The organism is Streptomyces sp. NPDC002520, assembly GCF_053595235.1.
The window spans coordinates 114,045-171,045 of sequence record NZ_JBSFXG010000017.1 but is presented as its reverse complement, the minus strand read 5'-3'; the positions used below and the strand labels follow the sequence as shown (position 1 = coordinate 171,045).

Genomic DNA, 57,001 nt, shown 5'->3' with positions numbered 1-57,001 from the left:
GGCTGACCCTGCGCAGGCCGGGCGTGCCCGACGTCACCGTGCACCTGGAACAGGGCACCGGCGCCTGGTCCGCCACGCCCGCCTGGACCCCGGCCCACGCCCTGCCCGGCCTGGTACCTGGCGCCGACCCCATGCCCCTGGACGACCTCGACCCCTACCGCGTCCCGCCCCGCGAACCTGACCAGTACGCCCTCAGCGGACCCACAGGCCCCGACGAGGCCGAACGCAAACGCTGGCTGGGGACCTGGTCCGGCACCGCCGCCGTCCTGCGGACCGGAGGCGAACAGCGGCTCACCGAGGCGCTCGCCCTGCTGCGCTGCCTGGTCCCGCTGGAACTGCCGCCCGGCGCCGACGGCCGCGGAAGTTGCAGCGCGACCCGGCGCGAGGCCTTCGGCGCGTTCCTCAGCAGCGCCCCCGTGACCCCGGTCGCCTTCGCCGCGACCCTCGTGCACGAGATGCAGCACACCAAACTGGCCGCGCTCAGCGACATGGTGGAACTGCACCGGGCCGGCCCCGAGGCCCGCTACTTCGCCCCCTGGCGCCCCGACCCGCGCCCGTACGAGGGTCTCCTCCAGGGCACCTACTCCCACCTCGCGCTCGCGGACTTCTTCCAGCGCCGCGCCCTCGCGGACCCGGCCCGGCGGGAGTCCGCCTGGGCGGAACACGCCCGCTACCAAGTCCAGGTCGGTGCCGCCCTGCCCGCGCTCGTCGGCTCGCCCGACCTGACACCGGTGGGCAGGCGCTTCGTGGACGCCATGGCCGCCGTCCACGAACGGCTCGCCGCGCGGCCGGCACCCCGGGGGTACACGGCGCGTGCGCAGGCGTACATCAGATCCGTGCGCACCCTGTGGACACAGCGTCAGCCTCCGGCACCCCCATTGCGCTGAAATCCCCACTTCCCACCCTCGGCTGCGGGAAGATCGTCGCGCCGGGACGTTCGGACCCGCAGTCGCCGGACTCCTCAGCGACGGGCCGAAGTTCTACGATTCATTGACGACGCGCTGGAGGCCGCTGCATGTCTGAAGCTCGTACGCCGGTCCGGTCCACCGGGAAGGGGGCCGCGAGGCAGACCGTCACGATCAGCTTCGCCGGGTTCAACCGGCCCTGGGCGGCGTGGATCGGGGACCGGCTGGAGCGGCGCGGGCTGCGGGTGGTGTACCTGCGCTGGGACGCGCCGCCGGACCAGTCCCTCGTCGGGCTGCTGCGCGACCTCACCCTCGCCGAGGGCCGCACCCTGATCCTGGTCAGCGAGTGGTACTTCCAGCTCGGCCCGCGCACCCACGAGGAGTGGAACGCGGCCCTTCGCGAGGTCGTGGCCCCCGACCCGTCCCGGTTCGCCGCGGTGTCCGTCACCAACGCCACCGTGCCCTCCGCCACCGCCGTCCTCGCCCCGGTCGACCTGACCAACATGGGCGCGGACGAGGCCGAACGGCGCCTGCTTGACCGGCTGGACGTGCCGCTGGACACCCCCATCGTCACCGACGGCACCCGCCAGGCCCCCCGCTTCCCCGCGTCGATGCCCGACGTCTGGGGCGGCGTACCCCGCCGCAACACCCGCTTCACTGGTCGCGAACCGCTCCTGAACGACGCCTACCACCTTCTGCAGAGCAGCGAGTCGGGCGCGGGCGTCGTCACCCTGCACGGCATGTCCGGAGTGGGCAAGACCCAGCTGGCCGCGGAGTACGCGTACCGGTTCGGTTCCGAGTACGACGTAGTGTGGTGGGTCGGCTCCGAGAAACGCGTCACCTACCGCCGTCTGCTAGCCGAACTGGCCCCCAGACTCGGCCTGTCCACCGGCCCCGAGTACGGCGAACGGCTGCGCGCCGTCCGTGACTCCCTGCGCCGGGGCGACCCCTTTTCCCGGTGGCTGCTGATCCTCGACGGCGCCGACGAACCGGAGCAGATCTGGGACCTGGTCCCGAGCGGCCCCGGCCATGTGCTCATCACCTCCCGCAACCCCGAGTGGGGCGAACACAACAGCAGGCTCCTCGAAGTCCCCGTCTACGACCGTGTCGAGTCCGTGGCCTTCATCCGGCGCCGCGCGCCCCGGCTGACCGAGCCGGACGCCGACCAGCTCGCCGAAGCCCTGGAGGACCTGCCGCTCCTGCTGGACCAGACCGCGGGCTGGCTCAACGACTCCGACCTGTCCGTGGACGAGTACATTGCCCTCCTCGAAGGAGGCATCGACCAGGACGTCGTGAAGGTCTCGGCGGACTTCCCGCTCGCTTTCCAAACCGCGTGGTCGATACTGCTGAACAAACTCCGCGAGACCGTCCCCGAGTCCGTCGACCTGCTCCGCCTGTGCACCTTCTTCGCACCCGGGTTCATCCCCGTACGGCTGCTGAAGGAGATGTCCCACGACGACCTGCCCGAACAGCTCGCAAGACTGCTCGACGACCCGCTGCTGTGGAACAAGGCGATCAACCAGCTCCGCCAGTACTCCGTCGTCCGCCTGGAGTCGCACGAGACCGCCACGGACGAGGCCGCCTCCTCGGGCGAGTCCCTGTATCTGCACCGCATGGTTCACCAGATCGTCCACAAGGACATGCCCGAGGGGGACCGGCGAGAGTTCATCGAGGTTGTTCGCCGCGCCCTCGCCGAGGCCGACCCCGGCCGTCCTACGGACACCCGAAACTGGGACGCGTACGCGGAGATCGTGCCGCACCTGAAGTACGCGGACGTCCTGCAGAGCAAGGACCGCAGGGTGCAGATGTTGGTGCTGAACTGCCTGCGGTACATGTGGTTCGCGGGCGAGTACTCCGCCGGGGTGAAACTCGGAGCCCGCGCCCTCAACGCGTGGCGGCGGACGCTGGGCGAGTCGCATCCCAGGGTGTGGGAGGTGACGTACCACTACGCCAACCTGATGCGGTCTGCCGGCCGTTTTCTTGAGACGGAGGCCATCGACCGGGCGGCGGCGGAGCGGCTGCGTCAGGACCGGGGCGAACACGATTTGGACTATTTGCGAATGGCCAGCGGACTCGCGGCCGACCTGTGCAACCTCGCCCGCTACGACGAGGGGCTGGAGCTGTGCGAGTGGCTCTACCCGACGTACCGCGACCTCTTCAGCGAACAGGACTCCCGCACACTCAACGCCCTGAACAACCTCGGATTCACCGTGCGCCTGCTGGGCCGCTACGAAGAGGCCAGGGCCATCGACCTGAAGACGTTGGAAGCACGCCGCCTGCTCCTCAAGAACCGCCACCCCTGGACCCTGTTCTCCGAGGTGTCGTACGCCATCGACCTGCGTCTGCTCGGCCGGTATGCCGAGGCCGAGTCTGCGCAGATGAAGAACGTGCGCGAATACCAAAAGCTCATGGGCCAGGACCACCAGGACACCCTGCGCGCCGAACACAACCTGGCCATGTGCCAACTGCGCAGCGGCGATCGCGTAGCCGCTGGTGAACTCCTCACCAGCGTCTTGGAAGGCTACGAGCGCAAGCTCGGTGACACCCACGTGCACACCCTGGCAGCGGCCGTCAGCCAGAGCTGCTTCGCCCGCGAGCACGGCGACATCGACCAGGCTCGCGAGGCCAGCGAGTCCATCATCGCTCGCTACGAACTGCTGCTCCCCGAAGGCCACCCCTTCACCATCGGAGCCCGCGCCAACCACGCCCTCATCCTGCGCAGCGTCGGCGAGCGGGAGCACGCGCACGCCGTCATCGAGGAGGCGCTGGCCGGTATGACCGAGGCCCTCGGCGCGAGCCACCCGCACTCCCTCGGCTGCGCCATCAACGCCTCGGCCCTGCGCAACCTCGTCGGCGAGACCGAGTCCGCCGCCGAACTCAGCAGGACGACCATCACCAGGGCCACCGAGACCCTGGGCCGCACCCACCCGCTGACCCTCTCCGCCCGTGTCGCCCACGCGGCCGACCTGCGGGCCCTGAGAGACCGTCAGCAGGCCGAGAAGGTCGAGAAGGAGGCCCTCACCGACCTCGCCGCCACGCTGGGCGACCAGCACGTCCACACCATCTCGGCCCGCTCCCGCAACCGGCCCTACTGGGACTTCGAACCCCAGGCGAGCTGATCCGTCCGGCACCCTCCCGGCGCGCATAGCATCGCGCGCCGGGGTATGTGCCGGTCCATCGGCGCTTGCCCCAACCACACGTGAGTTGTGCTGTGCGATGTGCGGCGCAGACATGACCGTCGCGGACCATGCCGAAGGGCCCGGTACCGAGTGGAGAACTCGGCACCGGGCCCCGGGTGTCGGCTGAGCCGCCGGAGGCTTACGCCTCGAACACCTCACGCACCAGCTGCTCCTGCTCGGCCTGGTGGCGCTTGGCGGAGCCCACCGCCGGGGACGAGGAGTGCGGGCGCGAGATGCGCCGCAGCCGCTCGCCGGCCGGGATGTCCGCGCCGACCGCCAGGTCGAGGTGGTCGATCAGGTTGAGCGCGATGAACGGCCAGGCACCCTGGTTCGCCGGCTCCTCCTGGACCCACAGGTACTTCGCGGCGTTCGGGTACTTGTTGACCTCCGCCTGGAGCTCCGCACCCGGCAGCGGGTACAGGCGCTCGATGCGGATGATCGCCGTGTCCGTGGCACCGCGCTTGACCCGCTCGGCCTCCAGGTCGTAGTAGACCTTGCCGGCGCAGAAGACGACCTTGCGGACCGCGGCCGGGTCGACCGTGGAGTCGCCGATGACCGGGCGGAACTCGCCGCTCGTGAACTCCTCCGCCTTCGAGGCCGCCGCCTTCAGACGCAGCATCGACTTCGGGGTGAAGACGATCAGCGGCTTGTGGGCCGGGTTGTGCACCTGCCACCGCAGGAGGTGGAAGTAGTTCGACGGGAGCGTCGGCATCGCGACCGTCATGTTGTTCTGCGCGCAGAGCTGGAGGAAGCGCTCGACGCGGGCCGAGGAGTGGTCCGGGCCCTGGCCCTCGTAGCCGTGCGGGAGCAGGAGCGTGACGCCGCTCGTCTGGCCCCACTTCTGCTCGGCCGCCGAGATGTACTCGTCGACCACCGTCTGCGCGCCGTTGACGAAGTCGCCGAACTGCGCCTCCCACATCACGAGGGCGTCGGGGCGGGCCAGCGAGTAGCCGTACTCGAAGCCCATGACCGCGTACTCGGACAGCAGGGAGTTGTAGACGTTGTAGCGCGCCTGGTCCTCGGAGAGGTACTGGAGCGGGGTGCGCTCCTCACCCGTCTCGCGGTCGATGAGCACCGCGTGGCGCTGGCCGAAGGTGCCGCGCTGGGAGTCCTGGCCGGACAGGCGGACCGGGGTGCCCTCCAGCAGGAGGGAGCCGACCGCGAGGGTCTCGCCCATGCCCCAGTCGATCGTGCCGTCCTCGACCATCGCCGCCCGGCGCTGCAGCTGCGGCAGCAGACGCGGGTGCACATGGAAGGAGTCGGGGATGTTGACCTGGGACTCGGCGATCCGCTTGACGACCTCCGTGGAGATCGCGGTCGGCACCGCGACCGGGAAGCCGTCCTGCGGCGTCCGGACGTCGACGGCGGCCGGCTGCGAGGTGGCCTCGCGGACCTCGGTGAAGACCTTCTCCAGCTGGCCCTGGTAGTCCTGCAGCGCCTGCTCGGCCTCTTCCAGGGTGATGTCGCCGCGACCGATGAGGGACTCGGTGTACAGCTTGCGCACCGAGCGCTTCTTGTCGATCAGGTCGTACATCAGCGGCTGGGTGAAGGCCGGGTTGTCCGACTCGTTGTGACCGCGGCGGCGGTAGCAGATGAGGTCGATCACCACGTCCTTGTTGAACGCCTGGCGGAACTCGAAGGCCAGCCGGGCGACCCGGACGACGGCCTCGGGGTCGTCGCCGTTCACGTGGAAGATCGGGGCCTCGATCATGCGGGCCACGTCCGTCGCGTACATGGAGGAACGCGAGGACTCGGGGGCCGCGGTGAAGCCGACCTGGTTGTTGATGACGATGTGGACCGTGCCGCCGGTGCGGTAGCCGCGCAGCTGCGACATGTTCAGGGTCTCGGCCACGACGCCCTGGCCCGCGAAGGCCGCGTCGCCGTGGATCGCCACCGGCAGGACCGTGAAGTCCGTGCCGCCCTTGTTGATGATGTCCTGCCTGGCGCGGACGATGCCCTCGATGACCGGGTCGACCGTCTCCAGGTGGGAGGGGTTGGCGGCCAGCGAGACCGTGATCTGCTCGCCGTCCAGGCCGGTGAAGGTGCCCTGGGCGCCCAGGTGGTACTTCACGTCGCCGGAGCCGTGCATCGACTTCGGGTCGAGGTTGCCCTCGAACTCGCGGAAGATCTGCGCGTACGACTTGCCGACGATGTTCGCGAGGACGTTCAGGCGGCCGCGGTGGGCCATGCCGATGACGACCTCGTCCAGGCGGGACTCGGCAGCGGAGTCGATGACCGCGTCCAGCAGCGGGATGACCGACTCGCCGCCCTCGAGCGAGAAGCGCTTCTGGCCGACGTACTTCGTCTGCAGGAAGGTCTCGAAGGCCTCGGCGGCGTTCAGGCGGCGCAGGATGCGCAGCTGCTCCTCGCGCTCCGGCTTGGAGTGCGCCCGCTCGACGCGGTCCTGGATCCACTTGCGCTGCTTCGGGTCCTGGATGTGCATGAACTCGATGCCGATGGTGCGGCAGTACGAGTCGCGCAGCACGCCGAGGATGTCGCGCAGCTTCATCAGGGACTTGCCGGCGAAGCCGCCGACGGCGAACTCGCGCTCCAGGTCCCACAGGGTGAGGCCGTGCTCGGTGATGTCCAGGTCGGGGTGCTTGCGCTGGCGGTACTCCAGCGGGTCGGTGTCGGCCATGACGTGGCCGCGGACCCGGTAGGAGTGGATCAGCTCGAAGACACGGGCGGCCTTGGTGACGTCGTCGTCGTGGCTGGCGTCGATGTCCTTGAGCCAGCGGACCGGCTCGTAGGGGATGCGCAGCGCCTTGAAGACGTCGTCGTAGAAGCCGTTCTCGCCGAGCAGCAGGTTCGCGACCTGGCGCAGGAACTCGCCGGAGGCGGCGCCCTGGATCACCCGGTGGTCGTAGGTCGACGTGAGCGTCATGACCTTCGAGACGCCGAGCTTGTTCAGGGTGTCCTGGCTGGTGCCCTGGAACTCCGCAGGGTAGTCCATGGAGCCGACGCCCATGATCACGGACTGGCCGGGCATCAGACGCGGCACGGAGTGGACGGTGCCGAGGCCGCCGGGGTTGGTCAGGGAGACCGTGACACCGGTGAAGTCGTCCATCGTCAGCTTGTTGTCGCGGGCGCGACGGACGATGTCCTCGTAGGCCTGCCAGAACTCGAAGAAGTTCAGGGTCTCGGCCTTCTTGATGGCGGCCACGACGAGCTGGCGGTCGCCGTTGGGCTTCACCAGGTCGATGGCCAGGCCGAGGTTGATGTGGGCCGGCTTGACGAGGGTCGGCTTGCCGTCCTTCTCGCCGAACGACCAGTTCATCGACGGCATGGCCTTGATGGCCTGCACCATCGCGTACCCGATCAGGTGCGTGAAGGAGATCTTCCCGCCCCGGGCGCGCTTGAGGTGGTTGTTGATGACGATGCGGTTGTCGAACAGCAGCTTCACCGGGACCGCGCGGACCGAGGTGGCCGTCGGCAGCTCCAGCGAGGCGTTCATGTTCTTGGCGACCGCGGCGGCGGGACCGCGCAGCGTGACCAGCTCGGGACCCTCCGGGGCCGCGGCGGCCGCGGGGGCCTTGGCGGGGGCGGGGGCGGCGGCCTTCGCCTTCGGCTGAGCGGGCGCCTGTGCGGGTGGCGCCGGCGCGGCCGGGGCGGGGGCGGCCGGGGCCGCGGGGGCGGCAGCGGCGGCGGGCTTCGGGGCCGCCGGGGCCGCGGCGGGAGCGGCCTGCGCCGGGGGAGCCGGTGTGGTGGTCTCTGCGGCCCCCGCGGCCGCAGTACCCGCCGGAGCCGAGGCGGCGGGCGCTCCCGGCTTGTAGTCGGCGAAGAAGTCCCACCAGGCACGGTCTACCGAGTTCGGGTCCTGGAGGTACTGCTGATAGATCTCGTCGACGAGCCACTCGTTGGGACCGAACGCGGCAGCGGGGTTCTTCCCGGCTTGGTCTTCGGTCGAGATGCTCGAGTTACTGGGGGACTGTGGCGACACGGCGGCAACCGCCCTCTTCCGCTTCACAAGGTTATGGACAGCGGAAATAAAGGCTACGCCTCCGAGACCGGGAAGGTCAGGTCAGGCCCGTTCATCGTCGTGTAAGTCACATCGGAAATCTTGTTTCAGGGCTTGATATGGCGGGAAACAAGCGTGGTTCCGCATGTGGAGGAGGGGGTGCGGGATCGCCGAACGGGGCCCGGCGCGACGGCGTCCCGGGCCCGCCCCTGATCACACGTGTCCGGCTGCGCGGACACAGATGGATCTTGGGCTTCCGGTTCGAACTTTACGTCAACTTGGGACGGAGGACAGTCCCGGGAGAGTGACGATGATCCGGCAGCCCCGCTCGGATTCGGCCACACCGATCCGGCCGCCGTGCAGATCCACCGCCCAGCGGGCGATCGCCAGACCGAGTCCGGTGCCGCCGTCGCTGCCCGGACCGTGCGGTCGGGTCACCACACCGCGGTTGAACCGCTCGAACACCCGGTGCCACTCCGACCTGGGAATTCCGGGACCCTCGTCCAGGACCTCGAGCTCCAGCGACTCCGGCTGGGCCCCGCACCGCGCCCGCACCGTCACCCGGCCGTGCGGCGGGCTGTGCTTCACCGCGTTGTCGATCAGGTTCGCGACGACCTGGTGGATGCGCTCGGGATCCGCGTGCGCGGTCAGCTCCGGCGGGGAGACGTCGAGGTGCAGATGGACGTCCGTGCGCGTGTGGCTGCCCGAGCCGGAGGCGATGCCCGCGCGCGCGGAGGCGACCATGTTGGCCTCCTTCAGCACGCCGGACAGGTACGGCCACACCTCGAAACGGCGCGTCTTGAGCGGTACGACGCCGTTGTCCAGCCGGGAGAGGTCCAGCAGCGTCTCCAGCAGCCGGCCGAGGCGCTCGGTCTGCTTCAGGGCCGTGCGCATGGTCTCGGGGTCGGCCTCGGTGACCCCGTCGACGATGTTCTCCAGCACCGCGCGCAGCCCCGCGATGGGCGTGCGCAGCTCGTGCGAGACGTTCGCCACCAGTTCCTTGCGCTGCTGGTCCTGGGCCTCCAGCTCGTCCGCCATGACGTTGATCGTCTGGGCCAGGTCACCCAGCTCGTCCCGGCGGTTCTCGCGCACCCGGCGCGTGTAGTCGCCGTGCGAGATGGAGCGGGCGACCGCGTTCATCTCGTCCAGCGGCGCGGTGAGCGACTGCGCCACGAACTGCGTGATCAGCAGAGTGGCGATCATCGAGAAGACCGTGATGAAGCGCAGTTCCGTCTTGGTGTGCACCGCGACGATCGACAGACCGGTGGTGATCAGCACCGCGATGACGACCAGAGCGCCCAGCTTGGTCTTGATCGAGAACGGGCGTACACCGCCCCAGGGGTCCTCACCGAAGGTCCCTGGGTTTCTTCGTGCGGCTTCTCGCCCGTCGCTCATGGCGTCGGCGTCTCCAGCGCGTATCCGACGCCGTGCACCGTGCGGATCCGCTCGGCGCCGATCTTCCGGCGCAGCGCCTTGATGTGGCTGTCGACGGTCCGGGTGCCGGAGGCGTCCGCCCAGTCCCACACCTCGGCCAGCAGCTGCTCCCGGGAGAGCACCGCGCGCGGGGTGTTGGCCAGGCACACCAGCAGGTCGAACTCGGTGGGCGTCAGGTGGACGTCCTCGGACTTCACCCGCACCCGGCGCTGTGCGTGGTCGATCTCCAGCTCGCCGAGGCGCAGGATGCCCGAGCGCGGCGTGGCGGCGGCGAGCGCGGCCCGCTCCACCCGGCGCAGCAGGACGTGCACCCGCGCGGCCAGTTCCCGCATGGAGAACGGCTTGGTCATGTAGTCGTCGGCGCCGACCCCGAGGCCGACCAGCATGTCGGTCTCGTCGTCCCGCGCGGTCAGCATCATCACCGGCACCGGGCGCTGGGCCTGCACGCGCCGGCAGACCTCCAGGCCGTCGAAGCCGGGCAGCATGATGTCGAGGATCAGCAGGTCGGGCTGCCAGGCCTGGGCCGTGTCGACCGCTGCCGGACCGTCGGCCGCGGTTTGCACGAGGAATCCCTCGGCGCGGAGCCGGGCCGCGATGGCGTCGACGATCGTGGGATCGTCCTCGACGACCAGCACTCGACGCTGCGCTCCCGGAGTGGTCGTCGCCGCGCCGGTCTGGGAGGTGTGTGTCTGCTCCATCGCCCGCCCCTGTTGCCTATGTTGCTTTCCGGAATCCGTGGGGTGATCCCATGACTGCTATTGACGCTTGAATGATCCGCGTCAGGGATGCACCCTACGGTGACTGACCGTTCCGTCGCTATCCAGGGCGGACGGCAAGGTGGACCGCGTCCGGAACGCCCCGGGCAACGGGCACTTCTTCGGTACGCACCTGTTGGAACCCGGCATTCCGCATGGTTCCTTCAAATTCCGGAGAGGGCTCGGCCGACCATACAGCCAGTACCCCGCCAGGGCTCAACACCCTTGCGCAGGAGGCGAGTCCGGCCGGTGCGTACAGGCTGTCGTTGCCCTCCGTGACGGTCCAGGCAGGGCCGTTGTCGATGTCGAGACACAAGGCGTCGAACGTGTCCGAAGTCTCATTGACGTAAGCGATCAGGTCCGCTTCGACGATCTCGGTGCGCGGGTCGGTCAACGCCCCGCGGGACACCTCGGACAGAGGACCCCGGCGATGCCAGTCGATGACGGCGGGTTCCCGTTCCACCACGGTGATGCGCCCCCAGCGCGGGTCGGCGGCCGCGTGTGCGAGCGAGAATCCCACGCCCAGCCCTCCGATCAGCACGTTCGGCGCCGGGCGGGCGTCCAGCGCGTCCCTCGCGGCGTCGATCAGCAGGCGCTCCGAGCGGCCGTCGGACGTGTCCATCAGGAAGCAGCCGTTGGCGATGATCTGCAGCAAATGCCCGTGTCTGCGCAGCACCACCTCGCCGTACGGGCCGTCGCGCCGGTCCAGGACCACAGGGGTGTCGTACACGGCAGTCATGCGGCCATCCTGCTCGAACCGGGCGCGGCGTTCACGGGAATTACGGATGGCGGGCAGGCGGCCGGGGGTGTGCTGGCCCGTTCGTGGGACACGGGGCCCCTGTGTGGCGGGTCCTGCCGTGCGGACCGGCGGACGCGGCGGAGGCTTCTGGGAATGTTGTGAATCCGCTCCCGCGTGGCGTCGGTCATAGACACCGGTGCACCCGACGCGAAGGGTGGGGCGCGACGGAAGGAGCGCCTCACCGTGGAACGGACCGCGACGGGCCCCACGACGGCCACACCCCCACCCCCCTCGGCCGCGCCCCTCCCCGACCCGACCTTCTCCGCCGACCCGGCCTTCGCCTTCGACCCGGCCTTCGCCTCCGGCCGGTCCTTGACCTCCGACCTGGCCTGCACCTCCGGCGCGGCTTTCGTCTCCGGCCCGGCGTTGACCTCTGAGGCGGCTTTCGTCTCCGGCCGGGCGTTGACCTCTGACGCGGCCTTCGCCTCTGGTCCGGCCTTGACCTCCGACCTGGCCTGCACCTCCGGCGCGGCTTTCGTCTCTGGCCCGGCGTTGACCTCTGACGCGGCCTTCGCCTCTAATCCGGCCTTGACCTCCGACCTGGCCTGCACCTCCGGTGCGGCTTTCGTCTCCGGCCCGGCGTTGACCTCTGACGCGGCCTTCGTCTCCGGCCCGGCCTTCGCCTCCGATTCGGTGTTCGCCGAGGGTGCGGGGCTCCTCGGCGGGATGCCCAGGCAGCGCGCGGTGATGCCGGAGGCGGCAGTGGAGGCGGCCGCTGCGGCTGAGGGCGCCGCGCCGCTCCGGGTGCCGTCGGTCCGTCGCCCGTGGCCGGCGCGTCTGCTCCCGACCCCCGTCGCCACCCCGTTCACCTTCGGCTACGTGGTCGTCCTCGCCCTCACCTCGCTCGTCGCCGCCGTGGCCGAACCCGGGCTGGTGCACGCGCTGTACCAGGACTCCAGTACCGACGTGGCCCACCTGATGCACAGTCCCGCGCTGGTGCTGGTGGCGAGCGCGCTGTGGGTCGCGGGCGGGGTCGTCTCGCCGTACGCGGCCGCGTTCGTACTGGTGCTGACCGCGCTGGAGCGGCGCATAGGCGGTCTGCGGGCGGCCGGTGTGTTCCTGGCCGGGCATGTCCTGGCCACCCTCGCGACCGAGGTCCCGGTCGGTCTGGCCGTGCTGGCCGGCCACCTCCCGGCCACCTCGCTGCACCGCCTCGACTACGGCATCAGCTTCGGCGTCGCCGCCAGCATCGGCGCCCTGGCCGGCCTGCTCACCCCCTGGGCGCGCTGGCCCCTGCTCTCCCTCTTCGGCGCCATGCTCCTCGGTGACCTGATCGACTTCGAGGACCCCATGACCAACTGGGGCCACCTGATCGCCCTGACGATCGGCGTCGCCGCCTGGCCGCTCGTGCGCCGCTGGAACATGCGGTCACTTTCCGACTGAGGGCGACTGGTCCCCCCACCAGCAGAAACACCAGGGTGACCGCCTGATCGCTCACAGCGAACGCCAACTCGGGAACATCGGCGGTGCCCTACGCATTGAGCCTGCATAGCTCAAGTTGACTGCCAAAGGGGAGATCATGGCTGATGAGTCCACGGCGTTCACGCTCGTCCTGCCTGTGCTGCCGCTCGATGACGAGGTGGTACTGCCCGGCATGGTGGTCCCGCTGGACCTGAGCGACGCCGAGGTACGCGCCGCGGTGGAGGCCGCCCAGGCCGCCGCGCGGTCCGAGCCCGGCAAGCCCAAGGTGCTGCTGGTGCCGCGTATCGACGGCACGTACGCCAAGACCGGTGTGCTCGGCACGGTCGAGCAGGTCGGCCGGCTGGCCGACGGAGACCCGGGTGCGCTGATCCGCGGGCGCTCGCGCGTGCGCATCGGCGCCGGGACCACCGGCCCGGGTGCGGCGCTGTGGGTCGAGGGCGCCCGCGTCGAGGAGAACGTGCCCGAGCCGGTGCCCGGCCAGGTCACGGAGCTCGTCAAGGAATACAAGGCGCTCGCCACCACCTGGCTGAAGAAGCGCGGCGCCTGGCAGGTCGTGGACCGGGTCCAGGCCATCGAAGACGTCTCCGCGCTCGCCGACAACTCCGGTTACTCGCCCTTCCTGACCACCGAGCAGAAGGTCGAACTGCTGGAGACCGCCGACCCGGTGGCCCGCCTCAAGCTCGCCACGCAAGCGCTCCGCGACCATCTCGCCGAGCAGGACGTGGCCGAGACCATTGCCAAGGACGTCCAGGAGGGCGTCGACAAGCAGCAGCGCGAGTTCCTGCTGCGACGCCAGCTGGAAGCGGTCCGCAAGGAACTGCGCGAGCTGAACGGCGACAGCTCCAAGGACTCGGCCGAGGAGTCCGACGACTACCGCACCCGTGTGGAGGCCGCCGACCTGCCGGAGAAGGTCCGCGAGGCCGCCCTCAAGGAGGTCGACAAGCTGGAGCGGTCCAGCGACCAGTCCCCGGAGGGCTCCTGGATCCGCACCTGGCTGGACACCGTCCTGGAGCTGCCGTGGAACGAGCGGACCGAGGATGAGTACGACATCCAGGGCGCCAAGGCGATCCTGGACGCCGAGCACGCCGGCCTGGAGGACGTGAAGGAGCGCATCACCGAGTACCTGGCCGTGCGCAAGCGGCGCGGTGAGCGCGGCCTGGGCGTGATCGGCGGGCGGCGCGGCGGTGCCGTGCTCGCGCTCGTCGGCCCGCCCGGCGTCGGCAAGACCAGCCTCGGCGAGTCCGTCGCGCACGCGATGGGCCGCAAGTTCGTCCGCGTCGCCCTCGGCGGCGTCCGCGACGAGGCCGAGATCCGCGGCCACCGGCGTACGTACGTCGGCGCGCTGCCCGGCCGGATCGTGCGCGCCATCAAGGAGGCCGGGTCCATGAACCCGGTGGTCCTGCTGGACGAGATCGACAAGGTGGGATCCGACTTCCGGGGCGACCCGGCGGCGGCCCTGCTGGAGGTCCTCGACCCGGCGCAGAACCACACCTTCCGGGACCACTACCTGGAGGTCGAACTCGACCTGTCGGACGTGGTCTTCCTGGCCACCGCCAACGTCCTGGAGGCCATCCCGGAGGCGCTCGCCGACCGAATGGAGATCGTCCGCCTGGACGGCTACACCGAGGACGAGAAGGTCGTCATCGCCCGTGACCACCTGCTCCCGCGCCAGCTGGAGCGGGCCGGCCTGAACAAGGACGAGGTCACGATCGACGAGAGCGCGCTGCGCAAGCTCGCGGGCGAGTACACCCGCGAGGCGGGCGTGCGCACCCTGGAGCGGTCCGTCGCGCGGCTGCTGCGCAAGATCGCGGCCAAGCACGAACTCGGCGAGCGGGAACTGCCGTTCACCGTCCGCGACGAGGACCTGCGCGGTCTGATCGGGCGCCCGCACCACGTGCCCGAGTCCGCCCAGGACCCGGCCGAGCGGCGTACGGCCGTCCCGGGTGTGGCGACCGGCCTCGCGGTCACCGGCGCCGGCGGCGACGTCCTCTACGTGGAGGCGTCCCTCGCCGACCCGGAGACGGGCGCGGCGGGTCTGACCCTGACCGGCCAGCTCGGCGACGTGATGAAGGAGTCGGCGCAGATCGCGCTGAGCTTCCTGCGCAGCCACGGCGCCGAACTGGAACTTCCGGTGGCCGACCTGAAGGACCGGGGTGTGCACATCCACTTCCCGGCGGGCGCGGTTCCGAAGGACGGTCCGAGCGCGGGCATCACGATGACCACGGCCCTCGCGAGCCTGCTGTCCGGACGGCTGGTCCGCACGGACGTGGCGATGACGGGTGAGGTCTCGCTGACCGGCCGGGTGCTGCCCATCGGCGGCGTCAAGCAGAAGCTGCTCGCCGCGCACCGCGCCGGGGTGACCACCGTGATCATCCCGAAGCGCAACGAGGCCGACCTGGACGACGTCCCGGCGGAGGTGCTGGACAAGCTGGACGTGCACCCGGTGACGGATGTGCGGCAGGTGCTGGAACTGGCGCTCGCGCCCGCCACGAACGGTGCGACGCCGGAGGTTCCGGTAGCCGCGTGACGCCACAGGTGAACACCGCCTGACGCCACAGGAGAACGACGTACGAACCCGCTGCCCCGCCGCACCCCTGCGGCGGGGCAGCCGTCATTCCACGCCCAGTTTCTGCTCCGCCCACACCGTCTTGCCGATCCGGTCGTGCCGGGTGCCCCAGCGGGCGGCGAGCTGGGCGACGAGGAGCAGGCCCCGGCCGCCCTCGTCGAACATCCGGGCGCGCCGCATGTGCGGGGTCGAACCACTGGAGTCGTAGACCTCGCAGATCAGGGTGGAGTCCTGGTGGATGAGCCGGAGCCGGATGGGCGGCCGGCCGTAGCGGATGGCGTTGGTGACCAGCTCGCTCACGATCAGCTCGGTGCTGAAGGCCGCCTCGTCCAGCCCCCAGGCGGAGAGCTGCTCGTCGGTCTGCTTGCGGACGCGGGCGACGACGCTGGGGGTGCTGTCCAGCTCCCAGGTGGCGACCCGGCCGGGGTGCAGCGCCCGGGTGCGGACGACCAGCAGGGCGATGTCGTCCTCGGGACCGTGGCTGAGCAGTTCGTCGAGGACTCGGTCGCAGACGGCTTCCAGGGTCGGCGCGGGGCGCGCGAGCGTGGCGAACAGCTTGTCCAGCGCCTCGTCGATGTCGTGGTCGCGGGCCTCCAGCAGCCCGTCGGTGTAGAGGGCGAGCAGGCTGCCCTCGGGCAGCTCGGCCTCGAAGGCCTCGAAGGGGAGCGCGCCGAGCCCCAGCGGCGGACCGGCGGGCACGTCGAGAAACCGGGCCCCGCCGTCCGGGGGGACGACGACGGGCGGTGGTGAACCGGCCCGGGCCGCGGCGCACTGGCGCGTGACCGGGTCGTAGACCGCGTACAGACAGGTGGTGCCGATGCCGCCGGCGGTCTCGCCGGCCGGGTCCGCGGCGCCCTCGTCGGCCGCCAGGCGCAGCACGAGGTCGTCGAGGTGGGTGAGCAACTCGTCGGCGGGCAGGTCCACGTCGGCGAGGGTGCGTACCGCGGTGCGCAGCCGGCCCATGATGGCGGAGGCGTGGTTCCCGTGCCCGACGACGTCGCCGACCACCAGGGCGACCCGCGCTCCGGACAGCGGAATCACGTCGAACCAGTCAGCGCCCACCCCGGCCCCGGTCGTGGCGGGCAGATAGCGGGTGGCGATCTCCAGCGCGACCTGGTCGGGCAGCGGGTGCGGGGGGAGGCTGCGCCGGAGGGACAGGTCTGTGCCCGCTGCCCGCGAGTACCGGTGGGTGTGGTGCAGGTCGGCGGAAGTGTGCGGCTCGGTCCCGCCCGGTGCGGGATGCCGTCCGGCGGTGGGTCCCCGGGCGCGCTGGTGCGCGGCCAGGCAGACGGCGCGGACGTGGCCGTCGGGGTCCTTCAGCGGGGTGAGGACGGTGGGCCCGCCGGCGTCCGGGCCGAGCAGGGCCGCCACCTCCTGCGGCCGGCCGGTGTCCAGCACCCGGCGCATCGCCCGGTCGGTCTCCTCACCGGTGGCGCCGGGCACGATGTGGGTCAGCCGCAGCCCGCGGATCGCCGCCTCGGACAGGGACAGCGCGCGCTCCAGGCGGCGGTTGGCGCGCATCAGTCGCAGGTCGGTGTCGAAGATGCCGAGCGGGAAAGGGGACTGCAGGAAGGCCCATTCCTCCAGCGGCACCCCCTCGGGCGGACGCGGGCGGGCCGGTACGGCGGTGACCACCAGCCAGTCGGTGGAGCCGGTGTCCGACGTACGGCGGTGCGCGAGGAGACCGAGGTCCAGGCGCCGGCCGTCCCGGTGCCGCAGCGGCACGGTGCCGTTCCAGCGCTCCTTCCCGGCCAGTTCCCCATGGGCCGCGCCGCGCTCCGCGGCGAGCAGTCCGGTGGCCGGCCGTCCGATCACCGCCGAGGGCTCGTAGCCGAGCAGCCGCTGGGCGCCCTCGCTCCAGCCGGTCAGGATGCCCTGCTCATCGATGGTGGCCGTGGCCGTGTACGTCGACTGTCGCTCCATCGCCGCTCATCTCGCCCTTGCTCGGCAGGCTCTCCTGACCAGCATGATCCCGGCCGGCGCGGAGCACCAACGCAGCACGAACGGCACCCGCCGACGGACGAGAACGCCCCGCCGACGGACCGCGCCACGCCCCCTTCCGGAGGACGAAACGCCCCGCCGACGGACCGCGCCACGCCCCCTCCGGAGGACGAGAACGGCCCTCCGCGGACGAGCCCCCGCCGACGGACGAGTCCCCCGCCCGCGCACGAAGACGGCGGCCGTCCCGAGGGGCGGCCGCCGTATCCGCACGCTTCGGGGTCAGCCGTTGGCCAGTGCCTGCACCCGGTCCAGCGCCCCGTTGAACTTGTCGTGGTCCCCGACCGTCGGTCCGGACGAGGTGTACTGCCACATCGTGTAGTACGACCAGCCCGCCGGCAGCGTGCCCGGGTCCGAGGCGTAGCGGGCGATCCACAGCGGGTTGTTCACCGCGAAGCCGCCGTAGTTGCCGGTGCACTGGGTCCACCAGCTGGTGGCCGTGTAGATCACGGCGTCCCGGCCGGTGCGCGCCTTGTAGGTGTTGAGGAAGTCGCGGATCCAGGTGACCATCGCGCTCTGCGTCTTGCCGTAGCAGGCGGCGCCGTACGGGTTCCACTCGATGTCGAGCGCGCCGGGCAGCGTCTTGCCGTCGCCGGACCAGCCGCCGCCGTGGTCCACGAAGTAGTTGGCCTGGGTGGCACCGCTCGTGGTGTCCGGGGTCGCGAAGTGGTACGCGCCGCGGATCATGCCGACGTTGTACGAGCCGTTGTACTGCTGCGCGAAGTACGCGTTCGTGTAGTACGTGCCCTCCGTGGCCTTGGTGTAGGCCCAGCGGACCCCGCTGTTCCACAGCGTGCTCCAGGCGACGTTGCCCTGGTAGCCGGAGACGTCGACACCCTCGGTCTGGGTGGCGTCACCGGAGGTGGGGGTGCCGTCCTGGCCGTCGTGGGCCAGGACGCCCATGCCCATGTGGGCGGAGCCGCGAGCGGGGGTGGTCGCGGCCCGGGCCGTGGTGAGCGGGAGCGTGAGGGACAGTGCCGCGAGCAGGGCCGTGACGAGGACGGCGAGCGGACGCGGGCGGATGGAGCGGATGGAGCCGGGTCTGTGCACGGGCATGACGTTCCTCCGGGAAGAGGTGGGGGGACCGTGTGGTGACCGAGCGGCCCACTGGCGTGGGCATGCCATTTGTGGCTTCGTAAAAAAGCTACGCACGTAGATAGTGGGAAGGGAAGGGGGTCCGGTGGCTGCCGTTGGTCTACGCCTGCGAAATACTGGCGGAGCTGCGGCAATGACGGGGTTTGACGGAAACTTTCAGGATCGCGAAACCGATCAGGGGTGGTGACGTGCACGAGCACGCGAACGGCGACGTACTGGGCGTCGCCGCCGAGGTGACGCCCAGTTGCGTCGACCAGGAATTCCTGGCACTGGAGCGGGAGTTGACGGTGCTGTTCCGGCGCGCCCGGGCGAACCAGGGCGAGATGGCCCGCGAGGTCCACCCCGACCTGGAGTCCTCCGCGTACGGCCTGCTCATCCGGCTCGACGAACTCGGCGGCCAGCGCGCCACCGAACTCGCCGCCTACATCGGCGTCGGCAAGGCCACCATGTCCCGCCAGCTGCGCGCCCTGGAGGAGCTGGGCCTGGTGGCCCGCGAGCCCGACCCGGCAGACGGCCGCGCCTGGCTGATCACCCTCACCGACGAGGGCCGCGGCCGCGTCGGCCGGGTCCGCGAGGCCCGCCGCGCCCGCTACGTCAGCCAGCTCGCCCACTGGGACCGCCGAGAGGTGTCCGAACTGGCCCGGCTGCTCAACCAGTTGAACGGGGTCATGGAGAGGTAGCCCGGCTCCGGCACGGCTCCCCGGACCGCTGCCAGGGCGCCCACGGCTCCCGGGGACGCCACCCGGGCGCTCGCGGCTCCCCGGGTACACCACTCGGGCGCTCGCGGCTCCCCGGGTACACCACTCGGGCGCTCACAGCTCCACGTACACCACCGACGCGTCGTCGTGCGTCTTGCCGCGCCTCAGGAACGCCCGCTCCTCGCGGTCCGCCTCCTCCAGCTCCCGCACCCGGTCGACCAGGGCGTGCGCGCCCTCCTTCGCCACGAGGTCGAGCAGGGCCGTCCAGTCGCCCTCGTGGAACTTCTCCGTCCAGCGGGTGGCGCCGTCCGTCAGCGCCGCCAGCGCCCGGACCTCGGAGCGGGGCACGGTGCCGGCGACCGCGCGGGCGGCGACCGAGGGGTCGGCGGCGGCCGTGAAGAAGCCGCCCTCCTTGTTGCGCAGCGCGGCGTCGATCAGCGCGTCCGTGGCGAGGGCCGAGCGGGGCAGACGGGCGAGCCGGTCGTCCAGGACCGGGGTGACCGTGCCGTCCGGCGCGCGCAGCAGCAGGGCGGAGTCGGACAGGACCAGGTACTCCACGGTCTCGGCTGACCAGCGGGTCAGGACGACCGTCGCCTGAGGCGTGCGCGGGTGAGAAAGGTCACAGGTGTGGGCGTGGGCGTCCGAGGTACGCGTGATCGCGCGCGCAAGAATCTCCGGGAGCGTCAGATCTCGGGCGGAAACGGTCAGTTCGGTCAGTGCGCCGCCGAGGCGCGCGGTGAACCAGGGGACGGAATGCAGACACCCCGTGCCGTCCCGCGGCGGCGTCACTCCGTCCAGCAAGATCACGCAACCGCCCTGACCGGAGGCGGGTAGTCCGACACCGGCGAAGTCCTCGTTGGGGCGGGAGGCGTCGCCGGGTTCCGAAACGAGATCGGTTCGCATTCGGCCAGTCTGCACGAGCCCTTCACAGACTCCGCCAAAGACCGGCAACCGCGCCCGAATTGGCATGACCGCGCAGGTCACGCGCCTGGTTTGGGGTCATATGGCACGCTACGGAAACCCGTGGCGGCGAATATTGCCAAAGCCTGCCCCGCGCGTCCAACCGGCCCGCCGCGCAGCGGTGCCGAACGCGCCGGAGGAACTTGCCCGCCAACTCCCCTCCGATGTTCACTCCTTCGGGTGGCGGGTCGGGTGATGCGCGACCACCGCCCACCGGCGCTGGGAGGGTCGGGAACCGTACGAACCGGGTGTACGCACCACTTGGCACCGAGACCACGGGGCGCCATCCGGGGCCCTGGGTAGACGAGTTCAGGAATGCGAGCACCGGTGCAGATGAAGCGGCCTCGGCGCACAGGCAGGCAGTCGGCTCCCGAGGGGGCCGCCGAGCGGACCCCCGTGGGCACCGGCCGCCCCACACACGTGCGCACCCGGTTGATCGTCGCCGTGGCCGTGGTGGCCGCGGCCATCGCCGGAGCAGGCGCCCCCGCGCTGCTCACGGCCTCCGGGGACGTAAGCGACTCCCAGGGGCTGGTCACGCTGGCCGCCCGCACCCAGGACGCGCTCACGCTCGCCCATTCCCTGGCCGACGAACGCGACGAGGTCACCTCCTACGTCGCGGCCGGCCGCCCCAAGTCCAAGGCCCCGTCGGAGCAGCGCAGCGCCCGGGTCGACCGCCAGGTCGAGGACCTGCGCGCCGACACCGACACCCCGGCCGCGCTGCGCACCGGCCTCGACGGCATCGCGGCCGTCCGCCGCGCCGCCCTCACCGGCACGACGGACGCCCTGGAGACCCACCAGGCGTACTCGGCCACCATCAGCGCACTGCACCGGCTCGCCGAGCAGCTGGCCGAGCAGATGCCCTCGCGGGCCGGCTCCGGCGCCCACGCGCTCGCCGAACTGGACTCCGCCGTCCAGCAGTCCGCCGCCGCCCGCGGCCTGCTGCTGGCCGCGCTCAGCGTCCCGTCCACCCAGCAGACCGTGATCAGCCCGGTCACCGGCCTGCCCACCACGATCAGCACCGCCACCGACGCCGACCGCAAGCGGCGCGACGCGCTCACCGCCGCCGCCCAGCTGGCCCGGCTGCGCGCCGACGCGGATCTCGCCGGCTTCCGCGCCGACGCGCCGCGATCGGCCGTCGACTCCTACGACTCCACGGTCACCGGCGCCGAGGTCAACTCCGCCGACAAGTACCTCGCCGCCCTCACCGACCAGCCCACCCTCACCGACAGCGAGCTGACCACCAGCGCCAAGAGGCTGGACGCGGCCCTGTCCGCACGCGTCGACCTGATGCGCGGCACGGAGGCGGCCCTCTACGACCACCGCACCAAGGATCTGGCGAAGCTCCGGGACGACGACGTCACCGCCCTGGAGATCCGTGTCGCCGTCCTCGGTGTCCTGATGCTGGTCGCCGTCGGCGTCGCCACCGCCATGGCCCGCACCCTGACCCGCCCCCTGTCGGTCCTGCGCCGCGGCTCGGCCCGGCTGGCCGAGTCCCAGGACCCCGCGGCCCAGGACCCGATCGCCTTCACCGGCCGCAACGACGAGTTCGCCCAGGTCGTCCGCTCGGTCAACGCCCTGCACGCGCACGCCGTCACCCTGCACGAGCGGGTCGGCACGCTGGAGACCGACCGCAAGCACCTGGTCGGCCAGCGGCAGAGGATGGCCGACGCCCGCGAGGACCTGCGCACCGAACTCGCCGAGTCCGCCGCCCAGCTGGAGCGGCTGCGCACCAGCATCGGCGGCACGTTCGTCAACCTCGCCCTGCGCACGCTGGGCCTGGTCGAGCGTCAACTGGCGGTCATCGAGGCCCTGGAGGAGCGCGAGCAGGACCCCGAGCGGCTCGCCACGCTCTTCAAGCTGGACCACTTCGCGACGGTCATGCGCCGGCACAGCGAGAACCTCCTGGTCCTCTCCGGCACCGAGCACGTCCAGCAGCACCACGGCACCGTCCCGCTGGTCGACGTGGTCCGCGCGGCGGTCAGCGAGATCGAGCGCTACGAACGCGTCCGCATCGCGGCCCTGCCCCCGCACGCCCACATTGCGGGCTTCGCCGCCGACGACCTGTCCCACCTGCTCGCCGAACTCATGGAGAACGCCACCTCGTTCTCCCCGCCGGACCTGCCCGTCGAGGTCTCCGGCTGGCTGCTGGAGAGCGGCGAGGTGATGCTCTCGGTCCAGGACGAGGGCATCGGCATGACCTCCGACCGCCTGGACCGCCTCAACTCCCGCCTCGTCGGCTTCGACCCCGAGTCGCCGTACGACGAGGAGGGCAAGGACGGCCTGGGCCTCGGCCTCTACGTCGTCGCCCGCCTCGCCCACCGCCACGGCGTCCGCGTCCAGCTGCGCGAGCAGAAGCAGGGCGGGGTGGCCGCGGTCGTCGTGCTGTCCCGGGTCCTGCTCGCCGAGGCCCCGGCCGTCGCGGTCCCGCCCCCGGTCACCTCCTCCGACACCACGCAGACCTTCTCCCTGCCCGGCGCCGACGCCGAGGCCAACTCCAACGTCCTGCACGCCCGCGCCAAGGACAAGGACCCGCTGGTGGCGCTGGCGGAGCGGGCGGTACGCGAGACGGAGCTGGCCGACGCGCGGACCGGGCCGCGGGCCGAGCCGGATCCGGGGCCCGAGTCCGGGTCCGAGTTCGGGTCCGTGGAGACGCACACCCGGGCGGACGCGGCGCAGCCGAGCGCCGCGCAGTCGCCGACCCGGCCGAAGGAGCCGGCGGAGACCTTCCCCGAGAGCCTCGCCGAGACGACGATGGAGCTGCTGCTCCCGGACGTCGCGGCGGACCCCGGGACACCCGACGTTCCCGGGGCATCCGCGATGCCGCGCGCATCCCGCGCACGCGCGCTCGCCGACGGCGAGGAACCCCCGCAGGGGCCACCCGCACGCGACGACCAGACCCCCACGGGTCGCGCGGGTGGGAACGAAGACGCCGAAGGCGAAGCCGAGGCGGTGACCGCCGACGAGCCACAGGCCGACGTGCTCACCAGCAAGGGCCTCCCCAAGCGCACACCCAAGATCACCGCACTGGCCCACACCCCGCGCCAGCGGAGCGGCTCGGTGGACGCCGAGGCGCTGCGCCGCAGACTGGGCGGCTTCCGCCAGGGCGCACAGGCCGGCTACCGCGACGTGGAGGCAGAGATCACGGCGCACACCGAACACAGCACGGGGGGCTCAGCCGAGGAGGCAAGCAGTTGACCACGCCCAGTACCTACGGACTGAGCAAGGAAGCCCGCAACCTGCACTGGCTGCTGACCAACCTGGTCGAGGAGGTGCCCGGCATCCAGTCCGTCGCGGTCGTCTCCTCCGACGGACTGCTCCTGCTGTCCTCGGACCCCGCCCTCCCTCACGCTCGGACCCACTCGCGCGGGGAGACCGCCATGGAGGAGTCCGGCGACAGCAGCCCGGTGAAGGGACCGCGAGGCTCCTCCGCCGACCTCGCCACCATCGTCTCCGGCATCGGCAGCCTCACCCTCGGCGCCGCCAAGCTGATGGAGTACGGCGGGACCAAGCACACCATGGTCGCCATGGACGAGGGCAGCCTGTTCGTGATGGCGATCAGCGACGGCTCGCTGCTCGGCGTGCACGGCTCCGCCGAGTGCGACATGAGCGTGGTGGCGTACCACATGGCCCTCTTCGTCGGCCGTGCCGGACACGTCCTGACCCCCGAACTCCGCAGCGAGTTGCGTAAATCCCTGGAAGACGAGTCGACGGGGAGTCTCCGATGAGCGGCACACCCAACAAGACCCAGCTCCCGATGCGCGGCGGCGACCGAAAGCCCGCCCGCGTCCGCCCCTACTCGCTCACCGGCGGCCGTACCCGCTTCGGTCACGTCCTCCTCGTGGAGACGTTCGTGGCCAGCACAGCGGCGCTCGAAGCCCCCGAGGAGCGCAAGGAACTGACGAACGGCTCCCTCACCACCCGGGTCATGCCGGAGATGCGGGCCATCGTCGAACTCTGCCGCCGTATGCGTACGGTGGCAGAGATCGCCGCGCTGCTGAAGATGCCGCTCGGCGTGGTCCGGGTCCTGCTCAGCGACCTCGCGGACCAGGGAAAGATCCGTGTGTACGGCACCGGAACCGGTCACGGCACCGGCCGCCCGGACCGCGCTCTGCTGGAAAGGGTGCTGAGTGGACTCCGCCGTCTCTGACGCCACCGCCTCCCTCGGAGGCGCCCCCCTCGTCGACCGGTTCGCCGAACCCGACGAGGACCTGAAGTCCTGGCAGACGGACCGCACCAGGGCTCCCGTCGCCACGAAGATCGTGGTGGCGGGCGGCTTCGGCGTCGGCAAGACCACGCTGGTCACCGCCGCCTCGGAGATCACGCCTCTGCAGACCGAGGCGCTGATGACCCAGGCCAGCGAGGACACCGACGACCTGTCGGACACGCCCGACAAGCTGACCACCACGGTCGCCATGGACTTCGGTCGTCTCACGCTCGACGACGACCTCGTCCTCTACCTGTTCGGCACCCCGGGGCAGCAGCGGTTCTGGTTCATGTGGGACGACCTGGTGCGCGGCGCGATCGGCGCCGTCGTCCTGGCCGACACCCGCCGGCTGAAGGACAGCTTCCCGGCGCTGGACTACTTCGAGAGCTGCGGACTGCCGTACGTCGTCGCGGTCAACCACTTCGACGGCAGCGAGCGGTTCGAGCCGGAGGACGTACGGGAGGCGCTGACGATACCCCCGCACATCCCTGTCATGATCATGGATGCGCGGCGCCGGATCTCGGTGATCGAGACCCTCCTGGCCCTGGTGGGCCACGCGCTGGACGAAACCCCCGAGTAGTCCCGAACTAGGAGCCACCACCCGCATGCGGAAGATACTCGTCGTCGGAGCCGGTCAGTCCGGTCTCCAGCTCGCCCTCGGCCTGCAGTCGCACGGCTACGAGGTCACCCTGATGTCGAACCGGACCGCGGACGAGATCCGCTCCGGCCGGGTCATGTCGACGCAGTGCATGTTCGACACGGCGCTGCAGCACGAGCGTGATCTCCAGCTGAACTTCTGGGAGTCCCAGGCCCCGAAGATCGAAGGACTCGGCGTCTCGGTCGCGGCCCCCGGCTCGTACGACCCCGGCCCCACCCAGCGGGCGATCGACTGGGTGGGCAAGCTGGACGGGTACGCGCAGTCGGTCGACCAGCGGGTCAAGATGGCCGGCTGGATGGAGACCTTCGCCCAGCGCGGCGGCCAGCTGGTCATCCACGGCGCGGCCGTCGGCGACCTCGACTACTTCTCCCGCACCTACGACCTCGTCCTCGTCGCGGCCGGCAAGGGCGAGCTGGTGTCCATGTTCGCCCGTGACCCCGAGCGTTCCCCGTACACCGAGCCGCAGCGCGCCCTCGCGGTGGCGTACGTGCACGGCATGGGCCCGCGCCCGGAGCACCCGGAGTTCGACGCGGTCCGCTGCAACCTGGTCCCCGGCGTCGGCGAGCTGTTCGTCATGCCGACCCTGACCACCTCCGGCCGTGCCGACATCCTGTTCTGGGAGGGCGTACCCGGCGGCCCCGTCGACGTCTTCGGCGGCGTCAAGGACCCGGCGCAGCACCTCTCCCTGACCCTGGAACTCATGGAGAAGTTCCTTCCGTGGGAGTACGCGCGGTCCACCAAGGTCGAGCTGACGGACGCCGGCGGCACGCTGGCCGGCCGGTACGCGCCGACCGTGCGCAACCCCGTCGGCCGGCTGCCCTCCGGCGGTCTGGTCCTCGGCGTGGCCGACGTGGTCGTCGCCAACGACCCGATCACCGGGCAGGGCTCCAACTCCGCGTCCAAGTGTGCGGCCGCGTACCTCTCCTCGATTCTCGAGCGGGAGGACAAGCCGTTCGACGAGGAGTGGATGCGGGCCACGTTCGACCGCTACTGGGCCACGGCCCAGCACGTCACCAAGTGGACGAACGCGATGCTGGCGCCGCCGCCCGAGCACGTCCTGAACCTGATCGGCGCGGCCGGGCAGCTCCAGCCGGTGGCGGACCGTTTCGCCAACGGGTTCAACGATCCCTCGGACTTCGAGAACTTCTTCTACGACCCGGAGAAGACCGGCGCGTACCTGGCCTCGGTGACCGGGGCCTAGTCGCAGTCGGGGTGCGGGGCCGACCGCGGCTGCGGGTCCGTTGTGGTTGCTCGCTCCCCCACTCTCGGCTTCTCCCCCACTCTCGGCTTCTCCCCCACTCTCGGCTTCTCCCCCACTCTCGGCTTCGCTCGAGCGGGAGGGACCCCCAGCGCGGGGGGACCTCCATCGCGGCGGAGCCGCAGATCAAGCGGAGCCCCGCGCCCCCGGGGTGTCGGTCCTGGCGTCGGCGTCGGGCCTGACCGCGCCCAGGACGGGGTTGGCCCCGATCGGGGAGATCTTGACGGGCTCGCCGGCCCGCGGGGCCTGGACGACCTTGCCGTCCCCGACGTACATCGCCACGTGGGTGGCGTCGGGGAAGTAGACGACCAGGTCGCCGGGGCGCAGCTCGTTCAGGGGGATCCTCGTCAGCCGGGCCCACTGTTCCTGGCTGGTGCGGGGGATCGGGGTGCCCGCGCGGTCCCAGGCCTGCGAGGTCAGGCCGGAGCAGTCGTAGGACGCGGGGCCGGTGGCCCCCCACTGGTAGGGCTTGCCGAGCTGGGCCATGGCGTAGCGGACCGCCAGGTTGCCCTCGGTGGTGGCGGGGCGGTCGGGGCCGAGCGCGCCCGAGGTCGTGAGCTTGCGCTGCGCGGTCGCGACGCCGTCCTGTTCCAGCTGGGCCACCGCGCCGAGCTGTTCGGGGGTGAGGGAGGCGAGGAGCCGTTCGACGTCGGCCAGCCTGCCCTGCACGTCGTCACGTGCCTTGCGCTGCTTGCCGGCGAGGGCCTGCTCGGTGTCCAGGGCCTTGCGGGCCGTCCTGGCGAGCGCGTCCTTCCGCTGTTCCGCGCCGGTGAGCCGGTCCACCGTCCTGGCACGCTCGTCGGCCAGCCGTCCGATGACGTGGCCCTCGTCGAGCGCCTGCTGCGGGTCCCGGGCGAGGAGCAGACGTAGGTAGGGGGAGAAGTCGGAGTTGTTCTGGTACTGCTGCCGGGCCAGCCGTCCGGCGTCGCCCTGGCTGTCCTGCAACGCGAGCCGGGCGCGGGCCAGTTCGCCGTCCAGTCGGTTCACCTCGGCCCGCTGCCTCGCGAGCTTCTCCGCAGTGGCGTTGTAGGTCTCGGTGGCCTGCTCGGTCTGCCGGTACAGGCTCTGAAGGTCCGTCAGCAGCTTGGAGACCGGCCGCTGCGGTTCGGGTACGGCGACCGCCGGCGCGGGCGCCACGAGGACTGTCTGGGCCGCGACGGCGGCCGCACTGGCCAGGCGCAGAAGCACTCCTGACACGTCATCACCTCCGGTGCGGGGGCGGACGGACCCTCCGTTCGCTTCCGCACGGTGATAATCAGACGTTGTGAAGTGATTTCTACCCTCCGTGTGCGCGGTTCGGCCCAGCGAAGTCACCCGGTCGCGTCGTCCGGCTTGCCGGACGGCGTGTTGTCCGGACCGCTCTGCGGCCGGGGCGCCGGCTTGGACCACGGCCAGCGGATCCGGTCGCCGGGGCGCTCGCCCTCGGGGTCGTACTCGTACTTCCAGCCCAGCACCAGCCCCAGCTTCTTGCTGTGCCCGCGCGGCACGCGACGGTAGACGAGCACGGTGGGCGGGCCGCCGGCAGCATCCGGGACGGGGATGCGGTACGTCTTCGGGGGGTGACCGGTCGGGCCGACCAGCACGGGCAGTACCCGTCCGTCCATGGGGCCGCCCTCGAAGGGGGTGTTCTGGCTCTTCACGGCGTCAGTCCCGGCCGGAGTCGGTGAGCACGCCGCCGAGGGCGGCCGTCTGCGAGTCCCGGGCGGCGGTCACCATGAGGACCGCCACGAACTGCTCGACCAGCCAGTCCCGCAGCTCCTCCACCGGGGGCCGCTTGCCCTCGTCGAGCCAGATCAGGGACGACGCCTCCACCGCCGTGATCCACATCCGGACGGTCATGCGCAGCCGCGGGCCCGGTTCGGCGACGCCGAGGTGACGGTAGATGTGCTCGGCGGCGGCCCGGCGCACCCCATCGACGATGGCCGTGGTCCGCGAGGTCTCCACCACGCTGCCGCCCTGGAGCAGCGCGCTGAACCCCGTGTCGTGCTCGTCCACGAAGGCCAGATACCGGTCCAGCGCCCGGGACAGCCGGGGCAGCAGGGGGCCCTTGCGGGGCTCGTCGAAGCACTTCTGGAGCGCGTCGGCGGCCGACCCGAGCGCGGCCTCGTACAGCTGCTGCTTGCCGCCGGGGAAGTACCGGTACACCAGCGGCCGCGACACCCCGGCCGCCTCCGCCACATCGTCCAGCGACACGTCCTCCGGGGCGCGGTGCGCGAAGAGCGAGAGCGCCGTGTCGAGCAGCTGGCGCCGCCGCTCCTCGACACTGAGGCGACGGTAGGCGGGGGTGGCGGCCTGCGGGGTCATGTTCCGCAGCGTAACCGGGCCGGCGCTACCGTGACGGACGGAGGTGGGGGATGAGCGACAACTGGCTGATCGTGATCCCGCAGGACCCGTACTGGCAACCGGAGCGCGCGGCGGCGGACCGAGCCGCCGCCGCCCTGGCCGGGATGCTCTCCGAGCAGGGGCGACAGGGTCTCAAGGCGCGGTGGCACGACACCGTGGAGGTGGTCCACTGCTTCGCGAATCTGGAGCGGGTCGCCTGCCCTCGCTGCGGCGCGGACCTGTACACCGGGAGCTGGCTGGGCGAGGCCATCACCGAGCGTTTCGAGGACGGCTTCGCCACGCTGGACGTCACCGTTCCCTGCTGCGGCGCCGGAATCTCGCTGAACGACCTGGTCTACGACTGGCCGATGGGGTTCGCGAGATTCCGGATCGAGGTCCTCTACCCGGACCGGGCGTGGCTGACGGACGGCGAACTGACCCGGATCGCCGACGCCCTCGGCCACCCCGTGCGCCAGATCCTCGCCCATCTGTGAGGCGTGCGCTCCGGGCCGGGCGTCAGGCCAGCAGCCCCGAGGACTTCCACAGGCGCCGGCCGACGCCCCGCAGCACCCCGATCTCGTCCAGGAAGTCGGTCAGCCGCCTGGCGCCGGTCTGCATGACCTCGCGCCGGTGCCCGCTGGCCTTGACCTGCGCCATGGCCTCCCGCTTGTCGAGGCCGACGTTCGTGTACACCTCCGGGTTGATGAAGGCGATGGAGAACACCCGCGCGAACTCGCCGGACGTGACCCGCGTGAACTCCTGCGACCACTTGGGAGCCGTGACCATCTGGCGGCGCAGCTCCTCGCGGGCGTAGCGGACGTGCCGGGCCTCCTCGACCACGTGGATGCGCGTGACCCCGCGGATCAGCGGCTGGACGCGCTCGTCCGGGAAGGTCAGCCGCTGCATCCAGTCCAGCACCTCCTCGCCGAGCAGCGTGGCGGTGAAGGAACCGGGGGTGGTGGAGACGGTCTTGAAGAGCCGGCCGAGGTTCTGGTGGGCCCGGCTCACCGGGTACCAGGGGGTTCCGCCGCGCGAGATCACGCGGGCGAACATCTTGGAGTGTCGGCACTCGTCCTCGATCTCGGTGAGCGCGTACCGCACGTGCGCGCTCGTCGCCGCCTTGTCGTAGATGTGCCGGACGAGCAGCTGCATCAGGATCAGCTCGAACCAGATGCCGAGCGAGGCCAGCGCGGCCGCCTCGTGCTGGGAGAGCCGGATCTGCTGCTCCTCGCTCATCCGCTTCCACATCGGGGTGCCGTACAGCGAGACCAGCTCCGGCGGCCAGAACCACTTGCCCTCCTCGAAGGGCGCGTCCCAGTCCAGCTCCTTGTCCGGGTCGAAGGAGTGCTTGGCGGAAGAGACGAGCAGTCGCTCGGCCACCTGCTCGCGGTCCTTGAGCAGACCGAGCGCGTCGCGCAGCCCGTCGAGCGCGTCCGCTTCCGTCAGGGTCGTCATGACTCTCTCACCTCGTTACCCGGGGGTACGTCGTCCGCCTCTTATGAGACTGCCTGTCAGTAAGGTCGTCAATCCCTTGCGCATGACTTGTTGACTCCGGGTCTACGTGTGAGCCTGCGAGGTATGCCGACCAACGACCTGTACGCCAAGGACCCGGGAGACACGCCGTGGCAGGTGCCGGCGAGCGGCTCGGCCCGGTTCAACTGGGAGTACGACGCCGGCCGCGACCGCCTGCTCGCCCTCTATCAGAAGGGCAAGGACAAGCAGTGGGACGGGCAGAAGCGCATCGACTGGGAGCTGGAGGTCGATCCGTACGACCCCCTCGGCACCCCGGACGAGGCCATGACCCTGTACGGGACGCCGCACTGGGCGAAGATGACCGACCGGGACAAGGGTGAGCTGCGGCAGCACTTCGCCTCCTGGCAGTTCAGCCAGTTCCTGCACGGTGAGCAGGGGGCGATGATCTGCGCCGCCCGGATCGTGGAGTCCGTGCCCGACCTGGACGCGAAGTTCTACTCCGCGACCCAGACCATGGACGAGGCCCGGCACGCCGAGATCTACGCCCGCTTCCTGCACGAGAAGATCGGCCTCGTCTACCCGATCAACGACAACCTCCAGTCCCTGCTCGGCGACACCCTCCGCGACAGCCGCTGGGACATGCCCTACCTCGGCATGCAGGTGCTGATCGAGGGTCTCGCCCTGGCCGCCTTCGGCATGATCCGGGACACCACCGACAAGCCGCTGCCCAAGCAGATCCTGGCCTACGTCATGCAGGACGAGGCCCGGCACGTGGCCTTCGGGCGCATGGCGCTGCGCGACTACTACCAGCAGCTCAGCGACGCCGAACTGCGCGAGCGCGAGGAGTTCGTCATCGAGGGCTGCTACCTCATGCGCGACCGGCTGCGCGGGGTCGAGGTCCTGGAGAACTTCGGCATCCCCAAGGCCGAGGCGGAACAGCTCAGCGAACGCTCCGAGTTCCTCCAGCTCTTCCGCAAGCTGCTCTTCAGCCGCATCGTCCCCTGCGTCAAGGACATCGGCCTGTGGGGCAAGCGCCTCCAGCAGGCCTACGCGGACATGGGCGTCTTCGAGCTGGGCGATTCCAACCTGGACCTGCTGATGGCCCAGGACGAGGAGATCGCCGAGCGACTGGACGCGGAGCGCTTCGCCGCGGAGGAGGGGGAGCGGGTCGCGGAGGTGCGGGAGGCGATCGAGGCGGGGGCGGCGGAGGGCTGAACGGCGGTGCCGGGCACGGGTGCAGTAGCGTGCTGGCGTGTCCATGCCTCCGCCGCCTCGGCAGCCGTACCCGCACGGCCCCCAGCAGCCACCCTCCCCGTACGGTCAGCAGCAGCCGCCCTCCTCGCACGGCCCCCAGCAGCCGCCCGCCCCGTACGGTCAGCAGCAGCCAACCGCCCCGTACGGTCAGCAGCCGCCCGGCCCCTACGGGCAGCAGGCCCCGGGGCCGTACGGGCAGCAGGCCCCCGCGCCGTATGGTCAGCAGACTCCGGGGCCGTACAGCGGGCAGCCCCCGCAGGGTCCCGGCCCGTACGGCTCCCCGTACCCCCAGCAGCAGCCGTACCCGCAAGTGCCTTACCCCGCCTGGGGCATGCCGCCCATGGGGCCGCCCCCGAAGAAGCGGCGGATCGGTCTGGTGCTGGGGATCATCGGCGGTGTCGTCACGCTCGGCGTCGTCGGCCTGGTGCTGCTCGGCGTGCTCGTCGAGAGCGGCTTCCCCCCGGCGAAGAACCGGCTGACCCTGCCCCACAAGCTGCTGAACGACAAGTACGTCCTCGCCGAGGACCTCTCCGGCAGCGATGGGCAGAAGGTCGAGGACGAGGCCGACGGCGCCTGGGACGTCAAGGACATCCACGCCGTGGTCGCCCGCTACAGCCCCGGCGGTGACGACACGAAGGGCATGCTGCTGGTGTCCGGCATGTACGGCAGGTTCCTGAACAAGGACGACGTCCGCACCAGCATGCTCAAGGGCGCCACGGAGGCCGACGGCGTGACGGTGACCCAGCCCGCGAAGGACTTCACCCCGCCCGGCGCGGACACCACCGTCAGCTGCGAGGTGCTCACCCAGAAGCGGGGCCTCGCGACGATCACCTACCCGGTCTGCTCCTGGGCGGACGGCAACACCGCGGCCGTGATCGGCGAAATCACCCTGCCGCAGGACGACTCCGCCACCGTCGACCTCGACGCCGCCGCCCGCCACACCCTCGAGATCCGTTCCGAGATGCTCGAACCGGTCAGCTGACCGGCACGGCCTCCTGCGCCGGGAAGGACGTCCGCAGCGTGAAGGCGTACGGCGTCGCGTCGTGCGCCCTCAGGTGCAGCAGCCGCTCCTCCGCCTCGGCGACGCTCGGACGGTGGCCGGCCGGGACCCACCACAGGACGGCCGCCGCCTCTTCCAGGCGCTCGAACCACGCCCGGCGCCGGGCGAGCAACTCCCGGTGCTGCCCCCGGTACATGAACGCCGTGAGCGCGTTCGTGTCCCGCCACACCGACATGTTGACGATGAGCCATTCGTCGCCGAGCACCGGGATGTCGGTCGCGTTGCCGGCCTCGCTCTGCAGCCGCCACACGAAACCGTCCGCGGCGTCCGCCACCGCGTTCACCGGGTCCAACGCGTCCACGAACTCCTTCAACTCGGATGAATCCAAAGGAAACTTGAGGCGCGCGACGTTCACCTGGGCGAGTTCGTACGGTGCCTGAGTCTCGGTCATGCCCGAACCGTAGGCCGGGCCCTTCGACATCCGGTACCCCCCGTCTCAGAACCCGAGAACAGCCCGCATCACCTCGCGGGCGATCGGTGCCGCGTCACCCCCGCCGCTGATCTCGCCCCGGTCGGCGTCCGCGTCCTCCACCACCACCGCGACGGCCACCTTCGGCTCCAGGTCCCCGTCGGCCTGGGCCCAGGAGACGAACCACGCGTACGGCACACCGGAGTTGCCGAGTCCGTGCTGTGCGGTGCCGGTCTTGCCGCCGACCGTGGCGCCGCGGATGGCCGCGTTGGTGCCGGTGCCGTCCCTGACCACATCGGTCATCAGCCCCTTCAGCTGGAAGGCTGTCGTCGGGCGCATCACCTGCACGACGGGACGCGGAACACCGCCGCTGAGCGTCTCGCCGCCCCGGCGGGTGGTCCGCTCCACCAGATACGGCGTCCGCAGCCGCCCGTCGTCGGCGACGGCCGCCGCGACCATCGCCATCTGCAGCGGAGTCGCCCGCGTGTTGTACTGCCCGATCGAGGACAGGGCCAATTGCGCCTTGTCCACGTGCGTGTCGAAGGTGCTCGGGGAGACCGCGAAGGGGACGCGCGTCGCGGTGTCGTTGAACCCGAACGCCTGGGCCGTGTCCGTCATGCCCTGCGCCCCGACGTCCACGCCCAGCTTCGCGAACACCGTGTTGCAGGACCACGTGAAGGCCTCCCGCAGCGAGGCGTCGCGGCAGCCGTCCCCCTCGTTGGTCAGCCGGGTCGTCGTGCCGGGCAGCCGGTACGGGTCGGGGGAGTCGGTGGACGCGTCCGGATTCGTGACCACTCCCGCGTCCAGCGCCGCCGCGGCGGTGACCACCTTGAACGTCGACCCCGGCGGATACGTCTGCCGCACCGCCCGGTTGAGCATCGGCTTCTCCGGGTCCTGGTTGAGCCGGGCCCAGGCCGCGGCCGTCGCCGCGCTGTTCCCGGACAGCTCGGCGGGGTCGTACGACGGAGTCGACACCAGCGCGAGGATCCGCCCGGTGGCCGGTTCGATCGCCGCCACCGCCCCTTTGCGCCGGGCCAGCCCCCGGTACGCCGCCTCCTGCGCGCGCCTGTCCAGCGTCGTGACGACGTTCCCGCCCGCACTCCGCTCGCGCGCCACGTCGTTCCACAGCGGGAGCGGCGCCAGCATCGGGTCGGTGCCGGAGAGCACCCCGTCCTCCGTGTTCTCCAGGAGCGTGGAACCGTACCGCTGCGAGGCGAAGCCGGTCACCGGCGCGTACAACGGGCCGTCGCGGTAGGTGCGTTCGTAGCGCAGCTGCTCGCGGGTGTCCCTGGACCCGGTCACCGGACTGTCATCGACCAGGATGTCGCCGCGCGGCTGCTGGTAACGGGCGATCGCGGCACGGCGGTTGGCGGGGTTGGCGTCGTAGGCGCCGGCCCGGACGACCTGCACCCGCATGGCGTTGACCAGCAGGGCCACCAGCAGCAGCGCGCAGAACGCCCACGCCTGCCGGATGTACTTCGCCATGGGCCGGCCGCTCCCGTACTCGCTCACGGGGCCTCCTGCCCGTCGTACTCGCTCACGGGGCCTCCTGCCCGTCGTACTTGCTCACGGGGCCTCCTGCCCGTCGTACTCGCTCACCGGGCTTCCTGCCCGTCGTACTCGCTCACGGGGCCTCCTGCCCGTCGTACTGGCTGCGTGCCGAGTCGCTCACCCGGATCAGCAGCGCCACGATCGCCCAGTTGGTGACGACCGAGGAGCCGCCCTGCGCGAGGAACGGCATCGCCATGCCGGTCAGTGGGATCAGCCCGGTCACCCCGCCCGCGATCACGAACACCTGCAACGCGAGGATCGAGGCCAGCCCGACCGCGAGCAGCCGCCCGAAGGGCTCCCGCAGGGCGAGCCCCGCCCGGTAACCGCGCTCCACGAGCAGCGCGTAGAGCAGGAAGATCGCCGCGAGACCGCCCAGCCCCAACTCCTCCCCGGCGGTCGCCAGGATGAAGTCGGACTTGGTGGCGAACCCGATGAGGATGGAGTGCCCGAGCCCGAGCCCGGTGCCGAGGACACCGCCCGCCGCGAAGGCGAACAGGGACTGCGAGAGCTGGTTGGGGCCCCGCCCGGCGTCGATCGTGGCGAAGGGGTCCAGCCAGTCCTGGATCCGGCCGTGCACATGCGGCTCCAGCCGGCCCACGGCGCACGCGCCGAGCACCGCGAGCACCAGCCCCACCGCGATCCAGCCGGTGCGGCCCGTGGCGACGTACAACAGCACCACGAACAGCCCGAAGAAGAGCAGCGACGTGCCGAGATCGCGCTCCAGCACCAGCACACCGACGCTCAGCAGCCAGATGGCGACGATCGGCCCGAGCACCCGCCCGGTCGGGAACTGCATCCCCCACAGCCGCCGTCCCGCGTACGCGAGCGCGTTGCGGTTGTCGGCCAGGTACGCGGCGAAGAACACCGCGAGCAGCACCTTCGCGAACTCGCCCGGCTGGATGGAGAATCCGGCGATCCGGATCCAGATCCGGGCGCCGTTGACCGCGGGGAAGAGGATCGGCAGCAGCAGGAGGACGAGGGCGGCGACCACGCACACGTAGGAATACCGCTGGAGCACCCGGTGGTCGCGCAGCAGCAGGACGACGACGATGAACAGGCCCACCCCCAGCGTGGACCACACGAGTTGGGTCGGGGCCGCCCGATCGCCCGGTGTCTCCAGATCCAGCCGGTAGATCAGCACCAGGCCGAGGCCGTTGAGCAGCACGCCGATGGGCAGCGGGAGCGGGTCGGCGTACGGCGCCCGGAGCCGGACCGCGAGATGGGCGACCAGGGCGAGCACGCCGAGGCCCGCGCCGTAACCGACCGCGCCGGGCGGCACGGTGCCGGTCCGCGCCAGCCCGACGGCGCAGTAGCCGTACACGGACAGCAGCACGGCCAGCACGATCAGGGCGAGTTCGACGCCACGGCGCCGGGGGAGGCGTACGGCGCGGGCGGGTGCCTGCGTCGCCGCCACGGCGGTTCCGGGCTTGGTCATGCCCGGAACTTACCCAAACGGGGCGTGTTGTGCGCTGTTTGCCCGAATGTCAGCACCAGCGTGGCGCGGGCCCGACGTTCTTGATGTACCGCGCCGAACCCCATCCCCAGGTGCCGTCCGTGAGCAGGTACCAGAGGGGATTGCCGTCCACCTTCGAGCTCCCCGCCTTGCAGTAGATGGTGACGGTCTCGCCCTTTGCCGCGAAGCGGACCCGTGTGTTCCCCCGGTCCGGCCGGTCGCGCAGCCAGATGCCGTTGTGGGCTGTGACGACCCCGTGATAGCGCCGCGGATCCCGGTCGCCCCGACCGGCGTGACCGCCGTTCGGGAGGCCGGTGTCCTGCAGGCCGGCGCCAGGGGTGTCGTCGCCACCGCCGTCGGCGGCGGTCGCCGGGACGACCACCACGCTCAAGGCCAGGGTGCCCGTCACGGCAGCCATGGCGAGGCCGCGGGAGAGGGCGGAGCGCAGAGACATGGACGTACCTCCGGAAAGCGGCGAAGCTGACTCACCGCCACATTAGGGGCGTCTTGCCGCGAGGGCGCGCCACAGTGGGCCAATAGGGGGCGCGGGGCCGTACCCATGTGCGGCTCCGCCGCGTTGGCGCGACCAGCCACGAGCCACCCACACCCCGCGACGCCCGCCGGGCCCCGGTCCCACACCCCGCGACGCCCGCCGGGCCCCGGTCCCTCGCCTCGCGACGCCGCCGGGCCCCGGTCTCGCACCTCGCGACGCCCGCCGGGCCCCGGGCCCTCACTCCTCCTCGGCCGCGGGCAACCGCAGCACGGCCACCGCACCCCCGTCCCCCGCGTTCGCGAAGGACAGCCGCGCCCCCAACACCTCCGCCTGACCCAGCGCGATCGTCAGCCCGAGCCCGTGCCCCTTGGCCCCGCCCTCGGTACGGAACCGCTGCGGACCGTGGGTTACCAGGTACTCCGGATACCCGCCCCCGTGATCCCGCACCGTCACCACGGGCCCGTCCACGGTCAGCACCACCGGCGGTGCCGCGTGCTTGTGCGCGTTGGTCACCAGATTCCCCAGCACCCGCTCCAGCCGCCGCCGGTCGGTCTCCACCCGGGCATCCCGTACGACCCGCACCTCCGTGTCCGTCCCGGAGGCCCGCACCACCCGCTCGGCCAGCGCGCCCAGCTCCTCGACGTCCACGTCCAGCCGCTCCCGGCCGGTGTCCAGACGGGAGATCTCCAGCAGGTCCTCGGTGAGCGTGCGCAGCGCCGCCACCCGGTCCCGGACCAGCTCGGTCGGCCGCCCCGGCGGCAGCAGTTCGGCGGCCGCGTGCAGCCCGGTCAGCGGGGTGCGCAGCTCATGGGCCACGTCCGCGGTGAACCGCTGCTCGCTCAGCAGCTTGCTCTGCAGGCTCGACGCCATGGAGTCCAGCGCGGCCGCCACCGCCGCCACCTCGTCCTGCGGACGCGTCGGATCCATGGTCCGGGGATCGCTCACACGGGCGTCCAGATCACCCGCGCTGATCCGCCGCGCCACCCGGGCGGTGCCGTGCAGCCGCCGGGTCACCCGGGTCACCGCGAGCGCGCCGACCAGAACCGTGGCCCCGATGGCCAGCGCCGACGACCACAGGATGGAACGGTCGAGCCCGGCGATGGTGCGGGCCTGCTGCGCATAGTCGACCTCCACCGCGAGCGCCCGGTGCCCGTCCGCCGGGCCCGCCGCCCACATCGTCGGCCGCCCCTGATGCGTGGACACCATCGTGCCGCGCACCCCGGACAGGGCGAGCTCCCTGAGCGAGACGGGCAGCCCCGCCGGGTCCAGGGCCGCCCCGGGCAGCAGCGAGTCCCCGGCCTCGTACGCCCGCGTGGCGTCGTCCAGCCGGGCCAGCGCCGCCTCACGGGCCTGGCCGACGGTCTGGTCGGTCACCGACACGTGCACCAGGACGCCGAGCAGCGCGGCCAGCGCGCAGCACATCACCGCGATGAACGCGGCCGCCTTCACGGCGAGGGTCCCGGCCCACCGGGGCAGCGCGACTCTCATCGGGCGTTCGCGGAGGGGGAGAGTGACATGGAGGACGCGGAAGACGCGGAGGCAGCGGGGGACGGGGGCTCGGGAACCGAGGGGGTGCCCTCTGTCATCAGGGCGGACGGGGTGGCCGACGGGGTCGGCATGTGGCTGTGCCGCCCCTTGCCGGTCCGCAGGAACTCGTCCCGGGAGAACACCATCGCCCGCTGCTCGGGGTCCCACGTCCAGGTGGTCCGGTACTCGTACCCGGGGATCTCGGCCGGCGAGCGCTCGATCACCGTGTGCGCGGCAAGCTCCACCCCGACGATCGCGTCGTTGTCGGCCAGCACCTGGACCAGCTTGTGGTTCTCGACCGTGTACACCCGTACCGCCGTCTGGTTGGTCGGGTAGAGCCGGAAGCCGAGCGTCAGATCGTCCCGGCCGTCCCCGGTGAGATCCCGGTAGTAGGCCTTCAGCAACGGGCACCGCGCCCGGTCCCGGTCCCCGCCCGGACGGCACTCCTTCACGCGGTCGACCGTCGCGTGGTACGCCCCCTTCGACCCGTAGTCGTCCGGTTGCGCGGCGATCTCCGCCTCCACGACGTCCACCGGATCGACGGCCCGGATGTCGTCACCGGGCACCCGGATCCCCTTGACGGTCGCCCTGTTCGCCACGTCGTAGGGGAAGGCCGGGCTGGACGCGGGCCGCAGGTCCGGCCACAGCTTCGCGGGACTGGTCGCCGCCGGCGTCGCCCCGGCCGCGTCCAGCCCGCCCGAGTCGCCGCAGGCGACCGCCGTCGCCGACAGCAGGGCGACGACGACCGCGGCGAGCGCGGCGCGCACGGGGCGCACGATGCGCGGGATGCGCAGGGGACGCACGATGCGCAGGGGACGCACGATGCGCACGGGGCGACGGGTGCGCACGGGGCGACGGGCTGACACGGTGCTCGGTGCTCCTGGGGTTCCGGGGGCGAAGACGGCTCTGTACACCATATTCGTACGCAAGTCCGTTTTGCTCCCTGCCTTCCCCGCCCCCGCCACAACAGCCCCCGCCCCCGTCGCAACCGCCCCCGTAATCGCCCCCGGACCTCCTCGGTCGGCGCGCTACTCGGCGGGTTCCCCCAGCTCCTCCAGCAACCGGGCAGTGGGCAGCCCGGCGCGCAGGTATTCCACGAACAGCCGGTTGTGCAGCGCCCACGGTGAGCGCCGGGCACGTATCAGCTCGATCGCCTCCTCCGCGGAGCTGCCCCGCCGGACCAGGGCGTGCGCGACGACCAGCCCCGAGCGGTTGTAGCCGTGGAAGCAGCGGACCAGGACCGAGCGGCCGGAGTCCATGGCCTCGTTCACCGCGCGTGCCATCCGGATCACCCCGGCGAGCTGCGTCCCGTCCAGCGGGCCGTCCGGAATCGGCCACACATGATGCTCGACCCCCGGGCGGGGCCCGTACCCCGGCAGCCGCAGCAGCGTCTGCACCAGAGCGAACTCATCGCCTACGACAGCCACTTCCAGCTGCCCCGAACGCCCCTGGAACTCGTGTCCGCCCATCCACAGGCCGGGCACGATCTCGCTCCACGGGCTGGACGGAGCCGGTACGTCGGGCTGTATCTCGCGGGTCCGCAACGGCGCCTCCCCAACTCCCTCGCCGGGTCACCTCCAAGGTAGCCGGGTTCTTGCCCCGGGAGCACCCCGCCTGTTCCCATGGTCGAGGGGTGATGGCGCATGAGCGGACTGCGCGTGGTGCCGACCTGGCGGCACGGCCGGGAACGGCTGTACGTCTGCGATGCCGACGGACGCAACCTCGCCTGGTACGACCGTGACACGGGCCGGGTCAACCTGATCGGCGAGGAGCACCGAGAGGACGTGCTCAAGGCCCTCAGCCCCTTCGTGTCCGGCCCGGTGACCGTGGGCCCGCCCCCGGTGCCCACACCGGCGGAACTGGCCCGGCTGACCCTGCACCCGGACGACGACCTGGCCCCCAACCGCCCCGGCGAGGCCCTGCTCATCGCCCTCGACCGCGCCCTCGACCCCGACGCCACCCCCACCCCCGCCCACCGCCACCGCCCCCGGCTGCGCCCCGACCCCCGTCGGCGCGCCCTGGCCGCCGAGCAGACGGTCGGCGAGGCCCTGGACCGCCTGGAGGGCGCCGGCTGGCACACCCTGCACTCCATCCCGCTCCCAGGCGGCGACCGCGTCCACCACCTGCTCATCGGCCCGGCCGGCCTCTTCGCCGTACACGCCCTCTACGCCCACAAACAGCGCGTCCAGGTCGCCGACCCCATGATCACCGTCTCCCGCCGCGCCCCCGAGCCCCTCCTCCGCCTCCTCCGCTCCACCGCCGACCGCGCCTCCTACGCCCTCACGGCCGAGGTCCACCCCGTCCTTGCCCTGGCCGGCCCCGCCGACCTCCGCATCACCGCCGCCCCCCGCTCCGTCCGGATCATGCAGGACACGGACCTTGAGGAGCTGGCCCGGCTGGGCGGCGTACTGAAGCCGGGAGACGTGGAAGCCCTGCATGCGATGGCGAGGGACCGGAACACGTGGGGGAGGGTGTAGCCGGCCGCCGGAAGGCGGGACGGGTCACGCTGTGCGTTTGCGAGTGGCCGCCTTCTTCGGCGTGGCCTTCTTTCCGGTGGCTTTCGTCGTCTTGGCCGCCGCCGTCTTCTTGGGGGTCTCGGCGGCGGACTTGGACGTCGACTTGCGTGCGGACGCTGTCTTCTTCGCGGTGGTCGTCTTTGTGGTGGACGTCGACTTCTTTCCGCCCGTCTCCTTGGGAGCCGTGGCCGTCCGGCGGCGTGGGAGGGGGCGGACCTCGGCCTGCTCCACGGGCTCCAGGGGCTCCGCGCCTCTGGACTCGCGTGCTTCGCGGACGCTCTTCTCCAGGGCTGCCATCAGGTCGAGGACCTTGCCGCTCGCGGCGGGGGCGGGAGCCTCGGGTGGGGATTCGCCGGCGGCCTTGGCGGCGATGACCTCTTCCAGGGCGTCGCGGTACTCGTCGTGGAGGTCGTCCAGGTCCACCTCGCCGAGCGTGTCCATCAGGGCGTCGGCGAGGTCGAGCTCCTTGTCGCGGACGGTGACGTCGGTGTCGGGCGCGACACCCTCGGGGGCCCGTACCTCGTCGGGCCACAGGAGGCCGTGCATGGCGATGGCGTCGCCGACCACACGGAGCATGCCGAGGCGTTCCCGGCCGCGCAGGGCGTATTTGGCGATGGCGACCTTGTTGCTGCGCTTGAGGGCCTCGCGGAGGAGGACGTACGGCTTGGCGGCGGGGGCTCCGCCGGCGGCCAGGTAGTACGCCGCGTCCATCTGGAGGGGATCGATCCGGTCGGCCGGGACGAAGGCGACGATCTCGATCGTGCGGGCGGTCGGGATCGGGAGGTGGGAGAGGTCGTCGTCGGTGATCGGGACGATCGTGCCGTCCGCGTCCTCGTACCCCTTGCCGATCTCCGACTGGCTGACCTCGCGGTCCTCCAGTTCGCACACCTTGCGGTAGCGGATGCGGCCGTTGTCCTCGGTATGGATCTGGCGGAAGGAGATCGCGTGGCTCTCGGTGGCGTTCACCAGCTTGATCGGGATGCTGACGAGGCCGAAGGAGATGGCGCCGTTCCAAATGGATCGCACGTGCCGCGTCCTTCCTTCCGGGGATGGTCCCGTTTGTCGGTGCTTGCTGCGAATCTGTCTGGAATTGTCATGGTATGACGCCAATCACAGAGGTGGAGGGGCGGCGGGTCGCGCTCAGCAACCTGGAGAAGGTGCTGTATCCGGAGACCGGCTTCACCAAGGGGGAGCTGCTGCACTACTACGCGACGATCGCCGACGTGATGCTGCCGCATCTGCGCGACCGGGCGGTGTCCTTCCTGCGGTATCCGGACGGGCCGCAGGGCCAGGTGTTCTTCACGAAGAACGTGCCGCCGGGTACGCCCGAGTGGGTCAGGACCGCCGAGGTGCCCAGGTCGGAGGGGCCGGCGCGGATGGTCGTCGTACAGGATCTGGCGAGTCTGGTGTGGGCGGCGAACCTCGTCGCCGAGTTCCACACCCATCAGTGGCTGGTGCAGGCGCCGGATGTGGCTGACCGGCTGGTCTTCGATCTCGATCCCGGCGAGCCCGCGACGATCACCGAGTGCTGCGAGGTCGCGCTGTGGCTGCGGGAGCGGCTGGCGTCGGACGGGATCGAGGCGTACGCGAAGACCGCCGGGTCGAAGGGGCTGCATCTGCTGGCGGCGGTGCGCGGGAGCTCTTCGGAGGCGGCGAGCGCGTACGCGAAGGGGCTGGCTGTGGAGGCGGAACGGGCGATGCCGGGACTGGTTGTGCACCGGATGACGAAGAGTCTGCGGGCGGGAAAGGTCTTCGTGGACTGGAGCCAGAACGCGGCGCGGAAAACGACGGCCGCGGCGTACACGGTGCGGGCGAGGGGGGTGCAGATGGTGTCGGCGCCGGTGGGGTGGGAGGAGGTGGTGGAGTGTGCGGAGGACCGGGAGGCCGGGGGACTGGAGTTCCTTGCGGAGGATGTTGTCGCACGGGTGCGGGAGCACGGGGATCTGATGGCGCCCTTGCTGGATCCGGGGCGGGCGGCGGAGTTGCCCCGTTCCCTGTGAGACCGCTGCCGCTGCCGCTGCTTCTGCCGGCCGTCCGCCGCCCATCCCCGCCCCGTCTCTCCGCCCCCGTCTCTCCGCCCCCGTCTCTCCGCCCCGTCGTCCTCGGTCGCAGGTCGGAGCAGGACAGGACCAGAGGCGGATGGCACGGGCCAGGGCGATTGCTAGCGTGGAAGAGGGTCCTCGCTACCCAGCGGGAAGGAGGCCGACCGATGGCTGTCGAACTCAACCACACGATCGTCGCCGCACACGACAAGAAGGCGTCCGCACGGTTTCTCGCGGATCTGCTGGGTCTGGAGGTGGCACCGGATTTCGGTCCGTTCGTACCGGTGCAGATACCGAACGGCGTGACGCTGGACTACATGGAAACCGCTGATTCGATCAATCCTCAGCACTATGCCTTCCTCGTCTCCGAGGACGACTTCGACACGATCTTCCGCCGCATCAGCGACGCGGGCCTGGCCTTCTGGGCGGACCCGCACCACCACCGCCGCGGCGAGATCAACCACAACGACGGCGGCCGCGGGGCGTACTTCAACGACCCGAACGGCCACAACCTGGAAATCCTGACGAGGCCGTACGGAAGCGGCGAAGCCTGACGCCCCGATGCGGAGCCGGGATCCGAAGCCCCACGAGGCTGTGCGGCAGCGGCAGCGGCGGCGGAGCTTGACGCCCCGACGCAGAGCCACGAGCCGGAACCCCTCCTCACCCGTGCGCCCAGGCCTGTCGCTGCACGTTCCGCCGCGGAGACCAGGACGTCCACGGGCCGGGCTCGCGTCGCTCCATGCCTCTGCGCTGCGCCATGCCTCAGCTCACCGGAAAGCCGATCTCCGCAACGTCCTTCACGAGGTCTGCCAGGACGGTCTCCGGGTTCAACGCGCGGACCACTTCTTCGGTCAGAGGACGCGAAGAGAAGACGTGACGAACGGCCTCAAGGTCGACCGGGACCTCGTAGTAGTCCTCGGCCCACTGCTGAAACGCTTCCGGTGAGCGATCCACCAACAACTGGAAGAGGTACCCGGCGCCGTCCGGATCTTCCGTTCCCGTGTCGGGAAATTCGATGGTCCCGGCTCTCCATCCCTCGTCGCCCGTCTCTCGCCACATACACGCAGTGACCAGGGGTATCCCATCCTCATCCGAGAACGCCGGCTCCTCGACGCACACTCGGAAGACGTCAGGAACTTCATCGAGCACTCCGGGCCAGGGCCCGTACGCCGCATACGGGCTCATGGGTGATTCATGATCGAACCCCCGGACGTAGACGCCGGCAGGCGAGAAAATGATCGAGTACTCGTCTCCCGACCCGTTCCGCATCGAGGCCATCGACTCCTCCTCGGACCAGTGGTCGTCGAAGGAGTGGTAGCGGTCCGAACTCTCAGGGCTCAGGACCGCCTCCAGGATGGCCAGGGAACGGCAGTGCTCACGCAGGACAGCCGGCTCGGGCAGTCGTCGGGCTACATCATGAACGGTCACCCGCTTATCAAAGCGCACACCTCTGACAGCTCTGGCGACTCCGGTGGCTCAGGCATGTCTGTCGGGTGGCCGTCCCATCAGCGACGCGCAAGGTCAGGGCTTCCTTGGGCAGGCGCAGCATCAGCCGGTGAGTGCCCCAGTTCGTGACGTACAGGTGGGCGTCGAAATAGCGCTCGACCATGCGACGTGGACTGCCGCTCAAGTCGCCCCAGTCGTAGGTGTTGGTGAAGCTGGTGGCCGTGATCCGGGCACACGTGGAGATGGCCCGCAGTTGCTCCTGCTCCTCGCGGCGCAGCGGTCGATCGAGGGTCTGGAACTCGTAGTACTGGTACTCGCTCACGGGGCGGACGCTATTGCCGCCGCGGGTGGGTGCGGACGCGGAGCCGAGCGGGCGCCGTGGGGTGAGGGAGGCGAGCGGTTGTGGCGAGGAGTGTGCTGTGGCGGCGGTGTGGACCGAGCGGGCGATGGAGCACGATGCGAGAGCGGAACTCGCGGCGGCGGTGTAACTGGCCGCTGCGGGCAGGCTGCGGTGCGGCGACAAGACGAAGAGCCTCTCCACGCTGAGAGCGGCACGGGAGAGGAACTGCCGCAGACCGTCACGGCTTTGCCGGCCGCAGACCGTCACGGCTTTGTCGGCCGACGACGCCTCCCGCCACCGCTCGGCGCAGCCACGCGCCCAGTGCGCCGCACAAGTCGTAGCTCCGATTTCACTGGTGTTGAAGAAGCGGGTGACCCGGTTCGCACCCACCAGCGCGGTCCTCGCCGACCGGCCCGCGTAGCCCCTCCCCGCGACGGCCCCGGTCCACATGCTGGCCAGGGTGGACCGGGCGCGCATTTGCGGTGCTAAAGTCCCCTCCATGCTGCACACCGCCACCCTCGCCATGATGCGAATGATGCCCCGAATGTCGGAGGCGCTTCGCTAGCGAAGCCGTGTGCGCGCAGGACGCGACGGACCCTCCGGCAACGGGGGGTCCGTTTTTTGTTGTCCCCGTTGCCTCCCGCGCTCCTCAGTCCCCCCAGTCGTCCCCGTGGCTGCCGCGTGCGGCCGACTCCATCCGCAGGAGACCTCACCATGACCCACCCTCCGGTCATCTCGCTCACCGATTGCGCCGACCCCAACGCGGTGGCCCGGCAGTCGGCCAGGATCGCCGCCCTCTTCGGGGCCACGCCGAGTGTCCTTCCGCTGGCCGGGCCGGACCCCGAGGGCGTCGCCGCACTCACGCTGCTCGACCTGCTGCGCGCCACCGATCTCGTCGGCGGGCCGACGCACCCGGTCGTGGTGCTGGTCAATATCGCGCCGCGGGACGGCTCCTGGCCCAACGGGGCGCCGTTCTGCTTCTTCCGCCACAAGCAGCACCTGGTGATCAGCACGTTGAATCCCCGAGTCCTCGCGCCGCTGTCGACCTACCTGGAGCTGACGGAAGTTCAGGTCACCGACGTGCGCGAGGTGGTGGAGACGGCCGCCGCTCAGTGGGCCGAGCTGTCGCCGGCCGAGGCCGAGGAGATCGGGCGGACCCAGTTCCGCAGCCTCTGGTACGTGCCGCTGCTGGCCCGCTGGTTGGTGGACGGTCGCCCGGTCCCCGCACGGCCGCACGTCGTGGGCGGGCCCGACCAGCGGGCGGTGGGCGCCGAGGCGGCCGGCGTGGTGCGGGTCGCCGTGGTGGACAACTTCGGCAACTGCAAGCTGGACCGCCCGGTCGCTGCCATCCCCGGCCACCGGGCGGCGGCCGGTCTGTCCGTCCACAGCGCCCGCGAGGGCCGCCGGATCCAGGTGCGCTGTTACGACCGGCTGCCCGATGTTCCGTACGGCGAGCCGGGCATCACCACCGGAAGTTCGGGCCTGGGATTCGCCGAACTGGTGGTGCGGGGCGGTTCCGCAGCCGAACTGTTCGGTCTGCGCGAAGGCGACCGGGTCCTCCATCCCACCAGCTGACGCGTTGTCGCGGCGTCTCGAACGACGGCCGCCTCGATTGACACTGCAGCGCACCGCCCGGAATGCTGAAGCGCATGTCCGGAATCCTCCGCCTGGTGCGCCGTCGGCACGTTGATCACGTGCGTTGCGCCACCGATCTGTGTCGCTGAGCGCACTGCCCCGGCTTTTCTTTCGCGCCGTCCGTTTCCGGACAGCATTTCCAAAGGAACCCTCATGTCCCTTTCCCGCACGTCCCTCGCCGCCTCGCTGGGCGCCGTCGTAGTGCTGGCGGTCGCCGCCTGCGCGCCCCAGCCCCAGAGCACGGCCACGGCCACCGCGACGGCCTCCGGCACCTGCGCGACCAGCCCGAGCCTCCACCGGCAGGGGCAGCTGACCGTCGCCACCGACTCCCCGGCCTACACGCCCTGGTTCGACAACAACGACCCGTCCAACGGCAAGGGCTTCGAAAGTGCCGTGGCCTACGCGGTGGCCGGCAAGCTCGGCTTCAGCCGGAGCCAGGTGAAGTGGGTGGTCGAGCCGTTCGACAGCTCTTACGCCCCGGGACCGAAGAACTTCGACTTCGACATCAACCAGATCTCCAGCACCCCGGCGCGGGCGAAGGCGGTGGACTTCTCCACCAGCTACTACACGGCCAATCAGGCTGTTCTGGTACTGAACAAGTCCAAGTACGCGGGCGCCACTTCACTGGCCGCGCTCAAGGACGCCAAGATCGGCGTGCAGGTTGCCACCACCAGCTACCAGGCGGTGGTCGACGAGATAAAGCCCGACCGGCAGCCGAGCGTCTTCAACACCACCAACGACGAGATCAACGCCCTGCAGAACGGCCAGATCGACGCGCTCGTCACCGACCTGCCGACGGTGTTCTACCTGGCCGGCACACAGGTGCACGGTGGCAAGATCCTGGGCCAGTTCGGCTACCACGGCGGCACGCCGGAGCAGTTCGGCCTGCTGCTGGGCAAGGGCAGCGGGCTGACCCCCTGCGTCAACCAGGCGCTCGCCGAGCTCAAGGCCGACGGCACGCTGGACAAGATCACCTCCCAGTGGCTGTCGGCCTCGGCCAACGCACCCGAGCTCAAGCCGTAGCGGGTCGCACAGTGGAGCACGAGACCACGGCCGAGCTGGATCAGCAGGCCAACCCGCAGGACGAGCAGTACCGGCCGAGCGAGCGGCAGCGCGAGCGGGAGCGGTTCCGCCGCGCCCGCCAGCGGCGCAACAGATGGATCGCGACCCTGTGCACCCTGGTCAGCCTGGTGGCGGTGGCGGCGGCCGTGGTCGCCTCGCCCGGCTGGGACCGGCTGCACAGCCGGTTCCTGGACGGCGCGGAGTTCCGCAAGACGTTCCCCGCGATCCTGGACGGCTTCTGGCTCAACGTCCAGATGTTCCTGATCGCCGAGGTGCTGATCCTCGTCCTGGGCCTGCTGATCGCCCTGGTGCGGGTCACCCGGGCGCCCGGCCTGCAGCCGTTGCGCCTGGCCGCGACCCTGTACGTGGACGTCTTGCGCGGAGTGCCGACCCTGTTGCTGGTCTTCCTGGTCGGCTTCGGCCTGCCGGCGCTCCAGCTGCAGGGCACCCCCTCCCAGCCCTGGCTGCTCGGGGTGATCGCGCTGGTGCTCTCCTACACCGCCTACGTCGGTGAGGTGCTACGGGCCGGCCTGAACTCGGTTCACCCCGCGCAGCGCAACGCCGCGCGGGCGCTCGGGCTCAGCGAGTCGCAGACCCTCCGGCGGGTGATCCTCCCGCAGGCGGTGCGCAACGTCCTGCCGCCCCTGCTCAACGACTTCATCGCACTGCAGAAGGACACCGCCCTGGTGGCCGTCCTCGGGCCGCTGGAAGCGCTGAGGGTCGCGCAGATCAAGGCCAACTACGACTTCAACTACACCCCCTACCTGGGGGCGGCAGCCCTGTTCATCGCGGTGACCATCCCCTTGACGAGGTACGCCGACCGACTGCAGCGCCGCGCTGCGCAGCGCACCTGGGCGGAGGCTGGACGGTGAACGAGCCACTGCTGCGGATCAGCGCCCTGCGTAAGGCGTACGGTTCACGCCTGGTCCTGCGCTCGATCGACCTGGAAGTCGCCGAGCACCAGGTGGTCTGCCTGATCGGCGGATCGGGCTCAGGCAAATCCACCCTGCTGCGCTGCATCGACCTGTTGGACGTCGTCGACGACGGCACCATCCATCTCGGCGGGACCGAGCTGACCGATCCCCGCCTGGACGCGAACCTGGCCCGCCGACGGATCGGCATCGTCTTCCAGGCGTACAACCTGTTCCCGCACCTGAGCGTGCTGGACAACATCACGCTCGCCCCGCGCCAGGTGCACAAGGTGCCGCGCAGGCAGGCCGAGGAGTCGGCCCGCGACCTGCTCGCCAGGTTGGGCCTCGCGGACAAGGCGCACGACTACCCGGAGCGGCTCTCCGGCGGCCAGCAGCAACGGGCCGCGATCGCCCGGGCCCTGGCCACCGACCCGCAGGTGCTGCTCTTCGACGAGATCACCTCGGCGCTCGACCCCGAACTGGTGGGCGAGGTGCTGGACGTGGTCACGGACCTGAAGGAGCGCGGCCTGACCATTCTGATGGCCACGCACGAGATGGGCTTCGCCCGGCAGGCCGCTGACCAGGTCTGCTTCCTCCAGGACGGCGTGATCCGCGAACAGGGCACCGCGGAGCAGGTGTTCACCGACCCCGGCCACGAGTCGACCCGGCGCTTCCTGTCCCGCGTGCTGGAACGCTAGTGCCCCGAAGTCCTTGATCCCTAGGCAGTCTCCGGCGAGGGATCAAGGATCTGGTCGGCGGTCTTCGGCCAGACGTAGGGCCTCGGGTTGTCGTTCCGGTCGGCATCCCGGGGCCCGGATGTCGCGCAGCATCGGACCTCGCCATCTCTGAGGGCTGACCAGGGCAGATGCTCCACGATCCTGTCCACGGACAGTCCACAGCCGGCGTCATAGTGCCGCTCACTGCCGCACACGCCTGCACCTACGCGACGAAGACCCCGGCCTCAGCGTCTCCGCGGGTGACGGGGTCTTTGGACACCTCACGCAGGGTGCCCCCGGTGAGGCCCCCGAGCCTGATGGCGAGTAGAGGCAGGGCTGAAGGGGGGCTCTCGCCGACGAGGGCCTGGGTCAGATCTTGATCACGGTGGCCTGGCCGCCGCACAGGGCGGTCAGGTCCTCGGGGTCCGAGGTGAGGATCGTGACGGGGCCGGGGGCGGCGAGGGCGGTGGCGCTGAGCATGGCGTCGATGGCGTACTTGTGGCCGTGCAGGCCGGTGCCGGCAAGGAGGGCGGCGGCGTGCCGGGCGATCGGCTCGGTGACCGGCTCCACGATGAGGCGGGAGAGGGTCCACTCCAGGGCGGGGCGATTGATCCGGGGATGGACCACCTCGACCAGGGTGGCCGCAGACGTGATCACCCTCAGGTCGTCGGCGCGGGCCAGGGCGAGCCAGCCGGTGACCGTACGGTCGCGCAGCACGGTCTTGGACAGCCCCTCGCTGTCGAGGACCAAGGTGCCGCCGGGCACGGCGGGGGAGCGGGTCACTCCGCGTCCGCCCTGCCGCGGGTCTGCTCGAGGCGGGCCTGGTGGAGCTGGTCGCGCAGCGCCTGGATCTCCTCGTCGGTGACGGGGCCGTGCTCGGCCTCGGCGACCTGGATGAGTTCGTTGAGGTTGTCGCGTTCGATCTGCCTGGCGACGGCTGCGGCCACGTAGGCGGACAGGCCGGAGGGGCCGCTACGGGCCTTGGCGGCCTCCGCGATGTCGCGCGGCATGGTGATCGAGTACTTGCCGGTAGGCTCGCTCATACTCTTTATCCTACCTCCAGTCATCCTCCGGGGTCGCAGCCGCAGAAGGAATGGCCAGATGCGGGGTAACGGTCACTTGGGGCGGACATGCAGATGGCGGGCATCGACTTCCAGGTGCCCACCAGCCCTTTCGTCGTGTGACCACCTGATCAAACCATTCCGCCTTTCCCTGTGACGCGCCTGTGACAGCCGGCGGACACGGCCATGACGTCCGGCGAGCAACCTGAAGAAACAAGGGCAAATCGCCCTAAACGGTAAGATCCCTCGCCGGAGGACAGCACCATGAGCGCCACCCTCGCCATTCCGCACCTCGAAGCCCCCGCCCCCGCGCTGGCTCCGCGCGAGCGCGAGACGCTCCGGCACATCGCCGCCGGCCGCACCTACCTCCAGACCGCCCGCCAGATGGGCCTCTCCGCCCACACTGTGGACGCCTACCTGCGCCGTATCCGGGCCAAGCTCAACATCACCAACACCGCCGAACTGACCCGCGTGGCCATCGCCCTGGGCCTGTGACCCAAGGGGCCGCGACCGGCTCCCCGCCGACCCCCGCACGCCGGCGGCGGTGGGGGTGCCGGCGCAGTCCGCGGACCGGACGCCGGACGTCGCCGCCGCGTTGCGGTCAGCAGCTGTTGTCCTTTCGATCACATCCCGCTCAAGATCGAAAGGGCAATAGCTGCTGAGGTCGAACCGTCCGCGCTTCCGTAAAACAGCTCACCGGGCGGGGAGGGTGAGTCGCAGAACGATCTCGCCGTCGTCGATCTCCCCGGTGGGCTCGAACCCGAACTTCTGATAGAAGGGCCATGGTTCGCCGTCGCCGGGCTCGTAGCTGGTCAGCAGCTCGGTGGCGCCGTCCGCGCGAACCAGGGTGGCGACCTGCGTGAGCGCTTCTCGGCCGATCCCTCGCCCCTGGTACCGCTTGTCGACGAGGAGGCGCCAGAGGAAGTGCCGTCCTTTGTACGGACCGGCCGGCGGTTTCCACGACAGCATCACGAAGCCGACTGGCTCATCGCCGCGGTACACGGCGCGGTACCAGGGATTGGCCTCCGGTTTCTTCGCCGCCTCCTTGAGTGACCGGGACACGGAGGCGACGAACTGCTTCTGGTCACGTCGGACGCGGAGGGCACGTACGGCATCCCGGTCGTCGTCGGTGATCTCCCGTAGGTGCACGCCCGGGGATCTCATGCCACACCCCTTCCGCATCCGTCAGCTGCGCCGTCAGGGCCTACGTGAAGAGCGGCCACCGGGCGGCATTCCCTGGCATCCGCGTTGTCGAGGCCGTCAGGTCGGACGTCTTCGCAGCGTATTCGACACAGGTGACCTCTAGCGGGACTGGCACGCCGGGCTGTGACCGCGTCCAAGGCAGCTCCTAGCGGAGAGCAAATCGGCCCGACGTGGCGATGCGCATGCGCAGCCCTCTTCGTCAGCTAGATGGGTTCACCTGGGCAAACGCTCCAAGATCCTGTCCACAAATAAGTCCGCAGACCCCGTCATAGCGCCGCTCGGCGCTGCATACGGCTGCACCTACGCGAAGACCCCGCACTCAGCGTTTCCGCTGGTGACGGGGTCTTTGGGCACCTCATACAGGGTCCCCCGGCGGGGGACGCGGGACATGGGCAGACGTGGGACCGCTGGGCGGTGGCGGGCAGCTGGTGATCGAGACGGTTGTCCGGCTGAATCGGTAGGTCGGCGGTGATTGACCGCGGGTGCGGGTCCCGGCAGGAACCGCAAGCAAGGGCTGGTCATGTCGGACCGGCTGTGACCTGCGGGATTCTCTGGTTGGACCGATGTCGGCGCAGCTGCCTAAGACCCGAAAGGGCTGATGGTGCGGCGCGCCCGTCCATGTTTCCGACAAGGTTCACGCTGGCATAGGAAGCGAGCTAGCATCTAAGTAAGATTCAATCTACGTAATATCGAAACTGTGTTTGACCGGGAGGGAGGCTGCCTGTGGAATTCAAGGGAAGGGTTGCTGACCTGGATCTGCTGGCTCGACAGCTGGGCCTCGTGATCGAGGGCACGGGTGCCACCCGTGGGCGGGCCGTGATCATGACCGGGCGGCGCCGGGTGGGGAAGTCTCGCCTGGTTCAGGAGTTCTGTGACCGGTCCCGGGTTCCGTACGTGGTATTCCAGGCGACCCGGGGCCGCAACGCCGTGGCCGAGCGGGCGGACTTCACCGGGACGCTCGCCCAGTCCGCCCTACCGGGGGCGGAGCTGGTGGCCGGGCTGCAGGCCGCGGATTGGAATCAGGCGCTGCGCTCACTGGCCGTCGCGGTTCCGGACGACGCTCCGAGCATCGCGGTGATCGACGAGGTGCCGTGGCTGGTTGAGCAGGACGCGGAGTTCGAGGGGGCTCTGCAGACCGTCTGGGACCGTCACCTGTCCGCCAAGCCGGTCCTGCTCATCCTGGTCGGCAGCGACATGTCGGTGATGGAGGCGCTGCAGTCGTACGGCCGCCCGTTCTTCGGGCGGGCGGCGAAGATGACCGTACGGCCGCTGCACCTGGGCGACGTGCAGGCCATGACCGGGCTGGATGCGGTGGACGCGGTGGACGCGCTGCTGATCACCGGAGGCTTTCCGGAAATCGTACAGTCGTGGCGGCCCGGGACGGGCCGGGTGGACTTCCTGCGCGAGGCCGTGGCGAATCCGCTGTCTCCGCTGCTGGTGGCGGGCGAGCTGTCGCTGCTGGGGGAGTTCCCCGAGGCGTCACACTCACGGGCGGTGCTGGAGGCGGTGGGCAGCGGCGAGCGGACCTTCTCCACCATCGCTGCACAGGCCGGGGGAACAGGTGCTCTGCCATCGGGCACGCTGTCCCCGCTGCTGAACACTCTGCAGGCCAAGCGGGTTCTGGCGGCCGACCTGCCGCTGTCCGCAAAGGCCGACACCAAGAACAAGCGCTACCGCATTGCCGATCCGTATCTCCGTTTCTGGCTGGCGTTCCTGCAGCGGGGTATCCCGCTCATCGAGCGCGGCCGGGGCGATCTTGCCCTGGAGCGCATCGAGCGGTCCTGGACCACTTGGCGGGGGCGCGCGGTCGAGCCGCTCATCCGCGAGTCGCTGCTGCGGCTGTTGCCCGACGGGCGGTGGCCGGAGACGGAGGCGGTCGGCGGCTGGTGGAACCGGCAGAACAGCCCCGAGATCGACCTGGTGGGCACAGACCGTGAACCCGTGGCGGGCGCGGTGCACTTCGTCGGCTCCGTCAAGTGGCTGGAGTCCCAGCCGTTCGGCCGGCGTGAATACGACGCCCTGGCTCGGGACGTACTCGCGGTGCCCGGTGCCGGGCCGGACACGCCGCTGGTTGCGGTGTCCCGCAGCGGTGTGGTGGGCAGTCTGCCGCTTGCGGCCCACTGGGGACCTGAAGATCTGGTCCGCGCCTGGCAGTAGCGGTCTCGGGACGGAAGCCTGCAGATCTTCTTCGTCGTCTTCGAGTTCCCAGGCGGTGAGCGCGGAGAGCCAGGCGAGGTAGGGGGGCGCAGATCGCCGGAGGCGAGTTCGTCGCGTACGCCAATGAGGGCCGCCAGGGAGTCGTCGACGCCCTCGACTCAATCGCCGCCCTCGTCCTCGCTGGTGAACTGAGACCAACGGCAGCAACGATCGGCGCTCGCCACCGGGCGTACCGCTCGGGGTGGCCCCAGGCGCAGGTAGCACACAACCGTGACCAATAATACGCGAGTGACGACGAGTTCAGTGCCGTACGCGGATGTCCCCGCTCGCCCCTGGGTGTCCGCCGATGCCAGGCGGTGGGCGGTCGCCCGGGTGCCCGCGTGGGCGCGGCCGGTGGGGCCGGCTGTGGTGCAGTTGGTGGCCGTGGTCATGGCGGTGATGTACTCGCCCGACCCGATGTGCACGGTGGCAGCGCCCTGTGGGGCGGAGTGGCTCGATGCGGCCGGAACGATGCTCTTCCTACCGCACCTGGTGTGGCTGTTTGTGCTACCGGAACTCGCGTTCGTGTCCGCTCCGTTGCTGCTGATCTGGATGAGCAATCCCAATACTTGGCTGGGTGAGCCGGCCGAGAAGATCGCGGACGCCGTCGTTGTGGCGGCGCTGTGCTGGGGCTGGGCGGCCGTCTTGGCGCGGCTGCGGGCGCGCGGCCGCCAACGCTCTCTCGTGCTCGATGCGGCCGGCGGCATCATGGTGCCTGCCCCGGCGACGGACGACGTCCGCCCTTGGCGCCGGGGCCTGGTCCGCGGCATTGCGGGGGCGATCCTGTGCGCGGTGGCCGGTGCCCTGACCACGACCGTCGTCGCGGACGACCGGACAGACGACCGCCTGGCCCGTACGGCCACGTCGGAGAACGCCCGAGTTGTGGCTTACAACACTGACGACTACACCGTCACCGTCCGCCTCTCCGATAGCACACGACACAGGTTCGACGCGCAGGGCAGCTATCGGGTTGGCAGTAGCGTGCCGGTGCTGATGCACGGCGATTGGATGCGGCTCGCCACTGAGCCCCACGGCGACCGCACCGGCCGCCAGGCGCTGGCACTCGCCCTCGCCGGGCTCGGTATCACCGTGCTCGGCTCGGGCCTGCTCTCCCGCCGCCGGGCGGTGGCGCTGCACCGCGCCCCGGTCCCGGTACTCCGCGTCCTGACCCGTCACCATCAGGGGCGTACGGAGATATTCGCCGCCGACGACACCGCCACCCTGCGCCCGGTGCTGAGCTACGAGCCCCACACCCGTACCCGCACGGCACTGCGCCAAGCCCTGCTCTACGGTGCACCCCGCGAGGGCGGTGAGTTGATTCTGGCGAGCGTAACGGAGTCCGGGCAGTGGCTCGTCGAGGGGACCGCGTCCCCGATACGGCACGGTTCTCCCGACGGCACGGGCAAGCCCGGGGTATACCGTCCCGACACAGCACGCACGGCCGCACACCACCGGGCCGCTGAGGCCCGCGTCCAAGACGCCCTCGCCGCGATGACCGCTGCCACCGGACCGGTCCGGTGGCAGGCAGGCCCGGTGGCGCGCTTCGTCGGAGCGGCGTTGATCGTCCTGACCATCATGCTGCCGGCGCTGCTCTTCACGGGTTCCCCTACATGGTGGAAGCTGCCCTTCTGGTCGCTAGGTGGTTTGTACTGGGCGAGCGTCAGCCTCCGGATGATGGTCTGGCGGATCACCGCCGACTCCAATGGACTGCACGTTCGCGCCCTGTGGCGTACTGCCCACCTCCCGTGGGCGGATGTCATCGGTGCTGTCTACACCCCCGAAGGTGAGCTGATCATCCGTTGCCGCACTGATGTTGACGACGCACCTGTCGGCAGTGTCGGCTTCCCGCCGCTGGAGCGACGGCTGCGCCGCCCAGGCCGTGCTGAGCGTGCCGCCGCCGAGATCACCGCGATGGTCCGCGAGCCGGGCCTGCGGCCGAAAGACGACGCCGGATGCACATGAGCGACCCCCGCTCCGACCCTGTCATGCTCAGCGGTCCGTCATATCGACCGCTCGGGGGGCTGACGCCAAGCAACTGAAGCTCGCGTGCCGTTGCGGTGGTTGCTGCTCTAGTGCAACGGCTCCGGAGGGCCTTTGAGCTGTGCGCATCGATGCAGGTCAACGACCCCTAGGGGTTCGTAGACGGCTTAATCGTCCACGGATAGTCCGCATGCGCTGCCGCGTCGTGGCGCCGGTCTTCTGACCGCCATGAAACGGTGTGCCGATCCACTCGCCGACCAAGGAGGCAAGATCGGAGCGGCGGCTCTTTTGCGGTCGGCACGTTGCTACATCTACGGACCCGATCAGCCCTCCGGACTCGCCAGCTGCCGGCAGGTAACCATCTTCGGACCCGCTCCTGTGCCAGATGACAGCACGGCCTTGACGGCCAGTAGTAAGTCCGTCAACTCCGCACCGATCCCTGCCGGCCATCAACCTCGGGCCTGTTCCGCAGCAACCCAAGGGCGACGGCTGGGCCCTCGACCAGTCAGCGTGGCCACCAACTGCTCGGCTGTCATACGCATCCCAACTCAGAGCCAGGGAGAGTGCTCAACCAGCACGGACACGGTGTGCCCTCGACGTCGTGCGAAGCACCGTCAAAAGCCGTGTTGAGCCCGAAGATACCGGGCTGTTCCCACGGCCGAGACGAGGAGCTAGTGTGGCCTACACGTTATGTGTAGATCGCATGGTTCCTGCTACGATCTTTGATCTGACGAGGTGTCACTGGGCTGTTCGGAGGGGTGCAACCCAGGGGGTGGGGGGTAGCGCCATGGGCGTATGGCCCGATGACGGGGTGGCTCTATGGGCGGAGCTCGAGCGCAACCGTGGGCGGTTTGCACTCCTTAGCGGTCCAAAATCCGAAGCCGAGGACGTCGCATCCGATCTCGCCGACCTACGTGGGACGGTGCCGCTGCATGTCGGTCGGTGCCTCGCGGAGTCCGCCAGGAAACCAAGTGAGTCTACGGTCCGCCAGAAGCTTCGGGGGCACGCGGTACTTATAGGTCTTCAGGTGCTGTTTGACCCAGTCCTCGCTCTGGATCCGGTCCGCCTTCTCGCCGGCGTGGCCAAAGACCATCCGCCTGTCCTAGCAGTCTGGCCCGTGCCGACCGGTAGCGATCGACTCACCTATCCGCCCGGCGTTAGCCCTGGTCGCGGCATTGCAAGAGACCTTAAGGGCTGCCTGTTACTGACCCCGCGTTTGACTCACTTTTCCGACGAAGTGCCCTTCACCGCCGAAAGGTTCCGTTAATGCGCTACCGCGACCTAATCAGCTTCGAGCCGGTCGAGAGCGTGAAGCAGCTGCGCGCCGCCGACAGCGCCGAGCAGGCACTTGAAGATGTTCGCACTTACATCGTCTCGGAGAAGATGCGTGAGCAACTCACCGACGTGGTGCTGCCGAACCTGCGCTTCGATAACCCTGAGTTTGACCACAAAGGGCTGCTGCTCATCGCCACCTACGGCACGGGCAAGACGCACCTCATGAGTGTCGTGTCTGCTGTTGCTGAGAACGCCGAACTCGCTGAGAGGCTGACGGACGCTAAGACGGCCGCAAGTGCAGCTGCTATCGCAGGGAAGTTCAAGGTCGTCCGGGTCGAGATCGGCGCCGTTGAGATGGGATTGCGCGACATCCTGGCCACGGAGCTCACAAGAGGTCTCGCTAAGCTGGGCGTTACCTACGAGTTCCCACCACTCGATAAGGTTACGAACAACAAGCGGCCGCTGCAGGAGATGATGGCCGCTTTTGAAGTGGCATATCCTGATCACGGGTTGCTTCTCGTTATTGACGAGCTCCTCGACTTCCTGCGCACCCGCAAAGACAGCCAAATCATCCTTGACCTCGGCTTTCTGAGGGAGATGGGCGAGTTCTGCCGTGACGAGCGCTTCCGGGTCATCGCGGGCGTCCAAGAGACGATTTTCGACAACCCACGATTCGCTGCCGCTCAAGACGAGGTACGTCGAGTTCGCGAACGCTTTCAGTCCTTCCGTATCGCCCGTGACGACGTCGCGTACGTAGTCCAGCGCCGCATTCTGCGAAAGAACGCTGAGCAGAAGAATCGCATCCGCGAGCATCTCGCCTGTTTCGCGCCGGCCTTCGAATCCCTCGGCCGGGATTTGGATGCCTTCGTCGAGATGTTCCCTGTTCATCCCGCCTACCTCAGAACATTCGAGGCGCTCACCATCGTCGAGAAGCGTCGCATTCTGTCGAGCCTCACCGAACAGATCCGCCAACGCCTCGACGACGAAGTGCCAGAGGACGAACCTGGGATCATCTGCTACGACGCGTACCGCGCCGAGCTCGATGCCGACCCGGCTAACCGCGTCATCGCCGAGGTACGCGACGTCCTGCAGCGCACCCGCGTCCTGCGTGACCATGTCGAGCGCAACATTGAGGTATCCACTGACGTGCAGCCCGCACTGCGCATCGTCGATGCGCTGGCTGTCCA

The 57,001-nt window shown here is 70.5% G+C and carries 48 protein-coding genes (2 of these 48 only partly in view); 24 read left to right on the top strand and 24 right to left on the bottom strand.

Features of this window, described 5'->3' with window-relative positions; all coding sequences use genetic code 11:
* Together ACWD5D_RS24150 and fxsT are read left to right on the top strand one after the other, a co-directional pair.
* On the top strand, positions 1-887 hold the 3' portion of the coding sequence (locus ACWD5D_RS24150; RefSeq protein WP_451374807.1) for an aKG-HExxH-type peptide beta-hydroxylase. It extends 529 nt beyond the left edge of the window; 887 of the gene's 1,416 nt are visible here — the last part of the coding sequence; the start codon falls outside the window, past its left edge; its stop codon occupies positions 885-887.
* A gap of 128 nt (positions 888-1,015) precedes the next feature.
* Positions 1,016-4,024 (top strand): FxSxx-COOH system tetratricopeptide repeat protein, encoded by a 3,009-nt coding sequence (fxsT, locus tag ACWD5D_RS24145; RefSeq protein ID WP_451374806.1) that lies wholly within the window; start codon positions 1,016-1,018, stop codon positions 4,022-4,024.
* A 199-nt stretch (positions 4,025-4,223) separates the two neighbouring features.
* Here the strand turns inward: fxsT and ACWD5D_RS24140 are convergent, their stop codons facing one another.
* The 4 genes from ACWD5D_RS24140 to ACWD5D_RS24125 form a co-directional block, all read right to left on the bottom strand.
* On the bottom strand, positions 4,224-8,024 hold the full coding sequence (locus tag ACWD5D_RS24140) for a multifunctional oxoglutarate decarboxylase/oxoglutarate dehydrogenase thiamine pyrophosphate-binding subunit/dihydrolipoyllysine-residue succinyltransferase subunit (RefSeq protein WP_451374805.1): 3,801 nt from the start codon (positions 8,022-8,024) through the stop codon (positions 4,224-4,226).
* 291 nt (positions 8,025-8,315) lie between these two features.
* Positions 8,316-9,437, bottom strand: coding sequence for a HAMP domain-containing sensor histidine kinase (locus ACWD5D_RS24135; protein ID WP_451374804.1), 1,122 nt, complete (start codon positions 9,435-9,437; stop codon positions 8,316-8,318).
* Complete coding sequence (locus ACWD5D_RS24130; RefSeq protein WP_451374803.1) at positions 9,434-10,174, bottom strand: response regulator transcription factor; 741 nt, start codon at positions 10,172-10,174, stop codon at positions 9,434-9,436. Before ACWD5D_RS24130 ends, ACWD5D_RS24135 begins: the two co-directional genes overlap by 4 nt.
* A 118-nt stretch (positions 10,175-10,292) precedes the next feature.
* Entirely contained in the window at positions 10,293-10,970 is a 678-nt protein-coding gene (locus ACWD5D_RS24125) for a spermine/spermidine synthase domain-containing protein (RefSeq protein WP_451374802.1), read from the bottom strand.
* Between the two features lie 726 nt (positions 10,971-11,696).
* On the opposite strand from ACWD5D_RS24125, the gene ACWD5D_RS24120 reads away from it, so the two are divergent.
* Positions 11,697-12,413, top strand: coding sequence for a rhomboid-like protein (locus ACWD5D_RS24120; protein ID WP_451374827.1), 717 nt, complete (start codon positions 11,697-11,699; stop codon positions 12,411-12,413).
* 136 nt (positions 12,414-12,549) lie between these two features.
* On the top strand, positions 12,550-14,979 hold the full coding sequence (lon, locus tag ACWD5D_RS24115; RefSeq protein ID WP_451374801.1) for an endopeptidase La: 2,430 nt from the start codon (positions 12,550-12,552) through the stop codon (positions 14,977-14,979).
* A gap of 84 nt (positions 14,980-15,063) precedes the next feature.
* Here lon and ACWD5D_RS24110 read toward each other — a convergent pair whose 3' ends face one another.
* Positions 15,064-16,941 (bottom strand): SpoIIE family protein phosphatase, encoded by a 1,878-nt coding sequence (locus tag ACWD5D_RS24110; protein ID WP_451374800.1) that lies wholly within the window; start codon positions 16,939-16,941, stop codon positions 15,064-15,066.
* Positions 16,942-17,238: 297 nt separating this feature from the next.
* Positions 17,239-18,072, bottom strand: coding sequence for a lysozyme (locus ACWD5D_RS24105; RefSeq protein WP_451374799.1), 834 nt, complete (start codon positions 18,070-18,072; stop codon positions 17,239-17,241).
* 227 nt (positions 18,073-18,299) lie between these two features.
* Between ACWD5D_RS24105 and ACWD5D_RS24100 the strand changes: the two genes are divergently transcribed.
* The gene (locus tag ACWD5D_RS24100; protein ID WP_451374798.1) at positions 18,300-18,791 is read left to right on the top strand and encodes a MarR family winged helix-turn-helix transcriptional regulator; all 492 of its coding nucleotides are present in this window, start codon (positions 18,300-18,302) and stop codon (positions 18,789-18,791) included.
* 132 nt (positions 18,792-18,923) lie between these two features.
* Here the strand turns inward: ACWD5D_RS24100 and ACWD5D_RS24095 are convergent, their stop codons facing one another.
* On the bottom strand, positions 18,924-19,712 hold the full coding sequence (locus tag ACWD5D_RS24095; protein ID WP_451374797.1) for a hypothetical protein: 789 nt from the start codon (positions 19,710-19,712) through the stop codon (positions 18,924-18,926).
* 384 nt (positions 19,713-20,096) lie between these two features.
* On the opposite strand from ACWD5D_RS24095, the gene ACWD5D_RS24090 reads away from it, so the two are divergent.
* The 5 genes from ACWD5D_RS24090 to ACWD5D_RS24070 are packed head-to-tail and all read left to right on the top strand — an operon-like array spanning position 20,097 to position 25,832.
* Positions 20,097-22,964, top strand: coding sequence for a nitrate- and nitrite sensing domain-containing protein (locus tag ACWD5D_RS24090; protein WP_451374796.1), 2,868 nt, complete (start codon positions 20,097-20,099; stop codon positions 22,962-22,964).
* Positions 22,961-23,494, top strand: coding sequence for a roadblock/LC7 domain-containing protein (locus ACWD5D_RS24085; protein ID WP_451374795.1), 534 nt, complete (start codon positions 22,961-22,963; stop codon positions 23,492-23,494). Before ACWD5D_RS24090 ends, ACWD5D_RS24085 begins: the two co-directional genes overlap by 4 nt.
* Entirely contained in the window at positions 23,491-23,916 is a 426-nt protein-coding gene (locus tag ACWD5D_RS24080) for a DUF742 domain-containing protein (protein WP_451374794.1), read from the top strand. Before ACWD5D_RS24085 ends, ACWD5D_RS24080 begins: the two co-directional genes overlap by 4 nt.
* Positions 23,897-24,553: a GTP-binding protein gene (locus ACWD5D_RS24075; RefSeq protein WP_451374793.1), complete on the top strand. Its 657-nt coding sequence runs from the start codon at positions 23,897-23,899 to the stop codon at positions 24,551-24,553. Before ACWD5D_RS24080 ends, ACWD5D_RS24075 begins: the two co-directional genes overlap by 20 nt.
* A 25-nt stretch (positions 24,554-24,578) precedes the next feature.
* Positions 24,579-25,832 (top strand): styrene monooxygenase/indole monooxygenase family protein, encoded by a 1,254-nt coding sequence (locus ACWD5D_RS24070; RefSeq protein WP_451374792.1) that lies wholly within the window; start codon positions 24,579-24,581, stop codon positions 25,830-25,832.
* Between the two features lie 183 nt (positions 25,833-26,015).
* On the opposite strand, the gene ACWD5D_RS24065 is transcribed toward ACWD5D_RS24070, so the two are convergent.
* The 3 genes from ACWD5D_RS24065 to ACWD5D_RS24055 all read right to left on the bottom strand — a co-directional run bounded on the left by ACWD5D_RS24065 (position 26,016) and on the right by ACWD5D_RS24055 (position 28,193).
* The gene (locus tag ACWD5D_RS24065) at positions 26,016-27,086 is read right to left on the bottom strand and encodes an NlpC/P60 family protein (RefSeq protein ID WP_451374791.1); all 1,071 of its coding nucleotides are present in this window, start codon (positions 27,084-27,086) and stop codon (positions 26,016-26,018) included.
* A gap of 113 nt (positions 27,087-27,199) precedes the next feature.
* Positions 27,200-27,529, bottom strand: a complete 330-nt coding sequence (locus tag ACWD5D_RS24060) for a hypothetical protein (protein ID WP_451374790.1) — start codon at positions 27,527-27,529, stop codon at positions 27,200-27,202.
* A gap of 4 nt (positions 27,530-27,533) precedes the next feature.
* On the bottom strand, positions 27,534-28,193 hold the full coding sequence (locus ACWD5D_RS24055; protein WP_451374789.1) for a TetR/AcrR family transcriptional regulator: 660 nt from the start codon (positions 28,191-28,193) through the stop codon (positions 27,534-27,536).
* 50 nt (positions 28,194-28,243) lie between these two features.
* Here ACWD5D_RS24055 and ACWD5D_RS24050 point away from each other — a divergent pair, with 50 nt between their 5' ends.
* Positions 28,244-28,705 (top strand): hypothetical protein, encoded by a 462-nt coding sequence (locus ACWD5D_RS24050; RefSeq protein WP_451374788.1) that lies wholly within the window; start codon positions 28,244-28,246, stop codon positions 28,703-28,705.
* A gap of 22 nt (positions 28,706-28,727) precedes the next feature.
* On the opposite strand, the gene ACWD5D_RS24045 is transcribed toward ACWD5D_RS24050, so the two are convergent.
* A complete protein-coding gene (locus ACWD5D_RS24045; RefSeq protein ID WP_451374787.1) occupies positions 28,728-29,666 on the bottom strand; it encodes an AurF N-oxygenase family protein in 939 nt (312 codons plus the stop codon).
* A 123-nt stretch (positions 29,667-29,789) separates the two neighbouring features.
* Between ACWD5D_RS24045 and ACWD5D_RS24040 the strand changes: the two genes are divergently transcribed.
* Positions 29,790-30,899, top strand: coding sequence for a ferritin-like domain-containing protein (locus ACWD5D_RS24040; RefSeq protein ID WP_451374786.1), 1,110 nt, complete (start codon positions 29,790-29,792; stop codon positions 30,897-30,899).
* A 43-nt stretch (positions 30,900-30,942) separates the two neighbouring features.
* Entirely contained in the window at positions 30,943-31,920 is a 978-nt protein-coding gene (locus ACWD5D_RS24035; RefSeq protein WP_451374826.1) for a hypothetical protein, read from the top strand.
* Here the strand turns inward: ACWD5D_RS24035 and ACWD5D_RS24030 are convergent.
* From ACWD5D_RS24030 to ACWD5D_RS24000, 7 genes are all read right to left on the bottom strand, one after another.
* The gene (locus ACWD5D_RS24030; protein ID WP_451374785.1) at positions 31,913-32,389 is read right to left on the bottom strand and encodes a DUF3291 domain-containing protein; all 477 of its coding nucleotides are present in this window, start codon (positions 32,387-32,389) and stop codon (positions 31,913-31,915) included. The genes ACWD5D_RS24035 and ACWD5D_RS24030 overlap by 8 nt on opposite strands.
* Before the next feature lie 45 nt (positions 32,390-32,434).
* On the bottom strand, positions 32,435-33,892 hold the full coding sequence (locus tag ACWD5D_RS24025) for a penicillin-binding transpeptidase domain-containing protein (RefSeq protein ID WP_451374825.1): 1,458 nt from the start codon (positions 33,890-33,892) through the stop codon (positions 32,435-32,437).
* 139 nt (positions 33,893-34,031) lie between these two features.
* Positions 34,032-35,393, bottom strand: coding sequence for an FtsW/RodA/SpoVE family cell cycle protein (locus ACWD5D_RS24020; protein WP_451374784.1), 1,362 nt, complete (start codon positions 35,391-35,393; stop codon positions 34,032-34,034).
* Between the two features lie 49 nt (positions 35,394-35,442).
* A complete protein-coding gene (locus ACWD5D_RS24015; RefSeq protein WP_451374783.1) occupies positions 35,443-35,865 on the bottom strand; it encodes an SH3 domain-containing protein in 423 nt (140 codons plus the stop codon).
* Between the two features lie 276 nt (positions 35,866-36,141).
* Positions 36,142-37,392: an ATP-binding protein gene (locus ACWD5D_RS24010; RefSeq protein ID WP_451374782.1), complete on the bottom strand. Its 1,251-nt coding sequence runs from the start codon at positions 37,390-37,392 to the stop codon at positions 36,142-36,144.
* Entirely contained in the window at positions 37,389-38,219 is an 831-nt protein-coding gene (locus ACWD5D_RS24005) for a hypothetical protein (RefSeq protein WP_451374824.1), read from the bottom strand. The genes ACWD5D_RS24010 and ACWD5D_RS24005 overlap by 4 nt, the downstream gene beginning before the upstream one ends.
* Before the next feature lie 240 nt (positions 38,220-38,459).
* The gene (locus ACWD5D_RS24000; protein WP_451374781.1) at positions 38,460-38,975 is read right to left on the bottom strand and encodes a protein-tyrosine phosphatase family protein; all 516 of its coding nucleotides are present in this window, start codon (positions 38,973-38,975) and stop codon (positions 38,460-38,462) included.
* A gap of 99 nt (positions 38,976-39,074) precedes the next feature.
* On the opposite strand from ACWD5D_RS24000, the gene ACWD5D_RS23995 reads away from it, so the two are divergent.
* Positions 39,075-39,908: a nuclease-related domain-containing protein gene (locus ACWD5D_RS23995; RefSeq protein ID WP_451374780.1), complete on the top strand. Its 834-nt coding sequence runs from the start codon at positions 39,075-39,077 to the stop codon at positions 39,906-39,908.
* A 24-nt stretch (positions 39,909-39,932) separates the two neighbouring features.
* Here the strand turns inward: ACWD5D_RS23995 and ku are convergent, their stop codons facing one another.
* Positions 39,933-40,973 (bottom strand): non-homologous end joining protein Ku, encoded by a 1,041-nt coding sequence (ku, locus tag ACWD5D_RS23990; protein WP_451374779.1) that lies wholly within the window; start codon positions 40,971-40,973, stop codon positions 39,933-39,935.
* 74 nt (positions 40,974-41,047) lie between these two features.
* On the opposite strand from ku, the gene ligD reads away from it, so the two are divergent.
* Positions 41,048-41,947, top strand: a complete 900-nt coding sequence (gene ligD, locus ACWD5D_RS23985) for a non-homologous end-joining DNA ligase (RefSeq protein WP_451374778.1) — start codon at positions 41,048-41,050, stop codon at positions 41,945-41,947.
* 209 nt (positions 41,948-42,156) lie between these two features.
* Positions 42,157-42,543 carry a VOC family protein gene (locus ACWD5D_RS23980; protein WP_451374777.1) on the top strand — a complete coding sequence of 129 codons (387 nt, stop codon included), beginning with the start codon at positions 42,157-42,159 and terminating at the stop codon, positions 42,541-42,543.
* Positions 42,544-42,751: 208 nt separating this feature from the next.
* On the opposite strand, the gene ACWD5D_RS23975 is transcribed toward ACWD5D_RS23980, so the two are convergent.
* Together ACWD5D_RS23975 and ACWD5D_RS23970 are read right to left on the bottom strand one after the other, a co-directional pair.
* Positions 42,752-43,417 (bottom strand): hypothetical protein, encoded by a 666-nt coding sequence (locus ACWD5D_RS23975; RefSeq protein ID WP_451374776.1) that lies wholly within the window; start codon positions 43,415-43,417, stop codon positions 42,752-42,754.
* Between the two features lie 7 nt (positions 43,418-43,424).
* Entirely contained in the window at positions 43,425-44,225 is an 801-nt protein-coding gene (locus ACWD5D_RS23970) for a hypothetical protein (protein ID WP_451374775.1), read from the bottom strand.
* A 264-nt stretch (positions 44,226-44,489) separates the two neighbouring features.
* On the opposite strand from ACWD5D_RS23970, the gene ACWD5D_RS23965 reads away from it, so the two are divergent.
* The 4 genes from ACWD5D_RS23965 (at position 44,490) to ACWD5D_RS23950 (ending at position 48,081) form a co-directional block, all read left to right on the top strand.
* Positions 44,490-45,350, top strand: a complete 861-nt coding sequence (locus tag ACWD5D_RS23965) for an SAM hydroxide adenosyltransferase (protein ID WP_451374774.1) — start codon at positions 44,490-44,492, stop codon at positions 45,348-45,350.
* Between the two features lie 213 nt (positions 45,351-45,563).
* Positions 45,564-46,433 (top strand): ABC transporter substrate-binding protein, encoded by an 870-nt coding sequence (locus tag ACWD5D_RS23960; protein ID WP_451374773.1) that lies wholly within the window; start codon positions 45,564-45,566, stop codon positions 46,431-46,433.
* Between the two features lie 11 nt (positions 46,434-46,444).
* The gene (locus tag ACWD5D_RS23955; protein WP_451374772.1) at positions 46,445-47,344 is read left to right on the top strand and encodes an amino acid ABC transporter permease; all 900 of its coding nucleotides are present in this window, start codon (positions 46,445-46,447) and stop codon (positions 47,342-47,344) included.
* Complete coding sequence (locus ACWD5D_RS23950; RefSeq protein ID WP_451374771.1) at positions 47,341-48,081, top strand: amino acid ABC transporter ATP-binding protein; 741 nt, start codon at positions 47,341-47,343, stop codon at positions 48,079-48,081. Before ACWD5D_RS23955 ends, ACWD5D_RS23950 begins: the two co-directional genes overlap by 4 nt.
* A 387-nt stretch (positions 48,082-48,468) precedes the next feature.
* On the opposite strand, the gene ACWD5D_RS23945 is transcribed toward ACWD5D_RS23950, so the two are convergent.
* Positions 48,469-48,882, bottom strand: a complete 414-nt coding sequence (locus ACWD5D_RS23945; protein WP_451374770.1) for a PIN domain-containing protein — start codon at positions 48,880-48,882, stop codon at positions 48,469-48,471.
* Complete coding sequence (locus ACWD5D_RS23940) at positions 48,879-49,142, bottom strand: CopG family transcriptional regulator (RefSeq protein WP_451374769.1); 264 nt, start codon at positions 49,140-49,142, stop codon at positions 48,879-48,881. Before ACWD5D_RS23940 ends, ACWD5D_RS23945 begins: the two co-directional genes overlap by 4 nt.
* A gap of 282 nt (positions 49,143-49,424) precedes the next feature.
* Here ACWD5D_RS23940 and ACWD5D_RS23935 point away from each other — a divergent pair, with 282 nt between their 5' ends.
* Entirely contained in the window at positions 49,425-49,655 is a 231-nt protein-coding gene (locus ACWD5D_RS23935) for a response regulator transcription factor (protein WP_451374768.1), read from the top strand.
* 198 nt (positions 49,656-49,853) lie between these two features.
* Here the strand turns inward: ACWD5D_RS23935 and ACWD5D_RS23930 are convergent, their stop codons facing one another.
* Complete coding sequence (locus ACWD5D_RS23930) at positions 49,854-50,324, bottom strand: GNAT family N-acetyltransferase (RefSeq protein WP_451374767.1); 471 nt, start codon at positions 50,322-50,324, stop codon at positions 49,854-49,856.
* Positions 50,325-51,086: 762 nt separating this feature from the next.
* Here ACWD5D_RS23930 and ACWD5D_RS23925 point away from each other — a divergent pair.
* From ACWD5D_RS23925 to ACWD5D_RS23915, 3 genes are all read left to right on the top strand, one after another.
* The gene (locus tag ACWD5D_RS23925; protein ID WP_451374766.1) at positions 51,087-52,520 is read left to right on the top strand and encodes an ATP-binding protein; all 1,434 of its coding nucleotides are present in this window, start codon (positions 51,087-51,089) and stop codon (positions 52,518-52,520) included.
* 417 nt (positions 52,521-52,937) lie between these two features.
* Complete coding sequence (locus tag ACWD5D_RS23920; RefSeq protein ID WP_451374765.1) at positions 52,938-54,521, top strand: hypothetical protein; 1,584 nt, start codon at positions 52,938-52,940, stop codon at positions 54,519-54,521.
* Positions 54,522-55,805: 1,284 nt separating this feature from the next.
* Positions 55,806-57,001 carry the start of a DUF6079 family protein gene (locus ACWD5D_RS23915; protein WP_451374764.1) on the top strand. Its footprint extends 2,491 nt past the window's final position, so the window shows 1,196 of its 3,687 coding nt (coding positions 1-1,196); it begins with the start codon at positions 55,806-55,808; its stop codon lies beyond the right edge, outside the window.

What these genes read in the sequence shown, in the direction of transcription:
- ligD (WP_451374778.1), top strand. Translation starts at nt 41,048, where the DNA reads ATGACGCCAATCACAGAGGTGGAGGGGCGGCGGGTCGCGCTCAGCAAC.
- ACWD5D_RS24125 (WP_451374802.1), bottom strand. Translation starts at nt 10,970, where the DNA reads ATGACTGCCGTGTACGACACCCCTGTGGTCCTGGACCGGCGCGACGGC.
- ACWD5D_RS24045 (WP_451374787.1), bottom strand. Translation starts at nt 29,666, where the DNA reads ATGACGACCCTGACGGAAGCGGACGCGCTCGACGGGCTGCGCGACGCG.
- ACWD5D_RS24030 (WP_451374785.1), bottom strand. Translation starts at nt 32,389, where the DNA reads ATGACCGAGACTCAGGCACCGTACGAACTCGCCCAGGTGAACGTCGCG.
- ACWD5D_RS24010 (WP_451374782.1), bottom strand. Translation starts at nt 37,392, where the DNA reads ATGAGAGTCGCGCTGCCCCGGTGGGCCGGGACCCTCGCCGTGAAGGCG.
- ACWD5D_RS23995 (WP_451374780.1), top strand. Translation starts at nt 39,075, where the DNA reads ATGAGCGGACTGCGCGTGGTGCCGACCTGGCGGCACGGCCGGGAACGG.
- ACWD5D_RS24050 (WP_451374788.1), top strand. Translation starts at nt 28,244, where the DNA reads ATGAGCGACAACTGGCTGATCGTGATCCCGCAGGACCCGTACTGGCAA.
- ACWD5D_RS23980 (WP_451374777.1), top strand. Translation starts at nt 42,157, where the DNA reads ATGGCTGTCGAACTCAACCACACGATCGTCGCCGCACACGACAAGAAG.
- lon (WP_451374801.1), top strand. Translation starts at nt 12,550, where the DNA reads ATGGCTGATGAGTCCACGGCGTTCACGCTCGTCCTGCCTGTGCTGCCG.
- ACWD5D_RS24110 (WP_451374800.1), bottom strand. Translation starts at nt 16,941, where the DNA reads ATGGAGCGACAGTCGACGTACACGGCCACGGCCACCATCGATGAGCAG.
- ACWD5D_RS24020 (WP_451374784.1), bottom strand. Translation starts at nt 35,393, where the DNA reads ATGACCAAGCCCGGAACCGCCGTGGCGGCGACGCAGGCACCCGCCCGC.
- ACWD5D_RS24130 (WP_451374803.1), bottom strand. Translation starts at nt 10,174, where the DNA reads ATGGAGCAGACACACACCTCCCAGACCGGCGCGGCGACGACCACTCCG.
- ACWD5D_RS24095 (WP_451374797.1), bottom strand. Translation starts at nt 19,712, where the DNA reads ATGCGAACCGATCTCGTTTCGGAACCCGGCGACGCCTCCCGCCCCAAC.
- ACWD5D_RS24135 (WP_451374804.1), bottom strand. Translation starts at nt 9,437, where the DNA reads ATGAGCGACGGGCGAGAAGCCGCACGAAGAAACCCAGGGACCTTCGGT.
- ACWD5D_RS24105 (WP_451374799.1), bottom strand. Translation starts at nt 18,072, where the DNA reads ATGCCCGTGCACAGACCCGGCTCCATCCGCTCCATCCGCCCGCGTCCG.
- fxsT (WP_451374806.1), top strand. Translation starts at nt 1,016, where the DNA reads ATGTCTGAAGCTCGTACGCCGGTCCGGTCCACCGGGAAGGGGGCCGCG.
- ACWD5D_RS24070 (WP_451374792.1), top strand. Translation starts at nt 24,579, where the DNA reads ATGCGGAAGATACTCGTCGTCGGAGCCGGTCAGTCCGGTCTCCAGCTC.
- ACWD5D_RS24015 (WP_451374783.1), bottom strand. Translation starts at nt 35,865, where the DNA reads ATGTCTCTGCGCTCCGCCCTCTCCCGCGGCCTCGCCATGGCTGCCGTG.
- ACWD5D_RS23965 (WP_451374774.1), top strand. Translation starts at nt 44,490, where the DNA reads ATGACCCACCCTCCGGTCATCTCGCTCACCGATTGCGCCGACCCCAAC.
- ACWD5D_RS24080 (WP_451374794.1), top strand. Translation starts at nt 23,491, where the DNA reads ATGAGCGGCACACCCAACAAGACCCAGCTCCCGATGCGCGGCGGCGAC.
- ACWD5D_RS24120 (WP_451374827.1), top strand. Translation starts at nt 11,697, where the DNA reads ATGCCCAGGCAGCGCGCGGTGATGCCGGAGGCGGCAGTGGAGGCGGCC.
- ACWD5D_RS23940 (WP_451374769.1), bottom strand. Translation starts at nt 49,142, where the DNA reads ATGAGCGAGCCTACCGGCAAGTACTCGATCACCATGCCGCGCGACATC.
- ACWD5D_RS23935 (WP_451374768.1), top strand. Translation starts at nt 49,425, where the DNA reads ATGAGCGCCACCCTCGCCATTCCGCACCTCGAAGCCCCCGCCCCCGCG.
- ACWD5D_RS23960 (WP_451374773.1), top strand. Translation starts at nt 45,564, where the DNA reads ATGTCCCTTTCCCGCACGTCCCTCGCCGCCTCGCTGGGCGCCGTCGTA.
- ACWD5D_RS24040 (WP_451374786.1), top strand. Translation starts at nt 29,790, where the DNA reads ATGCCGACCAACGACCTGTACGCCAAGGACCCGGGAGACACGCCGTGG.
- ACWD5D_RS23970 (WP_451374775.1), bottom strand. Translation starts at nt 44,225, where the DNA reads ATGTGGACCGGGGCCGTCGCGGGGAGGGGCTACGCGGGCCGGTCGGCG.
- ACWD5D_RS24025 (WP_451374825.1), bottom strand. Translation starts at nt 33,892, where the DNA reads ATGGCGAAGTACATCCGGCAGGCGTGGGCGTTCTGCGCGCTGCTGCTG.
- ACWD5D_RS24035 (WP_451374826.1), top strand. Translation starts at nt 30,943, where the DNA reads ATGCCTCCGCCGCCTCGGCAGCCGTACCCGCACGGCCCCCAGCAGCCA.
- ACWD5D_RS24055 (WP_451374789.1), bottom strand. Translation starts at nt 28,193, where the DNA reads ATGACCCCGCAGGCCGCCACCCCCGCCTACCGTCGCCTCAGTGTCGAG.
- ACWD5D_RS23930 (WP_451374767.1), bottom strand. Translation starts at nt 50,324, where the DNA reads ATGAGATCCCCGGGCGTGCACCTACGGGAGATCACCGACGACGACCGG.